This is a genomic window from Phenylobacterium terrae, assembly GCF_042681205.1.
GTDB classification, from domain to species: Bacteria; Pseudomonadota; Alphaproteobacteria; order Caulobacterales; family Caulobacteraceae; genus Phenylobacterium; species Phenylobacterium terrae.
The window spans coordinates 217,804-274,488 of the sequence record NZ_JBHUEY010000012.1; the positions used below are offsets into that span (position 1 = coordinate 217,804).

The following is a 56,685-nucleotide window of genomic DNA, read 5'->3' on the forward strand; positions in this document are numbered from 1 at the left end:
TCCTACAATTACGCTTGGTATCGCTACAATTCGGACTTCACCGGCGAGGCTAATTTCTCGAACGGGTCAAGTTCGTCCACAACCGACACCTACGTAGTCAGTGCCGCCGACACCGGCAAACGCCTCCGTGTCTCTGTTACGGCGACCAACTCAGGTGGAGCATCCGCGGCGGCTTGGACCGATTACACAGATGTCGTCACCAACTTCCTGCCGGAAAACACATCACTCCCGACGATCAGCGGCACGCCCAACATCGGCGAGACCCTGACGGCGAGCACAGGTTCGTGGACGAACTCGCCGACCTCTTACGCCTATCAGTGGCGTCGTGGCGCCTCGAACATCAGCGGTGCGACGTCCTCCACCTACACGCTCCAAGCTGCCGATGATGGTCAATCGATCACTGTCCGCGTCACGGCGACGAACTCCTACGGGAGCACGAACGCCACGTCCTCTTCGGTCACCGCGAGCTACCCGGCGCCATCCAACACCGTCGCGCCTGTCATCAGCGGCACGGCGGCGCTCGGACAGACGCTCACCGTCTCGACCGGCACGTGGAGCACCGGAGGCGCGACCCCGACCTACACTTACAAGTGGTTCTTGGACGGAGTTGAGGTCACCGGTCGCACGACTTCGAGTTTCTACATCAGCAACCCTGCCATGGGCGGGCAGACGATCACCGCTGAGGTCACCGCCACGACGAGCGGCGGCGCCGTTGCGGCGAGCGCGGCTGGCGTTCTGATCGCGGAACCCGATCCCGGCACGTTCAACGGCACGCTCGTGGTCTATCCCTCCACGGCGAGCACGTCGGGCAGCGGCACGAACTGGAGCAACCCGACCAACGTCACGGCGACCGACGGCGCGACGGCGACGTTCCAGAACACGAGCACGAAGAACTCAGCGACCTCGCGGTTCCTGAACGCCCCGCTTCCGGTGGGCACAGTCGATCTCCCCGAAGAGGCCACGATCACCGGTCTGGCGCTGACGATCCGGCGCCGGTCTACAGCCACGAACAAGTCGAACGACGCGAACCTCACCCTGACCTTCAATGGCGCGACGACCGCCTCATTGGCGTCGGGGTCGTTCTGGCCAACGACCCTCACGGATGCGACCTACGGCGGCTCGGGTAATCTCCTCGGCTTGACCCCCGCCCCATCATCGGGCGGCGGAGCGACCGCGAGCGTCGCCATGACCGTGACGAACGGCACGAGCAGCACGGCTCACGTCGATAGCTTCGCCCTGACGATCTACTACAGCATGGTGGTCGAAGCCGGGTCGGGCGGTGACGCGACCGCAGAGCCGGGAACCGGCAGCCTTACGATCACCGGCTATGCGCCGACTACGAGCGCGACCCGCAGCTTCACCGCCGAACCGGCCACCGGCGCTCTGACGCTGACCGGGTATGCGCCTACAGCGACCGCCTCCGTCGTCATCAACGCCACTGCGGAACCGGGAACCGGATCACTGACGATCACCGGGTATGCGCCTACGACGTCGGCGACGCAGAGCTACGATGCCACCCCTGCGACCGGCTCTCTGACGCTGACCGGTTATGCACCGACGATCTCCGCGACGGCGAATTTCACGGCTGCACCGGCCGCGGGCGCGCTGTCGATCACCGGTCAGGTCCCGACCGTCTCGGCGAGCGCCAACGCCCTGCCCTCTACCGGCAGCCTCACGATCACCGGATACGCACCGACTGCGGATGCGAACGGCAACATGACCGCGCTGCCCGGCACGGGCAGTCTGACGATCACCGGCTATGCGCCCACGGCGACCGCCACGAAGAGCTACGAAGCCACTCCTGCGACCGGCAGTCTGACGATCACCGGGTATGCGCCGACGACGGCTGCAACCCGCAGCTTCACGGCTGAGCCGGGAACTGGCGCGCTCGTCATCACGGGCTACGCGCCTCTGATCGAAGAGGCTGACAACTTCACCGCGCTGCCCGCCACCGGCGCTCTGACGATCACCGGCTATGCGCCGAGCGTCTCTTCGAGCGTCTCCGCGGCGCCGGGTGCTGGCTCCCTGACCATCGCGGGTCAGACGCCTGTGGTGAGCGCTTCGGTCAATGCCGAACCGGCCGCGGGGTCGATGGTCATCACCGGCTATGCGCCGACGACGTCCACCTCCGTTGCGGCCGAACCGGCGACCGGCGCTCTGACGCTCACCGGCTATGCGCCTACGGCGGCGGCGAACGGCAACTTCGAAGCCACTCCTGCGACCGGCAGCCTCACGATCACCGGCTATGCGCCGTCGCCAAGCGTGGACGCCACCGCCCTGCCCGGCACGGGTAGCCTGACACTGACCGGTTATGCGCCAACGATCTCGGCTGAGATCGTGGCGGCTCCGGCTGCGGGTTCCATCGTCATTACGGGTTATGCCCCCACGGTGAGCGCCAGCGCTGAGGCCACGCCCGGCACGGGCAGCCTGACCCTGTCCGGCTACATGATCGAGGCTGCGGCTTCGACCGTGGCTTATCCCGGCACAGGCAGCCTGAGCTTCACCGGGTATGCGCCGACCATCGACTACACGGCGTCGCCCACGGCTCTGCCCGGCACTGGCCAACTGGACATCGAGGGGTATGCGCCTGCGGTGTCGGTCTCGGTTGAGGCTCAGCCCGCAACCGGCTCGATGACGATCACGGGCTTCGCGCCCGACGTCTCGGTTAGCTACGAGGCCACGCCCGCAACCGGCCAACTCGTCATCGAGGGATATGCGCCCGACGTCGCCGCGGGTGCGACGGCCGAGCCGGGCACGGGCGAGATCGCCATCACGGGCTTCGCGCCGTCCACGTCCGTGGATGTCAGCGCTGCGCCCGGCACAGGCTCACTGACGATCACGGGCTACGAACCCGAGACGTTCGTGATCAATCCGGGCGTTGACCCCATCCGCGCGTATGAGCACGTCCTGAAACCAGACAAACGCAGCCACGAACTCCGCGCACCGCGACGCGGCCACGTTCTGAAGGCGGACAAGCGCGGCCACGTTCTCTGACCCCTCTGGGTAAATAAAGGATCATCCGGAGACCGCTTTGATCTCGACGACTTTTGACCCGAAACATCCCAATGACGTTGCCGCCGTGTGGTTCGACACGAAGCGGATACTCGCCCAAGCCACCGACACTCTGGCGTCGGCTGAATGGCAAGATTCCGTCTTCGCCGACACAGGACTTCCGGGCGACCTCGTCGTTGGCCCGACAAGCATCAGCGGGACACGATGCACCACGATCCTTTCGAGCGGCACGGCCGGTCGCTCCTACTACGTGACCCTGCGGTTCGAGGGTGCTTCCGGTCAGGTCTGGAACCGAACGTTCGAGATCGCGGTGGAACAGCCCTGATGGACACCGACGTCAAAACCGAACTCGCCGTCCTGGGCGCCAAGCTGGACTCCGTCCATGCGCTGATCTTGGAGAAACTCTCCAACATGGAGAACCGGATCGACCGGGTGGAAGACGACGTCTACGCGCGCCTCCGGCATGAGCGCGGCAATCAGGACATGCGCTTCGACCTCGTGCAGAAGGAACTCGAAGATCGCGTGACGAAAGATCAGTTCACGCCGATCCGCTTGGTCGTTTACGGGCTCTGCGGGCTCTGCCTCACGGGTGTCGGCGCCGCCATCCTGCAACTCATCAAACTGCCCATCCCGTAAATACCGGGCCATGGCCCGCAAATCCGCGATCCTCGAACGTTGGCGGCACATTGCGGCCTACACCTACCTCTTCATCTGCGTGTTCGACTTCGTCGGGATGCCGGTCTTCTACGAGGTCGTCCACGAGCGCCCGACCAACGCTGCCCTGGTCGATCTCGTCAGCCGGATGCCGCCTGACGCTCAGGTCCCGGTTCTCCAACTCCTGCGTGACGAGCGCCGATGGGAGCCCCTGACGCTCGGCGAGAACGGTCTGTTCCACGTCGCGTTCGGCACAATTTTGGGCGCGGCGGCTTTCACCCGCGGCCGAGAACGTATCGCGCGCCTCCGCAGGCGCGATCCCGACGAATTCGAGTCTTTTGAATCGTTTGAGCCCGACTCCTATAGTCGAAATCGCGATCTCTATTAGTAACCCTTACCTATAGAGAAGTTCATCGCTCAGTTGAATCTTTACGAAGCTGCGTCGAACCTGTTGACGTAGCTGCGAGATGTGGTCAGCTTTGTGGCGTTGGGGTAGCTCTACCAGCCTTACTGCCCTGACAAAGGGGCGGCGTCTTGCCTCGTGGCGCCGCCCCACCTTCAGGGGAGCGAAATGAACCAAGTAAAACGTATCAATCCGACTGAGAGTTATTGCGTGCCGATACCCGCCGACGTCCTCAGCGACTTCGCCTTCAAGCGCGGCGTCGATTGGGTCCTCGCCTATGCCCCCGCCGTCTGGTGTCGGTGCAACGACGTCACGCCACCCGTCGTCATCGAGACCGGGCTGTTCCCCGGCGCGCCCGTGATCCTGTGGTTTCGCAATGCCGACGAGGTGGAGCGCTTCGAACGCGCCCACTGGCTGCTACTCGACTGAGGAACATCATGAAGAGACTAATCGCTGCTACCGCCCTCGCCCTGGTCGCGTCATCCGCTCACGCGGCCGATTGGTCCTACCATGAGGAGCGCGACCCCATTGACGACACGCTCACCTCGGGAGCGATCCTGAAAACGGAAGACGCGGACCTGACAGTGATGTGCTCGGAAGGTCGGACGCTCGGCGTCCTTTTCACCGCGCCCAAATACCTGTCGTCACGAGACTACGGCCCGCTCGTTTATCGCTTCGATGACGGGGTCATTCACGAGCGTCGGTGGTTTCGAACGAAGAGAACTGCGTTGGCCTCAGGAGAAGAAGCGTTGCGTTTCGTCACTGGCCTGAACGGCGGGCGCAAGGTCGCAATCCGAGCCAAATCTTACGACGGGACAACGGTCACTCGCGAGTTCGATCTGACCGGCGACAATTCACCGGTAAGTCGGGTTTTGGCCGCGTGTGGGCGGGCGCCACTTGAACCAAGAGCGGCTTCCACCGAACCGAAAGAGCGCATCTGAGATGCCGCTCACGAAGCCCGAGAAGGTCGCAGAAGCGGTTCGCGACTCCGTCAGCTATGCGGGGGTTCTGCGCCGTCTCGGGCTGCCCGCCACCGGCTACTACTACGCCGTGCTCAAGACCTACATCGCCCGCCACCGGCTCGATACGAGCCACTTCCGTGGCAAGGGCTGGCGCAAGGGGACGGGCGCGTTGGGCGACCGCACTCCCTGACGCTTTTTGCTGACAATCCTCAATCCTGAGTCATCCTAGACCTGCGAGACGGGTGATCGGCATCACGGCGCAGGAGAGCGCCCTGATGTCCAAATCCCGATCTCTCGAAGAATGGATCGCCCTACACGTCCGCAGCGCCACCGACCCCGCGATGAGTGACAGCGAGGTTCGGAGCCACCTGCGGCTTCTGAGGAAGAGACTCGAAGACGAGAACCTGTCGTTCGAGAACTTGCGGGTGAGCCGGGTCGCGAACCCCTTCGACACTCCGATCCCGCCCCCGCCGGTCTATAACTCCTACGAGGGCATGAAGGCGTCGCTCGAAGAAATGCGGCGGGAACTCGCCGCGAGGGACGTCGAAGTCATCCGGCTGAAGAGCAAGATCGCCCGCTTGGAGAAACGGCTCAAGCCCGGTCCCGTGAGCGGCCTCAACACGGCCAACGCCCTCGTCTACCGGCATCTCCAGCAACATGGCGCCGCCGGAGCCGAAGACATCGGCAGGGCGCTCGGAGGGCGCAGGGAAGGCCAGAACTTCATCAGCGGCGAGATCAGTTTGAGCAGCGTGAAGAACGCCCTGCGGCGTCTGCGGGCGCTCGGGCTCATCAGGCTCACGGGCGCGGGCAAGCACGGAGACCCCCACATTGCCCATCCCGTCGATCTCGCGAAGCTCAAGCCGGATCAGCGCAAGCTCGCCGATGCCCTGTTGGCCAGTTGAGAGTCGCTGCCCGGTTGCCCGGTTGGCCATCGCCTAGGGCTTCCGTCTGATGTTCCACACGAGCCCCGAGATCGCGACGATCACGGCAGCGATACCCATGAGAATGGAGTGAAGGTGTTCCAACGAGGCAGACTCCCACTTTCAAATCCGTGTGGGTGTCTGTTGCTGGTTTCGTTTACCCAAAAGAATCAGACCCGCTCGCGCGATTCGGGTCAAGAGGCTCCCAACCGCACAGCCACAGGTTCCTTAGCCACCTGTTAACCGGGCGCGGCGCGACGGCCCCGATGACGAGGCCGAGGGGCGATGAGGATTTCGGGGGTGATTGCGGGCATGCGCGTCCGGACCTTGAACGCCGCCCCCAGCACCCGCCCTTATTCCGCGATCCCCTACGCGACCACCTCTTCGATGGCGAAGTAGTCCCTTCCGCCGCGGTTGCGCATTTCGGTCCGGTCCATACCGCCGTCGGTCACGCAATACCAAGTTCGGCCGCTCACGAGGTGAAGGATGACATCGCCATCCTCGTCGAACGAAACGGCGTCCACGATGGCCCGCAGAGCCACGCAGAGCCGGGAGCGCAGCGCGTAGAGGTCAGGACCGGTCATCGCCGCCATCTGCGCCCAAAGGGCTTCCACGCGCTCCCTGTGGCCCTCCAGCGGCGTTCTCACCGCCACCCGGTCCAACTCCCTGATCCGGGTGTCCAACTCGTCGAGTTGCGCTTCCAAGGCGCTGAGGCGCTTCTGAGCCGAACGCCCGGCCGTCGCCCTCTCCATCTGATCGAGTAGGTTCTCGATCCGGCGCTCGATGTCGTCGCGGCGACCCCGCATGAGGCTGAGTTCGACATCGGCCGGTTCAGGCTCACGGCTCAAGTCGATCTCGATGACGTGGCGCAGGACCGTCTTTTCGAGGTCGGGGTAGAGGAACCGCCGGGCGTTGTCGCAGCGATGACCCCGATGCGCGTTGGCGCACTTGAGGAAGGGGATATTGCGGCCCCGCTTGTCCACGTAGGACATCTTCCCGCCGCAGGACCCGCAACGAGCGATCCCGGTGAAGAGGTTGGAGAAATGGACCCCGTGGTTTCCCCCACCCTTCTGACCGCCCTTCGAGCGTAGGGCGATGCGCTCCTGCACACGGTAGAAGAGGGCGGGATCGACCACGCACGGGTAGCGGTCAGGGATCGGATCGCCGTCGAGTTCGCGCTTGCCGTTCTCGTCCACCTTCACGGGCTGATACTCGCCGATCAGCGCCCGGTTCTGCGCCAGCCGGACTACGAGCGCGTGATGCCATCCGTCACCGTTCTGGAAAGCCTCAACGCCATCATCGTTGAGCCGCCGGGCGATCTGAAGTCCGCCGAATCCGGCGTCGAATTCCCTCAGGATGCGGTTCGCGACGTCGATCCGGTCTTGCCGACGCTCCCAATCACCCTTCTCTTTGTTCCACGTCAGCCAGCGAGGCGCCCGCCCGCCGAGTTTCTCACCGGCGCGAATGCGTTCCTTCCGGCTCGCCCACGACTTCGAAACCATCTCTCCTTTGCGGCTGGATTCGGCGTTCCCGCGAATGACCTCCATGACGTAGTGGAAGAGCTTCGTGGGTTCCTTCCGCAACGTCTCCAGACTGTAGACGTCGCCCCGGTCCGTGATGACGAGGATGATCCCGGCGTTGATGATCGTGGTGAAAACGTGAAGGGCGAACGTCGGCTGTTCGCGGCTCAGGCGGTCGGTGTTTTCGACGAGGAAGTGGTCTCCCGCCGTGACGACGCCGCTCTCGACCATGGCGAGGAATTTGGCGAGATCGCCTTTCTTCCGGTGCTTGCCTCGGAACGCCGATAGACCGATATCTCGAAACGGCGGTTGGAGAACCAATCCGTTTTCGGCCGCATACCGTTCCGCCGCTTCGATCTGCCGCTCTTCGCCATGGCCATCGCCTTGACCTGCGGTGGAGAGTCTCCGGTAACTCCAAGCTCGCGCCATTCCCAACCCTCTCATGGATCGCCGAACCGTCAACAATTGCGGTTTTGGTGTTTTGGTAGTTTCAACTGTTCTGATGCCTCCGTCCGACTCGTACCCCGTCCCCGCTTCCGGCGGCCCGCGCGTGAGCGATCTGGCGCGCGTGCGCGGCGCCGAACCCGACTACCTGGACGGCCTCAACCCGGAGCAGCGGGCGGCCGTGGAGGCGACGGAAGGCCCGGTGCTGGTGCTGGCGGGCGCGGGCACCGGCAAGACGCGGGTGCTGACCACGCGGCTGGCGCACATCCTGGCGACCGGCAAGGCGCGGCCGTGGGAGCTCTTGGTCGTCACCTTCACCAACAAGGCCGCGCGCGAAATGCGCGAGCGGATCACGGCGATCATCGGGCCGCAGGCCGAGGGGCTGCGCTGGCTGGGCACCTTCCACTCGATCGCCGCGCAGATCCTGCGCCGGCACGCCGAACTGGTGGGGCTGAAGTCCAACTACACCATCCTCGACACCGACGATCAGGAGCGGCTGCTCAAGCAGGTGCTCGAGGCCGAGAACGTCGACGCCAAGCGCTGGCCGCCCAAGGCGCTGGCCGGCCTGATCGACCACTGGAAGAACCGCGGCTGGACGCCCGACCGCCTGCCCGCCTCCGAGAACGCCCAGTTCGCGAACGGCCGCGGCCAGGCCCTCTACCGCCTCTACCAGGAGCGGCTGCGGATCCTGAACGCCTGCGACTTCGGCGACCTGCTGCTGCACAACCTGACCATCTTCACGAGCTCGCCGGACGTGCTGGCCGAGTACCACGACCGGTTCCGCTACCTGCTGGTGGACGAGTACCAGGACACCAACGTCGCCCAGTACCTGTGGCTGCGGCTGCTGGCCCAGAAGCGCCAGAACGTCTGCTGCGTCGGCGACGACGACCAGTCGATCTACGGCTGGCGGGGCGCCGAAGTGGACAACATCCTGCGCTTCGAGCGCGACTTCCCGGGCGCCAAGGTCATCCGGCTGGAACGCAACTACCGCTCCACCAGCCACATCCTGGCCGCCGCCTCGGGCCTGATCGCCTCCAACAAGTCCCGCCTGGGAAAGACCCTGTGGACCGAGGCCGAGGGCGGCGAGAAGGTCATCGTCCGCGGCGTCTGGGACGGCGAGGCCGAGAGCCGGCTGATCGCCGACGAGATCGAGCGGGCCAAGAAGGCCGGCCGCCGCTACCGCGACATGGCCATCCTGGTGCGCGCCTCGTTCCAGATGCGGGCGTTCGAAGACCGCTTCATCCTGTTGCAGATCCCTTACGTGGTGATCGGCGGCCCCCGCTTCTTCGAGCGGGCCGAGATCCGCGACGCGGTGGCCTACCTGCGGCTGATCTACTCGCCGGACGACGACTTGGCCTTCGAGCGGATCGTCAACACGCCCAAGCGCGGGATCGGCGAGACCACCGTCCAGAAGCTGCTGCAGGTCGCGCGGGTGAACGGCGTCTCCGGCAGCACCGCGGCCCGCGAGATCGTGCGCACCGACGAGCTGGCCGCCCGCACCCGCACCTCGCTCTCCAACTTCCTGCGCGACCTCGACCGCTGGCGGGCGGAAGCCGGCCGGCTGCACCACGCCCGGCTGATGGAGACGGTGCTGGAGGAGAGCGGCTACACCGACGCCCTGCGCCTCGACCGCAGTCCGCAGGCCCAGACGCGGCTGGAGAACCTGAAGGAGCTCGTGGGTGCGATGAGCCAATACGAGACCCTGGAGGCCTTCCTCGAGCACGTGGCCCTGGTCCTCGACCTCGACCGCGAGAGCGGCGACGACCGGGTGCAGATCATGACCCTGCACCAGGCCAAGGGGTTGGAGTTTCCGCTGGTCTTCCTGCCCGGCTGGGAGGAAGGCGTCTTCCCGTCCCAGCGCAGCATCGACGAGACCGGCGAAAAGGGCCTCGAAGAGGAGCGGCGCCTGGCCTACGTGGGCCTCACCCGGGCGCGCGAGGAGGCCCGCGTCTCCTTCGCCGCCAACCGCCAGGTCTACGGCCGCTGGACCAGCCAGATGCCCTCCCGCTTCGTCGACGAGCTGCCGCTGGCCAACGTCGAGGCCTCGTCCGAGACCGGCTACTACGGCGGCGGCCCGGGCATGCAGCAGCACGGCAGCCGCTGGGACGAAAGCCCCTCCTTCGGCGCCGGCTACTCCTCGCCGGGCTGGCGGCGCGCTCAGGCCAGCAACTACAAGGGCAGCCATCCGGGCCGCCAGCAGGTCATCGAAGGCGAAGGCCGCCTGGTCGCCGTCTCAGAGCCCGCCGCCAGCGCCTATTCGCGCGGCGACCGCGTCTTCCACGTCAAGTTCGGCTACGGCCAGGTCACCGCCATCGAAGGCAACAAGCTGACCGTGAACTTCGAGAAGGCCGGCGAGAAGAAGGTCATCGACAGCTTCGTGGAGAAGGCGTGAGGGGCGCAAGCTAGACAGCAGCGCCCCGATGTTCCATGATTGTTCCCGATCAACGGGGGGCGTTCATGATCCGACGCTTGGCGCTGTGGGCCGCATTGGCCGTAACGTCTCTCCCTGCCCCAGCGATGGCGGGCAGCGCGACGTGCATTTGGGACAACCTGTCTCAGTCTAGCCGCGATTGGGCGTTCAGCATCTACAAGCCCGACGGATCGTTGCGTGACGAGGATGCTCCTCCTCCCGACGAAGAGTTCGAGCGCGCCGCCACCGCTTGCGGTCATGAGATCACTGACGAGACGTTCACCTACCTTACCGCCGCCGCTGGCGGGATAGCGTTGAAGAAAGCTGCGGCGGCCCGCCTGAAGACGCTCGCTGGCCTCGATGAGACCACGCTCGACAGCCACTGGCTTGCTCTGAGCGCAAAGCAGCGACAGGCGGCCGAGGCGTACGTGCTCGCGGGCGACTCGGAATCGCCCCCAAAGGAAGATGATCTCCGCCCGATGCTCTTTATGGGGCTTTATGTCCTGGCGGGTTGGACACCTGTCGCGGAGGATCCGCTCCTGCCTCACTTCGTCAACTATTACGCAGGACTGGTGTCGGCGTCCGCGTACGAGAAGCTGTTCTAGGCCCGCGTCAGCCTGTCCTCTGGAGGGCGCAACCGGCCTCATGGGCGAAGTGACCGGTGGGCCGAAGGCCTACCTGTCACCCAGCCCCAGGATCACTTCTTCCTAAGGAACGCCCGGGCGATCAGCGCGCCGACGCCGAGAACGGCGGCGGCGATGCCGCCCGCGACGGCGGTCTTGTTGCCGCCGGGCAGGCGCTGGAGGAAGTCGGGTTCGTCCGAGGCCGGCTTGGCGGCGAAGGGCTGGGCCTGCGGCGCAGCTTCGGCGGCCGGTGCGGGTTCAGGCGCGGGCGCGGCCTTCGGCTTGGGAGCGGCCTTGGGCTTGGCGGGCGCCTTGGCGGCGGCCGTCGGAGCCGCCTTGGCTTTGGGAGCCGGCTTCGCCTCGGCCTTGGGCGCGGCGGCCTTCGCGGCCGCAGCCTTGGCCGGCGCCTTCTTCCGCGCGGGCTTGGCCGCGTCGGCCTTCAGGAAGGTGACCGTCCCGGCCTTCGTGTCGACGTCCATCACCTGCCAGCCGGCGCCGAGCCAGGCCTTGGACTGGGCCTTGGCCGGGTCGTTCGCCCACCAGGCGACGCCGCTGCGGGCGGTCTTGGGCAGCGGCGCCCCGAGCAGCTTTTCGACCTCGTCGAAGCCGCCGCGCCACTCATTGCCCTTCTGACCGGCCAGGTGGTCGGACAGGCCCTGGTATTTGCTCATGATTGTTCCCTCTCCCGCTCCGCGCCGAAAGCTTCAACCCGGCCGGACGCTCCGGCAAGCCTGAACCAAACCGCCGCTGCGGCGCTTAGCGGCCATGACCGCCGAAGATGCTGCGTCGCCGTTAAGGATGCTCTACCAGGGGATCGCCGCCGCCAGCGCCGCGGGCCTGCTGCTCGGCGGGGCGATGAAACCGACGCTTCGCGAGATCGCCGGCCCCGACGGGCCGCAGATGCTGGCCGGGGTCTCGGGCGCGCGCGTCTACCGCGATGGCTACAGCGAGGCCGATTTCGCGTCCTGGAGCGGGCCGACCCCGGACTACGTCATCGGCACCGACTGGCTGCGCCCGCCGGCCTACCCCGACGTGGTCGCCTACGAGCCGCCGACCTACGACTACGACCACTACGCCTACGAAGAGGACCTGCCGCCGGCCGACTACGCCGCCCCACCGCCCTACGAGCTCGCCGACCTGGAGGACAGGCCGGCGCCGCGCATGCCCTCGCTCGAAGGGGACGTGCTGGCCGGCGTGGGAGTCCCCCCGCCGCCGGAGCCGCCGGTCGAGGACGCCTACCCGCCGGGGGCCTGACCCTCTCGCCTTTCGCGCCGGACGCCTCTAGACGGGCGCCATGGACCAGGCCCTGCAGATCATCGCCCGTGGACCTCGCGACCAGGCCGAGGCGGCCGCCGTGGCCATCGATTCCGACCCGGCCCTGGAAGGCGCCACCTACTCCATCCTGGAGGAGGACGAGGATCGCGGCGTCTGGCGCATCGACGCCTATCCGACGTCGGACGAGGAAGCCGAGGCCCTGCAGGCCGCCCTCGCCCCCTTCGGCCTGAAGGTCTCGACCGAGGCGCTGGCCGACGCCGACTGGCTGGCGATGGCGCTGTCGGGCCTGCCGCCGGTGCGGGCCGGCCGCTTCTTCGTCTACGGCGCCCACGACCGCGGCCGCGCGCCGCCCAGCACCGTCAATCTGCGAATCGAGGCCGGCGCCGCCTTCGGCACCGGCCACCACGGCACCACCGTCGGCTGCCTGCTGGCTTACGACGCCCTCCTGAAGGCGCGCCGGTTCGAGCGGGTGCTGGACGTGGGATGCGGCACCGGCGTTCTCGGCATTGCGGCCGCGCGCACCGGCTCCAAGGCGGTGGTCGGCACCGACATCGACCGCGTCTCGGTGCGGATCGCCCGCGAGAACGCCGCCCTCAACCGGGCCGATGCGAGGTTCGTTCACGCCTCCGGCCTTGGCCACCCGCAGGTGCGGGCCCAGGCCCCCTACGACCTCGTCTTCGCCAACATCCTGGCCGGACCGCTGATCATGCTGGCCCGCGACATCCACGGGGCGCTGAAGCCCGGAGGCCTGGCCATCCTCTCTGGCCTGCTCCGCTCGCAGGAGCGGCGGGTGCTGGCGGCCTACCTCTCGAAGGGGTACCGGCTGCGCTCGCGCCTGCACCGCGACGCCTGGGCGACCCTGGTCGTGCAGCGCCTCTAGGGCTTGCGTCCGGCGCGCGCCGGAACCTCAAATGAAAGACTCGCGTTCGGTGCGGTGCAACGGGCGGCCTTCGGCGCCGCCGCAACCGAAGGACGTCGACATGCCCAACAATGAGCGCACCGTGGAGCGCGAGGTCCGCGGGGACCCGGCCTATGTGCAGCGCGAAGAGGTGCGCGAAGCGGGCCCGGTCCATGTCATCCGCGAGAACAACACCGCCGCCTGGTGGCTGGCCGCCCTGGTGGCCATCGTCGCCGTGGTCGGCCTGATCTGGTTGTTCAACACCAACCAGCAGCAGGTCGCCGACATCGAAGCCGCCCGCGAGGCCGGCCGCGCAGAGGCGATGACCGACCTTGCCGCGGCCCAGGCCCAGTCGGCCGCGATCGCCGCCCAGGACGCCTCGCGCAACGCGACCGACAGCATGGCCCGCGCCACCGAACAGGCCGCCGCCAACGCCGCCGCCGCGAGCCGCCAGGCGGCCGAGGAAGCCCAGGCCGCCGCCGCCAACGTCTCCGACGCCGCCCGCGACGCCGCCGCCGAAGTCAGCGTCACCGTCCCCGACGAGCCGGTGGAGTAGGCAAAAGAGGCTTCCCCGCTGGGGGAGCAAGAAAGGTTGGGTCGACCACCAAGACCGCCAAGGGGCCTGTGCTGTCCCGCCACGGCGCGATGAGAAGTCGCGGCGGCGACTGAGCCCCTTCATCCGCTTGGTGGTCTTGGCGGTTCAACCATTGGGCAACCCCGCCCACTCCTCCGCCAGCACGGCGTACAGCAGCGTGTCCTGCCAGCCGTCGCGGCGCAGGTTCGCCTTCTTCAGCACCCCCTCGCGGCGCATGCCGAGCTTCTCCATCACCCGCCAGGAGCCGCGGTTGCGCGCATCGCAGGTGGCCCAGACCCGGTGCAGCTTCATGTCCTCGAAGGCGATCGCCAGCAGCCGGCGGGCGCCCTCGGCGACCAGCCCCTGGCCCCAGTAGGGCCGGTGGATGGAGTAGCCGATGTCCGCCGTTCGGTTGGCCGCATCCTTCACCTCCAGCCGCATGGAGCCGATCACCCGGCCCTCGGCCGCCAACTCGACGGCGACGTTGACCGCGTGCGGCGGCCGCTCGGCCTGCCCCGCCAGGGCGCGCCCCAGATACTCCCGGGTCACCTCGGGGGTGTTCGGGCCCCAGTCCATATAGCGGACCACGTCCGGGTCGACGGCGTAGGCGTGGATGTCGTCGAAGTCGTCCTCGCGGAAATCGCGCAGGATCAGCCGCTCCGTGCGGAACGGCGGGACGGGCGCGGGCGGAATGTCGGTGGTCATGGGAGCCTCTCCGGGGTTTGAAGCCTTCGGAGGGGCGCGTCGTTCGCTTCAGACCCCGTCCGGAAGGCGGGGCCTGTTCGTCGCGAGCCTTAACGCACGCGCACGCAACAGCCCCGGCCGGGACCGTTGGAATTGCACGAAGCTTGCGCAGCGCGGGCGAACATGGGGCCGCTCATACCACGGTTATCGCCAAAGCCAAGCTGATCGGCCCTTTGCCGCCCGCCGTGGAAGGGCTTACATCCCCCACATGCGCCAGACGTTCGACGAAAGCACCGACCCCTCCTTCGGGCCCAAACACGTCCCCCTGATCCGCGAGGCCATGGCCCGCCAGGGCCTCGACGCCTTCGTGGTGCCGCACGAGGACGAGCACCAGAACGAATACCTGCCCGAGGCCAACGACCGGCTGGCCTGGGCGACCGGCTTCACCGGCTCGGCCGGGGCGGCGGTGATCTTCAAGGACAAGGCGGCGATCTTCGTCGACGGCCGCTATAGCCTGCAGGTCCGCGACCAGGTGGACCCGGGCCTGTTCGAGGTCCGCGACCTGGTGGACGGCGGCGTGCCCGCCTACCTCGAGGCCGCCGCGGCCCGGGGCCAGGCCATCGGCTATGACCCCCGCCTGCACAGCCCGGACGCCCTGGAGCGGCTGAAGCGCGCCGCCGAGAAGGCCGGCGCCCAGCTCAGGCCCGTCACCCCCAACCCCCTCGACGCCGCCTGGGGCGAGAAGCGCCCGCCGCAGCCCAAGGCGCCGGTCGTGCCCCATCCGCTGGAGTACGCCGGCGAGGACTCCGCCGCCAAGCGCGCCCGGGTGGGGGCGAGCCTGGCCGAGAAGAGCGCCGACGCGGCGGTGCTGACCGCGCCGGCCTCCATCGCCTGGCTGTTCAACATCCGCGGCGGCGACGTCATCCGCTCGCCCCTGCCGATCGGCCAGGCGATCCTGGAGAAGGACGGCTCGGCCCAGCTGTTCCTCGATCCCGCCAAGGTGACGCCCGAACTGCCGGCCTGGCTCGGCAACCAGGTGGCCCTGCAACCGCCGGAGGCCCTGCCCGCCGCCCTGAAGGCCCTCGGCGGCCGGCGCGTGCTCGTCGACCCGGCCCAGTCGGCGGCCTGGTACCTGGAGCAGCTCGGCGAGGCCGGCGCCCAGGTGATCCGCGCCGAGGATCCCTGCGCCCTGCCCCGGGCCTGCAAGAACCCGGTGGAGATCGAAGGCGCCCGCCGGGCCCACGCCCGCGACGGCGCGGCCCTCTCCCGCTTCCTGCACTGGCTGGCCACCGAGGCCCAGACCAGCCTGCCGGACGAGGTGGAGGTGGTCACCCGGCTGGAAGGCTTCCGCGAGCAGACCGGGGCGCTGAAGGACCTTTCCTTCGACACCATCGCCGGCGCCGGTCCGAACGGCGCCATCGTTCACTACCGCCCGACCACGCGACTGAACCGGCGCACCGAGCCCGGGTCCCTGCTGCTGGTCGATTCCGGCGCCCAGTACCTGGACGGCACCACGGACGTGACCCGCACGGTTGCGATCGGCGAACCCAGCCGCGAGATGGCCGAGCGCTTCACCCTGGTGCTGAAGGGCCACCTGGCGCTGGCCCGCGTCCGCTTCCCGCAGGGCACCACCGGCTCGGCGCTGGACGCCCTGGCCCGCGCGCCCCTGTGGTCGGCCGGCCTGGACTACGACCACGGCACCGGCCACGGCGTCGGCTCCTACCTCGGCGTGCACGAGGGCCCGCAGCGCATCTCCAAGGCCCCCAGCCCCGTCGCCCTGCGTCCCGGGATGATCGTCTCCAACGAGCCCGGCTACTACAAGGAAGGCGCCTACGGCATCCGCATCGAGAACCTGCAGTTCGTCACCGAGCCGGCCCCCGTGCCCGGCGGCGAGCGCCCGATGCTGGGCTTCGAGACCCTGACGCTCGCCCCCATCGACCGCCGCCTCATCGTCCGCGAGATGCTGACCGAGGAGGAGCGGACCCAGATGGACGCCTACCACGCCCGCGTCCTGGCCGTGGTCGGCCCGCAGGTCGAGCCCGACGTCCGCGCCTGGCTGGAAGAGGCCTGCGCGCCGCTCTAGGCGGGCTCCAGCGTCGCCGGCCGCCGCTCGGCCCGGGCCTGGTCGGTGAGCTCGGCGATGCGCTGCAGGGCTGGGCCGGCGGCCTCGCGGTAGCGCTGCAGGATGGCCAGCCGCTCAGGCGTCGGCTCGCGGCCCGCGCGGGCGATCATCCCGGTGAACCTGTCGAGCCGGGACGCGGCGAGCCAGGCCTGAACCTGCGCCGACTGCGACCAGGCGCGGCGGTTGGCGGCGTCCGCCAGGTGCATGCGCAGCCAGTCGAGCGGCTCGTCCGGGGCGGGCACGGGCCCGCACAGGGCGTTCTTCTCCGCCTCGCCCGCAAACGTCGCCTCCACGTGGGCTATGAAGGCCGCACTGAAACAGGGCGAGCAGCGGCGCACGTACTGCAGCACGATCCGCTCGCCCTGGAAAACCGGCGTCGCCGGGCGCCTCGGTATGCCGTCCGCCGTGCAGTTCACATGGATCCGCCCCGGGGACGTCGGGATGGTCCCGCGGTCCAGGACGATGCGGCCGGACTCGATCGCCCGCACATGCCCGAGCCGCACGACATCCTCGACGCGGCGCAGCAGCTCCAGCTCCGGCGCGCTGACGATCGCGCAACGGAACATGGTCGGGGCGACGGTGCGGTCGATCCGGGTCATCAGCCCCGCGGCCTCGAGCCGGTCGAAGAGGTCGGCCATCGAGACGGCGTCCCGGGCCGCCTCGAGTTCGCCGGCCAGCGCCCCTATGGTCGGCTCGAAGAAGTCGAAGCTCGGCTGCACCTTCTCGCGAGGCATGAGCCAGGGATCGCGCGGCCGGATCCAGGTGATATTGTCGGCGGCGACGCCCTGCTCAAGCAGCCAGACCACGGTGTCCATGGCGGTCTTGCCGGCCCCCAGCACCACGAACCCCTCGCCGCCTTCCGCGCCCGGCAGCGCATGCGGCGGGATGCAGCGCGCCTCCGGCGAGACGGCGAAGCTCGGCGGCTCCGTCACCGGTAGGCGGGTGTCGGCGTAGGTCGCATCCACCAGCTTCCTTGTCGCGCGCAACCGGGTGCGGGCCCCGGTGATCCGTGAGGTGGCGATCCCGTCCCGATAGTCGGTCAGAGGCAGCCAGGTGACGCGCCCGCTGGGCAGGAATCGCTGCCGCATCAGCTGGTCAAAATAGGCCAGGACTTCCGTCCCGCTCGCCTGCTCCAGCAGGCCGCGGTTGATCCCGACCGCCTCGATGGCTTCCGAACCCAGCGGCCGCGACTCGGCTCCGTAGACCAGCGACGGCCCGTGCAGCCGAACGAACGGATAGGCGTCGTTCCAGTGGCCGCCGGGCCTCGCCCGCCGGTCGACCAGCGCCAGACTGGCGTCGGTTTCGGACAGCAGGGTGTCGGCGAAGGCCATCCCTGCGGCCCCCGCGCCGATGATCACATAGTCGGCTTCAATCTCGTCCATCGCGGCCTCCGTCGCCTTCTGGCGAGCCAATTGCCACTCTTGCCGGCGCTCCGCTTGCAGGAGCCCTGGAGATTCCCTGGAGACTTACGCCGCCGCCCGGCTCGCCACCTGGGCGGGCGGGGTCCCGCGGCGGCGGGCGAGCAGGGCCTCGCGCTTCTTCGCCACGTCCGCCTCGATCTCGCGGATCATCGCCTGGAACCTGGGATCGCTGCGCAGCGGGGCCAGCATCGGGTAGGCGTCGAGCCGCAGGAAGATGTCCATGTCGTAGAGGGTGCGGTAGCCCGCATCGATCGCCGCCCGCAGCTCGGCCAGCGCCCGTTCGTTGTCGCCGAGCATGGCGAAGGCCTTCATCCGGGCGATGCGCCTGGCGTGCGCCTGCCATCTGCCGGGGCTCGGCTCGGTCACACGCAACACCTCCTCCAGGATCCGGCGCGACTGCCCCTTGTCGCCCAGCTGGGCGATGACGAAGGCTGCGGCGACCACCTCGTTGGCGGCGCTGGGCGACACCTGCGGCTCCGGCTCGAACAGTTCGGGGTGGATGATCAGCAGCTGCTCGCGGGCGAACTCCCAGTCTTCCGCAAGGGCCGCCGCCGAGAAGCCGATGGCGTGCCAGATGGGATCGGGCTCCGGCTCGGCCAGCAGCTTGTGGCTGCGCGCGAGCAGCTCCTGGTAGCGCGCCTCGGTGATCAGAATCACCGCGTTGGCCACTTCGGCGGCCACGGGCGAGGACTTCAGCCGGCCCACGGTCGTGGCCATGTCCTGCCTCAGGCCCAGGTTCAGGTAGAGGTGGGCCAGCTGCAGGTCGGCGGACGGATCGGTGCCCGGCTGGGCGGCGGCCCGAAGCCAGGGCTCGGCCTCGTCGAGCTTGCCCTGCACGATCAGGAACCCGGCCAGGTTCTGCTTGGTGTCGATGAAGTCGGGGAACAGCTCGGCGGCCGTCCGGAACTGCCGCTCGGCGGCCGCGAAATCGCCCGTCGCCGCCAACGCTTCCGCCAGATAGGTCTGGGCGATCTTGTCCAGCGGATCGATGGCCAGGGCGCGGCGCAGGTAGGTGATCGCCTCGGCCGGCCGGGCGACCGAGATGTCCGCGCCGTAGAGGCTGAGCGCTTCCGGATTGCGCGGCTCCAGGTCGGCCGCCCGCTTGAACGCGGCCGTCGCGACGCCCTCGCAGCTCTGGCAGGACGCCCGGATGAACTTCATCCGGTTCACCCACCCGCGGGCGATGTAGGCCGAGGCCGACTTGGGATCGAGCTCCAGGGCCTTGGCGATGGCGGCCTCGGCCTCGCGGATCGTCGGGGTGAAGTCGCCCTGGAGGTGGTGCTGGACCAGCAGGGCCGAGGCCTGGGCGAGGCCCGCGTACCCCTCGGGATTGTTCGGCTCTAGTTCGATCAGCCGCTTGAATCCCTCGTGCGCCGCCGTCAGCTGCGCCAGGCCCAGGTGGCGCAGCTGGGCGCGCGACGTCAGCTCCAGCTCGTAGGCCTCCGGGTTCCGACGGCTCGCCCGCGTCGGCCTATCCCCCGCCTTCAGCTCGGCCTTCAGCGCCTCGGCGACGGCCTCGGCGATCTCGGTCTGGATCACGAAGGCGTCGCTCATGTCGCGATCGAACGTCTCGCTCCACAGGTGGAAGCCGTCCGAGACCTTGATCAGCTGGGCGGTGACCCGCAGCCGGTCGCCGTCGTGCCGCACGCTGCCCTCGACCACGTGGGCGACGCCCAGCTTCTTGCCGATCTCGCGCAGGTCCTCGTTCTTGCCCTTGAAATAGAAGGCCGAGGTGCGGCCGGCGACCTTCAGGTCCTCGACCTTGGCCAGGGAATTGATCACCTCCTCGGTCAGGCCGTCGGCGAAGAACTCCATCTCCGGCCGCGTGGAGAAGCTGGCGAAGGGCAGCACGGCGACCGACTTCTCCTCCGACGGCAGGAGCGGCACGCGGGCGCCGCCGGCGAACACGCCGGTCGCCTGCAGGACGGTGATCACCAGCACGCCGCCGATCGCCGCCAGCAGGGCGCCGTCGAACCAGCGGAAGGTCAGCGGCGGCGCATCTTCGGGCGGGGCCTCGGTCCGGCGGACGCCGCCCTCGGGCGCCCGCTCGAAGGCCCAGGCGATGATGACGGCGATGGGCAGGCCGAGCGCCAGCAGGACCAGCAGCAGCTGCGAGGACCACTTGGGGAAGCTCAGGACCTCGAAGATGGTCCTGGCGATGCCGAACAGCGCCCAGGCCGTGACGAGGTAGACGCCGCCCACACGGATGACGTTGCGCCGCTTCAGCTCGCTGAGGAACCGTCCCGCCAAGCCCCGTCCCCCTTCGGACTAAGGACTATGCCGCAACTTCGTCCGGCGCCAAGGTTTTCGGCGAACACCGGATTCTGCTCGTCACCAAAGATCGTCGGTCACGGGTTGCGGCTCAAGCGCTACCTGTCGCCCGCCACCAGCGCCAGCCACTCGTCCTCGGTCAGCACCTGGATGCCGAGCTCGGTCGCCGTCTTCAGCTTCGAGCCGGCGCCAGGGCCGGCCACCACCAGATCGGTCTTCTTGGACACCGAGGACGCCACCTTGGCGCCGAGGCTCTCGGCCTGGGCCTTGGCCTCCTCGCGGGTCATCTTCTCCAGCGAGCCGGTGAAGACGACGGTCTTGCCGGCCACCGCGGTGTCGTTCTTGGGCTTTTCGGCGTCGAGCACGGTGAGCTCGGCGAACAGGTTCTGGACCGCGCGCCGGTTGTGGTCCTCGGCGAAGTAGCTGGCCGCCGCCTCGATCACCGCCGAGCCGATCTGGTCCATGGCGTCGAGCTCCTCCATGGCCGCCGGATCGCGCTCGGCGACCTTGTCCATCGCCTCCAGGAAGTGCTGCGCCGACCCGTAGCCGCGGGCCATCACCACCGCCGTGGTCTCGCCGATGTGGCGGATGCCGAGGCCGTAGATGAACCGGTCCAGCGAGATCGTCCGCCGCGCCTCGATGCCGGCGACCAGGTTGCGCACGCTGGTCTCGCCGTAGCCGTCGGCGGCCCGCAGCTCGGCGAGCTTCTCCTCGTCCTTGGCCAGCCTGAAGATATCCGCGGGCTCGCTGATCCAACCGCGCTCTGAGAAGGCGATCAGCTGCTTCTCGCCCAGGCCCTCCACGTCGAAGGCGCGGCGGGAGACGAAGTGGCGGAGGTGGGCGAGCTTCTGGAACGGACAGGCGAACTCGCCGGTGCAGCGGCGCACCACCGTCTCCGCCCCCGAGGCCGTCGTCTCCCGCGCCACCGGCGTGTGCAGTGGACACGGGCAATGGCTGGGGAACTCGTAGGGCTCGGCGCCCGCCGGCCGCTCCTCGGGCACGGCGCCGAGGATCTGCGGGATCACGTCGCCGGCCCGCTGCAGGATCACCGTGTCGCCGATCCGCACGTCCTTACGGGCGATCTCGTCGGCGTTGTGCAAGGTCGCGTTGACCACCACCACGCCGCCCACCGTCACCGGCTTCAGGCGCGCCACGGGGGTCAGGGCGCCGGTGCGGCCCACCTGGATGTCGATGGCCTCCAGCACCGTTCGGGCCTGCTCGGCCGGGAACTTGCGGGCGATCGCCCAGCGCGGCGAGCGCGAGACGAAGCCCAGCCGCTGCTGCCAGTCCAACCGGTCGACCTTGTAGACCACGCCGTCGATGTCGTAGCCGAGCTTCGGCCGCACCGCCTCCATCTCGCGGTAGGCGGCCAGCAGGCCCTCGGCGCCCTCCACGCAGCGCGTCTCTGGCGTCACGCAGAAGCCCCAGGCCTTCAGCAGCTGCAGCGCCTCCCACTGGGTCTGGGCGAACGGCGCGCTCACGTAGCCCCAGGCGTAGGCGAAGAACCGCAGCGGCCGGGCGGCGGTGATCTTCGGGTCGATCTGGCGCAGCGAGCCGGCGGCGGCGTTGCGTGGGTTGGCGTAGGTGCGCTGGCCGGCCGCCTCGGCCGCGGAGTTCAGCGCGGCGAACTCCTCGTGGCCCAGATAGACCTCGCCGCGGATCTCGATCACGTCCGGCCAGCCGGAGCCGGAGAGCCGCTTGGGGATCTCCTTCAGCGTCGAGAGGTTGGCGGTGACGTCCTCGCCGACCCGCCCGTCGCCGCGTGTGGCCCCCTGCACGAAGACGCCCCGCTCGTAGCGCAGCGAAGCCGACAGGCCGTCGATCTTCGGCTCGGCGGTGAAGAACACCTTCTCCTCGCCCAGCCGCAGAAAGCGGCGCACCCGCGCCTCGAACTCCAGCGCCTCCTCGTCCGAGAAGGCGTTGTCGAGGGAGAGCATCGGCACGCCGTGCTCCACCGGCGAGAACTGCTCCGCCCGCGCCGCGCCGACCCGCAGGCTCGGCGAATTCTCCCGCACCAGGTGCGGGAAGGCCGCCTCGATCTCGGCGTTCCGGCGCTTCAGCGCATCGTACTCGGCGTCCGAGATGGTCGGCGCATCGTCCTGGAAGTAGCGGATGTCGTGCGCGGCGATCTCGTCGGCGAGGCGGGTGAGCTCGAGGGCGGCTTCGGCTTCGGTGAGGTCGGAGACGGGCTTCATCCTTCCCTCCCCTTCATGGGGAGGGTGGCCCGGAGCGCAGCGACGGGTCGGGTGGGGAAGTCAGCCAATTCGATCACCTTGGTGATTGTCCCCTCACCGCCCCACCCGTCCGCCGGCTCGCGCCGGCGTCCACCCTCCCCATAAAGGGGAGGGAAGGCTTGGCTCAAGCCGTCATCAGCGCCCTCGCCGCCGCGCGGGCCGCGTCGGTGACCTGGGCGCCGGCGAGCATGCGGGCGATCTCTTCCTCGCGCTCGGCGGCGGAGAGCGGCTCGACAGTAGTGCGCAGGCGGTCCCCTTCCCCGGCCTTGGAGATCCGCCAGTGCGCCTCGGCCCGGGCCGCGACCTGCGGGCTGTGGGTGACGACGAGCACCTGGGCGCAGGCGGCCAGGCGCTTGAGCCTGAGGCCCACGGCGTCGGCGACCGCGCCGCCCACCCCCTGGTCCACCTCGTCGAAGATCATCAGCGGCTGCACGCCGCCGCCGCGGGCCGCCAGCGCCGCCTTCAGCGCCAGGGCGAAGCGGGCCAGCTCGCCGCCGGAGGCGATGGCGCCCAGCGGTCCGAAGGGCGCGCCGGGGATGGTGGCGATCTCGAAGGCGACCTGGTCGACGCCGCTCGGCCCTTCCCGGCCGGACGGCTCCACGCGGACGCGGAAGCGGGCCTTCTCGAGCTTCAGCGGCGCGAGCTCGCCCATCACCGCCTGGGCCAGCCGCTCGCCCGCCTCGCGGCGCAGCTGCGACAGCTTCTCGGCCTCGGCGCGGTAGGCGGCCTCGATGGCGGCCAGGTCGGCCTGCGCGCCCTTCAGCGCGTCTTCGGAGGATTCGATGGCCCGCAGTTGGTCGGCGAAGCGGGCGCGCAGGCCCGGCAGTTCCTCCACCGAGACGTTCAGCTTGCGGGCCATGGCGCGCAGGGCGAACAGCCGTTCCTCGGCCTTCTCCAGCTGGTCGGGGCGGAAGTCGAAGGCGTCGGCGGCCGAGTCGATGGCGGCCTCGGCTTCCTGGGCCTCGACCAGGGCTCGGTCGACGGCGTCGGCGGCCGAGGCGAGGCGGCGCACGGCCGCGCCGTCCTCGGCGGCGCCGGCGGCCAGGGCCCGCTCGATCGCCCGGGTCAGGGCCCGGTGGGCGGTGGCCAGCCGGCCGGAGAGGCCGTCGAAGCCCTGGCGGGCGGAGCCGATGTCGGCCAGCGCCTTCTCCGAGGCGCCGAGCACCGCCCGCTCCTCGGCCAGCGCCGCCTCCTCGCCCTCCTGCGGCTCGAGCCGGTCGAGCTCGGAGAGGCGCAGAGTCAGCTCCTCGGCCTCGGCGGCGGCGCGGCCGACGGCGGCCTTCAGATCCTCCACCCGCTCGCGCGACTGGGCGAGCGCGCTCCACAGGGCGTCCACCTCGGACAGCAGCTCGCCGGCGCCGGCGAAGGCGTCGAGCATCCGGCGGTGGGTCTTGGCGTCCAGCAGGCCGACGGTCTCGTGCTGGCCGTGCACCTCGACCAGAAGGTCGCCGATCTCACGCAGCACCCCGACGCTGGTCGCCTGGTCGTTCACGAACGCCCGGCTGCGGCCGTCGGCGGCCAGCGTGCGGCGCAGGACCAGGTCCTCGTCGCGGGCGTAGCTGAGGCCCTTCTCTTCCAGCAGGTCCCAGACCGGGTGGTCGGGCGCGGGCGCGAACACCGCCGAGGCCACCGCCTGGGTGGCGCCACGGCGCACCAGGCCGGCGTCGGCGCGCGCGCCGGTCGCCAGGCCCAGGCTGTCGAGGATGATCGACTTGCCGGCGCCGGTCTCGCCGGTCAGCGCCGTGAGGCCCGGGCCGATGGACAGGTCCAGGGCCTCGATCAGCACCACGTCGCGGATCCACAGCCCGATCAGCATGTCGGACAGGATCGCCTCGAATCAGCGAAGCCGGAAGCGCTGGCTACTGGGCGGAGCCTTCCGCCGCAGGCTCGGCCGGCGCGGCGGGCGCTTCGGCGGCCGGCGTGGCCTGCGCGGGCGCGGCCGGAGCCGCCTCGACAGGCGCGGCCGGGGCGGCCTCGGCGGCCTGCACCGGGGCGGCGGCGGGCGGCGGGGCGGCCTCGGTCACCGCCGGCGGGCGCACCGTGGTCTCCTTGCGCTTGCCCCAGGGCAGCGGGATCCGCGGCATGAACCCGCCCGAGGGTTTGGCCGTGGCCGGCTGCAGGCCCTTGTCGGTGAGCAGGTTGTAGGCGTCCCGGTACCAGATGTCCCCCGGGTAGTTGTGGCCGAGCACGGCGCCGTTGCGGCGCGCCTCCTCGCCCAGGCCGAGGGTCAGGTAGGCCTCCACCAGGCGGTAAAGCGCCTCCGGCGTGTGGCTGGTGGTCTGGTAGCGGTCGACGACGGTCTTGAAGCGGCCCACGGCGGCCAGCGTGTCGCCGTTGCGCAGGTACCAGCGGCCGACGGTCATCTCCTTGCCCGCCAGTTGGTCGTTGACCATGTCGATCTTCAGTCGGGCGTCGGCGGCGTATTCGGTGTTGGGGTAGCGCTGGGCCACTTCCTGCAGGGCGTTCAGCGCCTGGCCGGTGGCGCCCTGGTCACGGCCCACGTCGACGATCTGCTCGAAGTAGCAGATGGCCTTCAGGTAGTGGGCGTAGGCCGCCGCCGGGTTGCCGGGATAGAGCGAGATGAACCGCTCGGCGTCGGCGATGGCCTCGGGATAGTCGTTGCCCATGTAATGGGCGTAGGCGGTCATCAGGATCGCCCGGCGGGCCCATTCCGAATAGGGGTGCTGGCGCTCCACCTCTTCGAAGTACTGCACCGCCTGGCCCCACAGGCCGCGGTCCAGCCGGTCGGCGCCGGTGGCGTAGAGCAGCTCCACCGGCCGCTCCTCGTACGCCAGCCGGGGCTTCTTGTCTTTTCCGGCGCATCCGGCGAGCGCGACGGCGGCGATCACGGCCGCCATCGTCGGACGAGCCCAGGAATTGTGAAGCAAGGACACCTTCACCTCAAAAAGAGAACCATCGCGCGCCCCCGCGCCGCGTTAACCCCCTCTCTACACCACCCCGTTGGGCGAGCAAACGGATGCGAGGTCGCGGGGTTGTAGAACCTCGCGCCCCTCGCCTCCGCAGATTACTTCCGATCGCCCCGGCGTTCGACGCGATGACCGGGGCGGTTTGGCTAAACCGGCGCGAACTGGGCGGCGTAGCGCTCGATGGCGGGCGTGGCGATGACGCCGCCCATCTCGTAGACCTCGGGCTCGGCCCACGGGACATTCAGGTCCGCGAGGGCTTGCCGCAGCGTGGGCAGGAAGACCTCGAACTGGTCGCGCCGCTCCCACACGTCGACGACGCAGAAGCCGCCGTCGTCCGAGAAGCCTGCGAGGTGGGACACCGCGCCCTCGGGCAGCTGGCCCGCCGTACGCGCCATGATCTTGGGATAGGTGGTGCGGTCCACGTCCCGGGACCGGTAGACGACCATGAGCGGCATTCTGCGCCTCCCCGTTGCGAGCGGCCTTCGCCGCAAGGGAAGCGTGCGCCCACGCACGGGCGCGCGAAATTCACATATCGGTGTTACCGCCCGGAGCGGGCTTAGACCGCCGCCTTCAGGGGGTCGGCGAAGGTGCGCCAGCGCCAGGCGGAGGGCTGGGCGAGCAGCGCGCGGACCAGGGCGTTGTTGAGCGCGTGGCCGGCGAGGATGCCCTCGAAGCGGCCGAGCACCGGGCCGCCGAGCACATAGAGATCGCCGATGGCGTCGAGCGCCTTGTGGCGGACGAACTCGTCCGGGCGGCGCAGGCCCTCGGGATTGAGGATCCGGTCGCCCTCGATGACGATGACGTTCTCCATCGAGCCGCCGCGGGCCAGGCCCATGGCGCGCAGGGCCTCGACCTCGTGCAGGAAGCCGAAGGTGCGGCAGTTGGCCAGTTCGCTGCGGAACGCGGCCTCGTCCATCGCCATGTCAATGCGCTGGCGACCGATGGCCTTGGACGGGAAGGCGATCTCGAAGGCGACCTCGAAGCCCTCGGCGGGCGACAGGGTGGCGCGCTTGTCGCCGTCGACCACTTCGACGGTGTCGAGGATCTCGATGAACCGGCGCGGCGCCTCCTGGCGGCGCAGGCCGACGCGGTCCAGCACCTCGACGAAGGCTTCGGCCGAGCCGTCCATGATCGGCATCTCCGGCCCGTCCAGCTCGACCATGGCGTTGTCGACGCCGAGCATGGCGAGCGCCGCCATCAGGTGCTCGATGGTGGACACGGTCACGCCGGCGGCGTTGCCGATGACGGTGCCGAGCTGGGTCTTGACCACCGACTCGCCGGTCGCCGGCACGCGGTTGTCGCGGTCGGTCACGTCGGTGCGGACGAACACAATGCCGGTGTCGGGACCGGCCGGGCGCACGGCCATGCGCGCATGCGCGCCGGTGTGCACGCCGATCCCCGCCAGGACCGCGGGCCCCTTGAGGGTGTGCTGATACGCGGATGCGTCCAAAGCTCGCGACCTTCTACTCGAGGCGGCTTGCCGGCCGCGGTGTCCCAGCGGCTGGGATAAGGTGAATGCTGCGGCGCCGCAAAGCACATCCTGTTTCCGAATGTTTCGCCTGCGCCGTGGCGGAATTTTGGCAGAAATCCCTTGCGTTTCAGCCGCTTAGATTAACGAGAACGGGCCCCGGCGGAGCGCCGGGACCCGTTTAGAACGCCTAACCTTAAGGGCTCGTTTACCCAATTCGTACGCGAGCCGATCCCGCGCTAGTTGGCGAGACGACGCAGGAAGGAGGGGATCTCCAGATCCTCGCCGGTGTCGGCCTGCTCGATCTCCTGAGGCGCCTCGACCGGCTGGGCGCCGCCGCGGGTGGCCGCGGGGCGCGGGGCCGGCGGCGGGGCGTCGTAGCGGGGACGGCCGCCGAACAGGCTCATGAAGCCGCCGCGCTGCGGGCGCCGCTCGGTGACGACGGGCTGCGGGAACAGCGGGGCGGCGTCCTCGAACTCGGCGACGGATTCGTCGACGATCTTGGTGACGGGCGCGGGCTGCGGCGCGGGCGCCGGCTCCGCCGCGGCGGTGAGAAGGTCGCCCTGCAGTTCCTCGATGGCCTCGGCCGCCAGGGGCTCCGGCTCGAGCTCGACCGGCTCGGGCTCCATGTCGGCCAGGACCGGCTCGGGCGCGGCGGCCACGGGCGGTTCGTAGGCCGGGACCAGCGGGCGCACCGGTTCGGACTGGCCCAGCGCCGGACCGCGGGACATCGTCCGCCGTTGGACCTGCGGCTCGATCATGGTGATGGAGCCGGAGTCCATGCCGGTGGCGACCACCGACACGCGGATCACGCCGTCGAGGGCCGGGTCGAAGGCCGCGCCGAAGATGATGTTGGCTTCCGGGTCGACCTGTTCGGAGATGGCGTTGGCCGCCTCGTCGACCTCCAGCAGGGTCATGTCCAGGCCGCCGGTCACGTTGACCAGCACCGCCTTGGCGCCCTTCAGCGAGACTTCGTCCAGCAGCGGGTTCTGGATGGCGTTCTGGGCGGCCATCAGGGCGCGGTCTTCGCCGGTGCCCTCGCCGGTGCCCATCATCGCCTTGCCCATCTCGGTCATCACCGTGCGGACGTCGGCGAAGTCGAGGTTGATGAGGCCCGGCAGCACCATCAGGTCGGTGATCGAGCGCACGCCCGAGTGCAGGACCTGGTCGGCCATGCCGAAGGCTTCGGCGAAGGTGGTCCGCTCGTTGGCGATCCGGAACAGGTTCTGGTTGGGGATGACGATCAGGGTGTCGACGTAGCGCTGCAGCTCGGCGATGCCGGCGTCGGCCAGGCGCATCCGGTGGCGGCCCTCGAAGTGGAAGGGCTTGGTCACCACGCCCACCGTCAGGATGCCGCGCTCGCGGGCGCACTTGGCGATGATCGGGGCCGCCCCGGTGCCGGTGCCGCCGCCCATGCCGGCGGTGATGAACACCATGTGGGCGCCGTCGAGGTGCTCGCCGATCTCCGGCACGCTCTCCTCGGCCGCGCTCATGCCGACCTCCGGGTGGGCGCCGGCGCCGAGGCCCTGCGTCACCTGCACCCCGAGCTGGATGCGGCGCTCGGTCTTCGAGAACGCCAGTTGCTGGGCGTCGGTGTTGGCGACGACGAACTCGACGCCTTCGAGGCCCGCCTCGATCATGTTGTTGACCGCGTTACCGCCAGCCCCGCCGACACCGAAAACAACGATGCGCGGCTTGAGCTCGGTCTCTTGCGGCGCCGAGAATGCGATTGCCATGGACCCCACGTCCTTCCGCCAAAATCAGGTCAAACGCCGCGCGACCCGCCCGCGAAGCGCCCTTGGTTAGGATGCGGTTAACTAGGCGCCCGACACCCCTAACGAGTGGTTAATCGGATAGCCTGAGTCGGCTTTTCGTCGACGCGGCCGAGGCCCTTTTTTCCACAATGGATGGCGGGGCTTAGCTTGACCATTGGAGCCCGGATTCGCGGTCGGGCGCGAGCCCGTGCGCGGCGCTCGCCCGAGGCTCGCGCGATGCGGCATTCACCCGGTTTTCAGCCACTTAGGACAGCGACTTCGCAGGCGCCCCTGCCTGCGATCTGCGGGCGTTCCGCAGCGTCAACCCGCGCCCTGGCCACGCCTTCGGCCGCAGGGCCCAACCCAGGAAGGCGCCCGGACCGGGCGCTTCGCGACGAAGTTTCGCAGCGCCGCGCCGCCGCCTACTCGCCGTCCGGCGGCGCGATGATGGTCACCGTCCGGCCGTCGTCGCTGAAGGCCCCGAGCGGCCGGGCCTTGCCGTCCAGGATATCCAGCAGCAGCGGCGCGAGGGTCGCCGCCGAAGGGCGACCGTCGTAGTGGCCGAAGATCGCGGTCCGGCCGTCCTGCTGAAGCCTCGCCACCCACCTCGGGTCGGACCGCCGGCTCTGCTCGTCGAAGATCAGGGTGAGCTCCGCGTCCTCCGCCGTCTCCAGCACCGGCGGCGACTCCAGGGTCATGGCGCTCAGCCGGTCGACCTTGGCGTCTTCGCCGTCGGGCGTGACGCCCCGCCAGGCGAGCATCGGCCACGCCCGATCCTCGATGGGCGCCTCGGCGCAGAAGAGGATCGGCGTCCGGGGCTCCGCCCTTCCCTCCTGGGCCGCGGCCTGCGCCACGGCGCCGAGCAGCGCGCCGACCAGCGCGTCCGCCGCGGCTTCGTCGCCGGCGTGCTTCACCGGCCGACCCGTGCGTTCGGGCGGCGGGGCCTTGGCGCAGGCCTTGAGCTGAGCGCCGGCCGAGGCGAGCGCGCCCTGCGTCAGCGCCGCGATCTGCGCCTCGACCGCCTCCGCTGCGGCGTCGTCGTAGGTGGCCCGGACCTTCATCGTCCACCCTTCGAGCGGCGCCATCCACAGGTCCGCCCGCCGCCCGCCGGCCTCGGCGTACCGGGCCCTGCGCCAGCGGAGCCCGCCGAGATCCACCGGCTCGTCGGCCACCTCCTTCGGGTTGTTCAGCAACGGACTGCCCGCGAGCTGCTCTTCGGCCTCGGCGAAGCTCGCGTCGAGGTCGCCGCGCCGGTAGAGGAAGAAGGTCACGATCGCGCCCGGGGCATTGTAGCCGCAGCTCACGTCCAGCCCGAAGGCGTCGTAGGTGATCAGGTTGCTGCGGGCGAACATGCCCATCGACGCCGGGCAGCGAAGGCCGCTCTGCAGATGCCTGGCGTCTCCCGCAGGGTTCTCCCAGACGCTCTTGGGGACCGGCGGCGCAGCCGCGGCCTGCGCCGGCGCGGCGGCCGGGGTCGGCGCGGCGAGCGCTGGCCCGGCCAGCAGAACGAGGACGGCGGAAAGGACTCGCATGGCTTCACCCCCAACGGGCGGAGCCTAAGCGCAGCGTGTGGGGCGGCCTAGAGGTTCTCGCGCAGCCAGGCCGCCGCGCGGGCCACCGGATTGGCGCCCGGGTCGAGCGGCTCGCGCCGGATCTTCGAGCTGGCCAGGGCCTTGGCGGAGACCGCCTCGCGCGGGCCGAAGGCGGCCCGGTGGAGGATGCCGGCGGCGGCGCAGAAGGCCGGGCCCGAGGCGGCGTCGGCCAGGTGCGGCACCCGGCGCGGGCGGCCCAGGCGCACGGGCCGGTCGAACACCCGCACGGCGACTTCGCGCACGCCGGCCAGTTGGCTCGCGCCGCCGGTCAGCACCAGGCCCGCACCCGGCTCCACCGGCGCGCCGGAGGCCTTCAGCCGGTCGCGCAGCAGCTCCAGCGTCTCCTCGACGCGCGGCGCGATGATCCCCTTGAGCAGGCTCCTGGGGGCGATCACCGGGCCCGCGCCGGGATCGTCGCCCCGCGGCGGGGCTTCGATCATCTCGCGGTCCTCGTTGGCCGAGGCGATGGCCGAGCCGTGCAGGGTCTTGATCCGCTCGGCGCCGGCGATGGAGGTCGAAAGGCCGCGGGCGATGTCGGCGGTGACGTGCTGGCCGCCCACCGGGATGCTTTCCACGTGCACCAGGCTGCCGTGGTTGAACACCGCAGCGCTCGTCGAGCCGCCGCCCATGTCGATGCAGACCGAGCCCAGGTCCATCTCGTCCTCCTCCAGCGCGGCCAGGGCCGAGACGAAGGGGGCGGCGACGACGCCCTCGAACTGCAGGTGGGCCCGCTCGACGCAGGCGCCGAGGGTCTGGAAGACGGCCTCGTTGATCGAGACGACCAGAAGCTCGACGCCGAGGCTGCGGCCGAACATGGCCCGCGGGTCGCGCACGCCACCTTGCCCGTCCACCTGCCAGGCGATCGGCAGGATGTGGGCGGCCCGGCGGCCGGGCAGCTTCACCTGGGCCAGCGCGGCCTGGATGGCGCGGATGAGGTCCTGGTCGCCGATCGGCCGGCCGCTGAGCGAGACGCGGCTGGAGACCCGGTGGCTGGCCAGCTGGCCGCCGGCCGTCGAGACGGTGACGCCCTGCACGGACACGCCGGCCACGTTCTCGGCCCGCTCCACCGCCTGGGCGATGGCCTCGCTGGCCTCGTCGAGGTTGACGATGGTCCCGCCGCGCACGCCGCGCGACTGGACATAGCCGACGCCGGTGGTCGTCAGCGTCCGGTCCACCCGGCGCACCCCGTCGGCCTTCATGATGAAGCACGCCACCTTGGATGCGCCCAGGTCGACGGCGGCGACCACAGGCACGCGCCCCAGCGCCGCCTTCAGGCTCTCCCGGCCGCTCGCCTCCTTGCGCTCCTCGCCTCTTGCAGGTCCCGACTTGCCCACCTTGCCCATTCCCTTCAGGCGCCGCTCGCCACCAGCTGGCCCGGCAGCACGCCGTCGCGTGGCCGGACCGCAACCACGTTCGGATCGCGCATGTCGATCCGCTCAAAACCCAGCTCGAGGATGCGGGTCCGCTGGTCCAGCTGGTCCAGCTGGAGCAGCGCCGCTTCCTCGTCCACCGCCGGCAGCTGCACCAGGCTGCCGTCCTTCAGCCGCAGGTCCCAGCGCCGGTCGTCGACCCGGATCAGCGCCACCAGCCGGCTGGACAGCCGCGGCCGCGCCGCGACCGCCGGCAGGATCTGCGCGGCGTGCTCGTTGGCGCCCACGCCCACCACCAGCGGCAGGTTCGGGAACCGGGCCGGGTCGGCCTTCGGAATGATCCGGCCATGCTGGTCCACCACGTGGATCCGGCCGCCGTGCTGCCAGACGGCGAGCGTCTTGCGCTCCTTCACCGCGATCACCAGCGTGTCGGGCATCAGCCGGACGATGCGCGCCTCCTCGACCCAGGAGACCTCCATCACCTTCTGGCGCATGGCTTCCAGGTCCAGGCCCAGGATCGGCTGGTCCTTGTAGAGGCCGGTGGCGGCCAGGATGTCGCGGGTCGCCATCTCGGAGGCGCCCTGGATGTGCACGGCGTTCAGGCGGAAGCCGGCCGCGCCGAACGCCTTGTCGATGCCGCCGGTGATCGCCTGGCCGACCATTTCGGCCCGCCCGCCGGTGCCGAGCACCGCCGAGACGGCGATGGTCAGCACGGCGCCGGCGGCGATGAGCGCCTGTTTGGGAGTAAGGCCCGCCCCTTTGGCGGCCTGCAGCTTGCCCGCAGCCTGCGGCCCGCGCGCAGGCGCGGCCGGCCGGCTGCGGCCCGGCTTAGCGGACGCTTTCGCTCGAGGTCTCGCCGATACGCGCGATTCCCCCCGCACCGCCGCGGGCATAAGCGTCCTCCGTGATCCACAGCACCAAACGGTCGAAGTCCACGCCCTTGTGAGCCGCCTGCTCTGGCGCGAGCGAGGTGGGCGTCATCCCAGGCTGTGTATTCACCTCTAGAAGGACCAAAATGTCGTTAACGTCGTCATAACGCAGGTCCGACCGCGTAACCCCCCGGCAACCCAGGGCCGCGTGCGCGCGCTCGGCATAATCCAGGCATCTTTCAATAACTTGTCGCGGCAAGTTCGCAGGAACGACGTGCTCGGAACCGTCTTCGCCGTACTTGGCCTCGTAGTCGTAGAAGCCGGTCCTGGGGATGATTTCGGTAACCGTCTGGGCCTTGCCGTCCATCACCGCGACGGCCAGCTCCTTGCCCTGCACGAACGGCTCGACCATGACCTCCTCGCCGAACGTCCAGGCCGGCTCGACGATCTCCTGCGGCGGCCGATTCGCCCGCTCGCGGACGATGAACACGCCCACCGAGGAGCCCTCGGCGTTCGGCTTGACCACGTAAGGCGGCGGCAGCACGTGGTCGCGGGCGACCTCGAAGCGGTTGTAGAGGCCCCCGCCCGGCACCGGCACGCCGGCCGCGGCGATCACCGCCTTGGACTTGGCCTTGTCCATGGCCAGCGCCGAGGCGAGCACGCCGGAGTGGGTGTAGGGGATCTGCAGCGTCTCCAGCACGCCCTGGACGCAGCCGTCCTCGCCCCAGGCCCCGTGCAGGGCGTTGAAGCAGACGTCGGGCTTCAGCTTCGTCAGCACGTCGGCGAGGTTCCGGCCCGCGTCGATGCGAGAGACCTTGGCCCCCAGCCGCTCGAGGGCGTCGGCGCAGGCCCGGCCCGAGACGAGGCTCACCTCCCGCTCGGAGGAGAGGCCGCCCATCAGGACGGCGACGTGATGTCCGGAGAGAGGAAGGGTCACGGGGCCTCCGCGGCTAGCTGTCGAAAGTCGATGTCGCTGGCGGCGACGGTGTAGAGAAACGATGTCCAAACCGCGACGCTCTGGGCGAGCTTCTCCGGGTCCACCTTGTCGAAGGTGTCGTCCGCGGAGTGGTGCAGGTCGAAGTAGCGGGTGACGTCGGGCGACAGGCTGGCGACCGGCGCGCCCAGGCGCACCAGGTCGGCCACGTCCGCCCCGCCGCTGGTCGCCGGCTCCGGAGCGAGCACGACCTCCAGGGGCGCGATCGCCGCGGCGAAAGCCTGCATCGCCGGATGCTTCGACGACCCCTTGGGCAGCCGCACGCGCCAGATCGGTCCGTCGCCGGAGTCGCTCTCCGAGACCACCACCATCTTGCCGACCTCGTCCTTGTGGGCCGCGGCGTAGGCCTCGCCGCTGTCGGCCAGCTCCTCGGCGCCCCACATCACGAGCCGGATGGTCCGCCGCGGCCGCTCCGCGGCGACCAGCCTGGCGGCGGCGGTGGTGATGGCGATGCCGGCCGCGTCGTCGATGGCGCCCGTGCCGGGGTCCCAGGCGTCCAGGTGGCCGCCGACAACAATCACCTCGTCCGGCGCCTCGGTCCCGGGGATCTCCCCGACCACGTTCCAGGCCGGCACGCTCTCCCGGTAGGTGTTCTCCATCTTCAGCTTCAGGCGCACCGGCTGGCCGCGTGCGACCAGGCGCTCCAGCAGCTGGGCGTCCGGCGGCGACAGGGCCGCGGCCGGGATCACCGGCGCGTCCTTCGGCCGGCTCATGGCCCCGGTGTGCGGCAGGCGCGTATCGTCCGTGGAGCTGGAGCGGGTCAGGTAGGCGACCGCCCCCCGCCTCGCCGCCTCGGCCGCGCCTTGCGTGCGGTTGCGGTTGATGAAGCCGTAGCCGGAGCCGTCCTGGGTCTTGGGCATCGGCTGGCTGACCACGGCGATCTTGCCCTTCAACGCGCCGGGCGGCTGGGCCATGAGCTCGTCCAGCGAGCCGAACAGGGCGATCTCCGCCTCGATCCCGCCCTTTGGCGTCGGCCCCGAGCGGGCGAGGCCCAGGATGTGCAGCTTGTGAGGATAGGGCGCGACCACCTCGGCGCTCTCCTCGCCCCGCAGCCAGGACTCGGCCCGGAACTCCTCGACGCGCACGTTCGAGAAGCCCAGCGCCTTCAGCTTGGCGACGCCCCAGTCCCTGGCCCGCTCCATGGCGGGCGAGCCCACCGGGCGCGCGCCCACCTCGGTGGTCAGCGACTCCGTCAGCTCGTAGGCCGTCCGGTCGGCCAGCGCCCGGTCCCGCAGCGCCTTGGCCTTGGCGGTCAGGTCCTGCGCCTGGGCGCTGAACGGCAGGGCGAGGGCGACGGCGAGCGAAGCGATGACGAGAGGGCGCATGCATCGCGGGTGCGCCCGATGGAGATTCCCGTCAAGGCGGCGCTGCGTCCCGGCCCTGGCGAGGGCTACCAGAGGCTCGCCTTGGCCCGCTCCGGCCACTCGCGGTCGTAGGCCTCGCCGCCGACGCGGTTCTGCGACATGCACGCCAGGATCTGGCCGGCGGTCGGCAGGCTCCTGGGATCGATCTGGACGTCCGGGTCCCAGAGGCGCGAGCGGACGATCGCCCGGGCGCACTGGAAGTAGACCGCCTCGGTGGTCAGCACGATGGCGCTGCGCGGCGGCTTGCCCTCCTCGGCCAGGCTCGCCAGCAATTCCGGATCGATCGACAGCCGCGCCCGCCCGTTCACCCGCAGGCAGTTGCCCGAGCCCGGGATCAGGAACAGGAAGGCCGCGCGCGGGTCGCGGACGATGTTCCGCAGGCTGTCGCAACGGTTGTTGCCCTTGCGGTCGGGCATCACCAGGGTCTGCGCATCCAGCATCCGCACGAACCCGGGCCTGTCCCCCCGCGGCGAGCAATCCAGCCCCTCCGGCCCGCTGGTCGCCAAAGCCACGAACGGCGAGGCCTCGACGAAGGCCCGGTACTGCTCGGTGACATGGTCGGCGACCTTCACCAACGAGGCCTCGTTGGTCGGCCCATAGATGGCTTCCAGCTGCTCGATGGTGTCGATGGTGGTCATCGGCCGCTCCCCTGTCGCTTCGGGCCGACCTTAGCCGCAATCACACGAGTCTCGAACGCGCCGCTTTCCTTTCCCATTCATGGGAAAGGGGGACCACGGGCCGAAGCCGGCCAAAGGCCAGCTGAAGAGCGCGTGGTGGAAAGGGCAAGCCCCAGGCGCGGCGCAGTGGACCGCTCCAAACCTGCACCCTTCCAAGCACTGCGCAGGCGGCTCGCCCCCTCCCCCACCCGCTCTTCAGCCGGCCTTCGCCGGCTTCGGCGGGCGGTCCCCCTCCCCCGCTTCGCAGGGGAGGAAGGAGCTTAGCCCCGCCCGATCCGCTTGATCTCCCACTCGAGCTCGACGCCGAGCTTTTCCTTCACGTCGGCGCGGACGGCTTCGCCCAGGCCTTCAAGGTCGGCGGCGGTGGCCTCGCCGGTGTTGATCAGGAAGTTGGCGTGGAGGGGCGAGAACATGGCCCCGCCGAACGGCTTGCCGCGCCAGCCGGCGGCGTCGACCAGCTTCCAGGAGGAGTGGCCGGGCGGGTTCTTGAAGGTGGAGCCGCCGGTCTTCTCGCGGATCGGCTGGGTCTGCTCGCGGCGGGCGGTGATCTCGTCCATGCGGGCGGTGATGGCGGCGGGCTCGTCCGGACGCCCCTTGAACAGGGCGCCGGTGAAGATCAGGTCGCCCTTCGCCGCGCGGGCGGACTTGCGGTAGCTGAAGTCCATATCGGCGTTGGAGAGCGTGATCCGTTCGCCGGACCGGGTGACCGCATAGGCCTCGACCAGGACGTCCTTAGTCTCCGAGCCGTAGCAGCCGGCGTTCATGATGCAGGCGCCGCCCACCGACCCGGGCACGCCGCGGTAGAACTCCAGCCCCGCGATGCCGGCCTTGGCCGCCTCGCGCGCCAGGATGGCGTCGGGCACCGCCGCGCCGGCGAAGATGGTGGACTCGCCCCGCGCCTCGACCTTGGCAAAGGCGCGCCCGCCGAGACGGACCACCACGCCCTCCACGCCGCCGTCGCGGACCAGGGTGTTGGAGCCGACGCCCAGCGGCGTCACCGGCACGGCCGGATCGAGGCCCTTGAGGAAGCCTGAGAGGTCGTCCTCGTCCTCCGGCAGGAAGATGACGTCGGCCGGGCCGCCCACCCGGAACCAGGTGAAGGGCGCCAGCGGCTCGTCGAACAGCAGCTTGCCGCGGACGGCGGGCAGATCGTCCTTCCAGCTCATTCGGCGGCCGCGCCCAGCTGCTCGAGCTGGCCGGGCAACGCATAGGCCCAGCTGGTGATGTCCCCGGCCCCCAGGCAGACCACCAGGTCGCCGCTGCGGGCCTCCTCGCGAACCACGCGGGCCAGGTCGGCCGGGCCCTCCAGCGGCAGCACCCGGCGGTGGCCGTGGCGGCGCAGGCCCTCGACCAGGGCCTCGCGGCTGGCGCCTTCGATGGGCGCCTCGCCGGCCGCATAGACGTCGGCGACGATCACCACGTCGGCGTCGTTGAAGCAGTTGCAGAAGTCGCCGAACAGCTCCTTCAGGCGCGAGTAGCGGTGCGGCTGGACGACCGCCACCACCCGGCCGTTGGTGACCGCCCGGGCCGCCTTCAGCACGGCGGCGATCTCCACCGGATGGTGGCCGTAGTCGTCGATCACCCGCACCCCGTCGACGACGCCGACGCTGGTGAACCGGCGCTTGACGCCCTCGAAGCCCAGCAGGCCCCGGCGGATCGCCTCTTCCCGCACGCCCAGCTCCCGGGCCACGGCGATGGCGCCCAGGGCGTTCAGGACGTTGTGGTGCCCGGCCATCGGCAGGTGGAGGTCGGCCATTCGCGCGGCCTCCTCGTCGCCATGGGGGGCGATCACCGCGTCGAAGTGGGCCCCGTCGGCGCCCATGGAGATCTTCTCGGCCCGCACCTCGGCTTGCGGGTTGGTCCCGTAGGTAACGAGCCGCCGGTTCTCGACCCGCGCGGCCATGGCCCGCACCTCCGGGTGATCGGTGCAGACCGCCGCGAAGCCGTAGAAGGGGATGTTCTCGACGAAGTCCTGGAAGGCCTTCTTCACGGCTTCGAAGTCGCCGTAGTGGTCCAGGTGCTCGGGGTCGATGTTGGTGACCACCGCGACGGTGGACTTCAGCCGCAGGAAGGTGCCGTCGCTCTCGTCGGCCTCGACGACGATCCAGTCCCCCTGCCCGACCTTGGCGTTGGTCCCGTAGGCGTTGATGATCCCGCCGTTGACCACGGTCGGGTCGAGGCCCGCAGCGTCCAGCAGGGCCGCGACCATCGAGGTGGTCGTCGTCTTGCCGTGCGTGCCGCCCACCGCGATCGAGAACTGCAGCCGCATCAGCTCGGCCAGCATCTCGGCCCGGCGCACCAAGGGCACGCGCCGCTCGCGGGCGGCGAGGATCTCCGGATTGTCCGGCTTGACCGCGGTGGAATAGACGACCGCGTAGGCCCCCTCCACGTTGGCGCGGTCCTGGCCGATGAAGATCCTGGCGCCCAGGCCCGCCAGCCGCTCGGTGTTGGCGCTGGCCTTCAGGTCAGAGCCCTGCACCTGATAGCCGATGCGCAGCATGATCTCGGCGATGCCGCTCATGCCGATGCCCCCGATGCCCACGAAGTGGACGGGGCCGATCTCGAAGGGGACGGGGCGGCGGGTCATGGGGCCTTCCTAGCTCGCGTCAGTCCGGACGACTAGGTCCGCAGCGGGCGGGGTGACAGGTAGCGCCGTCCCGGCGCAACCAGTCACTGGAGAGCGTCGGTGACTGGTTGGGCGCAAGCCCTACCTGTCACCCATCCCTCGGCGGGGATGAGCGGCATTGAATTCAGCGCAGCCTCGCCGTCTCTTCCACCAGGTCCGCGAGCTTCTCGGCCGCGTCCGGCTGGGCCACAGACTTGGCCGAGGCGGCCATGCGGGCAAGGCGTTCGGGATCCTTCAGCAGGGCGTTCAGCGCGCCGGCCATGGAGTCCACGGTCACCTCGTCCTCCAGCGCGACGGCGGCGCCGCCGGCCTCCTCGAGCAGGCGGGCGTTGTAGCGCTGGTGGTCGTCGGTGGCGATCTTCAGCGGCACCAGGATGGCCGGCCGCCCCGCCACGGCCAGCTCGCAGCAGGTGGAGGCGCCGGCCCGGCCGATGACCAGATGCGCCTGGCCGAGTCGGCCGGCCATGTCCCGGAAGAAGGGGGCGATCTCGGCCTCGATGAGGGCGTCGCGGTAGGTGCGGCGGGCGACGTCCATCGACTCCGGCCGGCTCTGCTGCTGGACGATCAGCGCCATGCGCAGCGGCTCGGGCAGCTTGGCGATCGCCTGGGGCACGAGCTCTGAGAGCAGGCGCGCGCCCTGGCTGCCGCCAGTGATCAGCACCCGGATCCGGCCGCCGGGCTCGGGCGCCTGGTAGAGCGTGTTGAAGAGGGCGCGGATCTCGGGGCGGACCGGATTGCCCACCACGGTCGCGCGCGCCTTGGCCTTCGGATCGGCCTTCATCAGCGTCGGGAAGGCGCAGGCGATGCGGTCCACCTTCGGCGCGAGGTAGCGGTTTACGCGGCCCAGCACCGAGTTCTGTTCGTGGATCAGGGTCGGCCGCTTCTGCGCGATCGCCGCCAGCAGGGCCGGCAGGCTGGGATAGCCGCCGAAACCGACCACCACGGCCGGATCCAGCGTGCGGAACGCCTTGCGCGCCTGCAGCACGCCCTGCGCCACCGCCAGGCCCGCGCGGGCCATGCCGATGGGATCGCCGGCCTTGGCCGTGCGGGCGGACAGCGCGATGCGGTCATCGGCCGGGAACTTGTCGGCGTAGGCGGCCCCCCGCTCGTCGGTGGCCAGCACGATGCGCCAGCCGCGGGCGGCCAGCGCTTCGGCCAGCGCCTGTGCGGGGAAGAGATGGCCGCCGGTGCCCCCGGCGGCGACAACGGCCGTCTTGCCCATCGGACCTTTCGAACTCAAGCGAAGGCGTTCTGGCCGAGGCCGTCATGCACGTAGGCGCCCGGCCGGCGGCGCGTAAGCGCCAGCGCCATCCCCATGGTGAGGGCGATCGCCAGCATGGACGAGCCCCCGTAGGAGATGAACGGCAAGGTCATGCCCTTGGTCGGGATCATGTGCAGGTTCACGGCCACGTTGATGAAGGTCTGCTGGCCGATGAGCACGAACAGCCCCGCGGCCGCCACCTGCTCGAAAGGATCGGTCAGCTTCATGGCGCGGTAGAGGCCGCGGATCACGATGAAGGCGAACAGGCAGATCAGCAGCAGCGAGAAGATCAGGCCGTACTCCTCGGCGGCCACCGAGTAGATGAAGTCGGTGTGCAGGTCGGGCACGTGGCGCTTCATCACTCCTTCGCCCGGTCCACGACCGAACAGGCCGCCGGCGGCGATGGCCTCGGCCGCCCGGTCCACCTGGTGGGTGTCGGCCTGCTCCGGCTTCAGAAACCGGTCCACGCGGGACGCCACGTGGGGGAACAGGAAATAGGTGCTGGAGAGGCCCGCGATGGCCGCCCCGCCCATCAGCATCACCCAGGAGAGCGGCACGCCGGCCATCCAGAACGCCGCGCCGAAGGCGACGGTGATCAGCACCGTCTGGCCGACGTCCGGCTGGATCAGCAGCAGCCCGACGGAAAGGCCGTAGAGGGCGAAGGCGATCGAGACGCCCGGCACGCCCTGCCCCTTCTGACCCTCGGCGAACATCCAGGCGACCAGCACGATCAGCGCCGGCTTCATGAATTCCGACGGCTGGAAGGTGAAGCCGGCGATGTGGATCCACCGGGTGGCGCCCTTGGCCTCGTGGCCGATGAACGGCAGCGCCATCATCACCGCGATGGAGATCAGGTAGACGAAGAAGGCCGTTCGTCGGATCCCCCGCACGTCCATCATCGAGACGGACAGCAGCACGAAGGCCGCCGCCGCCGCGAACACGCTCTGGCGGACCGCAAAGTGGAAGGGGTCGCCGACGTTCATCCGGGCCGCCGCCGCCGGGCTGGCCGCGAACGACAGGAGGACGCCGAGGGCCAGGAGGATCGCCACCGCGCCCAGCAGCCACCGGTCCGTGGTCCACCACCACATCCCGACCTTGGACCGATCGGACCGGGCGAAGGCGTGCGCCTGATTGGCTTTCATCGAGCGACGGCTCCCGCAGGGGCGTGCATCAGCGCCTGGACGGCGGCCCGGAAGGCTTCGCCGCGCTCCTCGAAATCGGCGAACTGGTCGAAGGAGGCGCAGGCCGGCGAGAGCAGCACGATGGCGTCCTCGCCGCTGGCCGCCGCGTCGGCGTAGGCCTGGGCGACGGCCGCGGGGATGGTTCCGCTCTGCACGACGGACGCCTTGCCCTTCAGCGTCTGGGCGAAGGCGGGAGCGGCCTCGCCGACCAGGTAGGCCTTGGCGATGCGCGGAAAGAGATCCTGCAGAGCGTCGATGCCGCCGGTCTTCGGCTGGCCGCCGGCGATCCAGTAGAACTTGGGATAGCTCGACATCGCCTGGCGGGCGGCGTCGGCGTTGGTGGCCTTGGAGTCGTTGACGAAGCGGACGGCGCCGATCGTCCCGACGGTCTCCATCCGGTGCGCCAGGCCCGGGAAGCTCATCAGCCCCTCGGCGGCTTCCTCCGGCGAGATGCCGAGGCCGCGCGCGGCGGCGTAGGCGGCGGCGGCGTTCTGCCAGTTGTGGCGGCCGGGCAGGGAGCGGGCCCGCAGCAGGTCGGCCACCTCGACCGCCCGCTCGCCGGTGGCGTCGTAAAGCAGGCCCTGCAGGACGTAGGCGCCCCGGCCCATGGCCTTCGACGCGCTGATCGGCACGATGGTGCGGCGGTTGGCGGCGGTGATCTCGGTGCAGATCCGCTGGCCCCAGGGATCGTCCACGCCGATCACCGCGGTGTCGCCCTTGCCCTGGTTCAGCAAGACCCGGCGCTTGGCGGCCACATAGCCCTCCATGCCGCCGTGCCGCTCCAGGTGGTCGGGCGAGATGTTCAGCAGCACCGAGACGTCGGGCTTGAGGCTGGAGGTCAGGTCGAGCTGGTAGGAGCTCATCTCCAGCACGTAGACGGCGCCGCCGTGCATGTCCTCCAGGCCCAGGACGCCGACGCCGATGTTGCCGCCCATCCGCGTGTCGCGGCCTGCGCTGGCGCAGATGTGGGCGATCAGGGCGGTGGTGGTGGACTTGCCGTTGGTGCCGGTGATCGCCACGACCTTCGGCCGCTTGTGGTCGGGCGCGGCGTTCACGGTGCGGGCGAACAGCTCGATGTCACCGAGGATCTCGACCCCGTGGGCGCGGGCCCGCTCGACGGTCCAGTGCGGGGCCGGATGGGTCAGCGGCACGCCGGGCGAGAGCATCAGGGCGGCGAAGCGGCTCCAGTCGGCGGTCGTCAGGTCGACGACCGGCAGGCCCTCGGCTGCGGCCGCCTCGCGGGCGGCGGGTTTCTCGTCCCACAGCGCCACCTCGGCGCCGCCGGCCTGCAGCGCGCGCGCGGCCGCCAGGCCCGTGCGGGCCAGGCCGAACACGGCGACCGTTTTGCCTTCGAAGCCGCGGACCGGGATCATGACGCTACGACGCCCTCCCCTACCGCAACTTCAGGGTGGCGAGGCCGAGCATGGCCAGGATGAAGGCGATGATCCAGAAGCGGATCACCACCGTGCTCTCCGACCAGCCGAGCTTCTCGAAATGGTGGTGGATCGGGGCCATCAGGAAGACCCGCTTGCCCGTCAGCTTGAACGAGGCGACCTGGATCATCACCGACAGCGTCTCGAGGACGAACAGGCCCCCGATGATGCCCATGACGATCTCGTGCTTGGTCGAGACCGCCACCACGCCGATGCCGCCGCCCAGGGCGAGCGAACCGGTGTCGCCCATGAAGATCTTGGCCGGCGGGGCGTTGTACCAGAGGAAGCCCAGGCCGGCGCCGATCATCGCCCCGCAGAACACCGCCACCTCGCCGACCCCCGGCACGAAGTGGACCTGCAGGTACTCGGCGAAGACGAAGTTGCCGACCAGGTAGGCGATGACCCCGAAGGCGGCCGCGGCGATCATCACCGGCACGATGGCCAGGCCGTCCAGGCCGTCGGTGAAGTTCACCGCATTGGCCGCGCCGACGATGATGAAGCCGCCGAACAGCGCATAGAGCCAGCCGACGTCGAACAGCGCCTCCTTGAAGAACGGGAAGGCGATGGAGGTGGGCAGGTCGGGGCTCTCGGGCGGGCGGCCGCCGAACTGGACGATCAGCAGCACGGCGACGATGGCGATCAGCCATTCCATGCCGAACCGCAGCTTGCCGGAGACGCCCTCGGTGCTCTGCTTGGTGACCTTGGCGTAGTCGTCCAGGAAGCCGAGGATGCCGAAGCTGCCGGTGACCATCACCGCGGCCCAGACATAGACGTTGGACAGGTCCGACCACAAAAGGGTGCCGATCAGCAGGCCGGCCAGGATCATCACCCCGCCCATGGTCGGCGTGCCGGCCTTCTCGATGACGTGGCGCTCGATGCCGTCCTTGCGGATCGGCTGGCCCTTGCCCTGCTTGGCCTGCATCCAGCGGATGAAGCGGCTGCCCATGGCCACGACGACGAACAGGGCCGTGAAGATGGCCATGCCGGTCCGGAAGGTCAGGTACTTGAAAAGGTTGAGCAGCGGAAAGGCGTCGGCGTACTGCTGCCCGAAGCGCTCGTAGAGCAGATAGAGCATCAGCCGCCCTCCCCAGGTCCGCGGCCGAGCGCCTTCAGGGCGGCGGCGACCACCCCGGCTTTCGACCCGTTCGAACCCTTGACCATCACCAGATCGCCGGGCTCTGCGGCCCGTGCGACCAGCGGCGCCAGCGTCGCCGCGTCTTCGGCGTACGCGCCTCGCCGAGTCGGTGGAAGTGCGTCGAAAAGGGATTTCATCTGCGGCCCGGCGCAGAACACGAGGTCGATCCCGGCCTGCTCCAGAGGGGCCGCAAGTCCGGCGTGGAAGGCGGGGCCCTCGGCCCCCAGCTCCAGCATGTCGGTCAGCGCGACGATCCGCCGCCCCGAGGTCTTGCGCGCGCCCAGCGTCTTGAACGCGGCGGCCATCGAGATCGGGTTGGCGTTGTAGCTCTCGTCGATCAGCGTGAAGGCCCCTCCGGCGATCTTCACCTCGGTCTCGGCGCCGCGGCCCTCCAGCGGCTCGAAGCTGCCGAGCGCGGCCAGGCTGTCGGAGAGGTCGACGCCGAGCGCCTCCAGCATCAGCAGCACGGCCATGCTGTTGAGGCCCCAGTGGAAGCCGGTCTGCAGGATCGGGAAGTCGAGCCCTTTGCCGTGCAGGCGCGCCTGGACGAGGGCGTGGCCGGCCGCGGGCTGGAAGTCGATCAGCCGGGCGTCGCAGCCCTCGGTCGTGCCGAAGGTGACCACGCGGGCGCCGATCTTCTCGGCTTCCGCCTTCAGGAGGTCGAACCACCGGTTGTCCGCGTTCAGCACCGCCAGGCCGCCAGGCTCCAGGCCGGCGAAGATCTCCGCCTTGGCGCGGGCGACGCCCGTCTCGCCGTCGGGGAAGTTCTCCACGTGCACCGGCCCGACGGTGGTGATCACCGCCGCGTGCGGGCGGACCATCTGCGACAGCGGGACGATCTCGCCGGCGTGGTTCATGCCGATCTCGAACACCGCCCGCTGCGTCGCGCGCGGCATCCGGGCCAGCGTCAGCGGCACGCCGATGTGGTTGTTGTAGCTCTTCACCGAGCTGTGGGCGGGACCGGCCAGCGTCAGGCCGGCGCGTATCGCCTGGGTGACGCTGGTCTTGCCGACCGAGCCGGTGACCGCGCCGCGGCGCGCCTTCGGCGCACGAACGCGGGCTGCTTCCCCGAGCTTTTCCAGCGCCTTGAGCGTGTCTTCGACGACGACGCCCGCGCCGTTGGTGGCCTGGGAGACCAGCACGCCCGCGGCGCCCTTGGCCAGCGCCTGGTCGACGAACTCATGTCCGTCGCGCACGCCGGCCAGGGCCACGAACAGGTCGCCCGGCTCGATGGTGCGGGTGTCGATGGAGACGCCGGTCGCGGAAAAGCCCGCGCCCTGCGGCGTCCCGCCCGTGGCGGCGAGGATCTCGTCGGCGGTCCAGAGGGGCTCAGCCACGGGCCGCCTCCAGCGCTTCGCGGACCTCGGCGACGTCGTTGAAGGGGTGAACCACGGCGCCGATGGTCTGGCCCTCTTCGTGTCCCTTGCCGGCGACGATGAGGACGTCGCCGTCGGAGAGCTCGGCCACGGCGGCCCGGATCGCCGCGCGCCGGTCGCCGATCTCGCGCGCCCCCTTTGCGCCGGCCAGGATCTCGGCGCGGATGGCGGCGGGGTCCTCGGTGCGGGGATTGTCGTCGGTGACGATGGCCAGGTCGGCCAGCCGCACGGCGATCTCGCCCATGATCGGCCGCTTGCCGCGGTCGCGGTCGCCGCCGGCCCCGAACACCACCATCAGCCGGCCGCGCACGTGGGGCCGGAGCGCCTTCAGCACCGTCTCCAGGCCGTCGGGGGTGTGGGCGTAGTCGACGTAGGCCTCGCCGCCCTTCGGCCCGCGCCCCACCCGCTGCAGCCGGCCCGGCGCGCCTTCCAGATGGGCCAGAGCTTCCAGCACGGCGGCGACGTCCTCGCCGGTGGCGATGCACAGCCCCGCCGCCACCAGGGCATTGGAGGCCTGGTAGCCGCCCACCAGCGGCAGGGCGACCTGGTAGGTCTTCCCTTCCGCCTCGATCGTCAGGCGCTGGCCCTCCGGCGTCGGCTCCCGGGCGACGAGCTTCAGCCCCTGGCCGTTTTCGCCGACCGAGAAGACCGTATGCCCCGCCTGCACCGCCGCCGCGGCGAAGGCCGGGTAGGCGTCGGAGTCGGCGTTCAGAACTGCCGTCCCGCCACGGGTCAGCAAGGTCTCGAACAGGCGCAGCTTGGCGGCCAGGTAGGCCTCCATGGTGCCGTGGTAGTCGAGATGGTCCTGGGTGAGGTTCAGGAACCCGGCGGCGGTCAGCTTCACTCCGTCCAGCCGGCGCTGGTCGATGCCGTGCGACGAGGCCTCCAGGGCCAGGTGGGTGACGCCCTTGCCGACCAGCTCGGAGAGCAGCTCGGCGACGTCGGCGGCGTCCGGCGTGGTCAGGCCGGGCGGCGTCAGCTGCTCGTCGGCCGTGCGCACGCCCAGGGTGCCCATGCTCGCGCCCTTCCGGCCGAGGCGGGTGTAGATCTGCCGGCAGAAGGTCGCGACCGAGGTCTTGCCGTTGGTGCCGGTCACCGCCACGCAGACGTCCGGCTGGGCGCCGAAGTAGGCCGCCGCCGCCAGGGCGTAGGCCCGGCGCGGGTCGGGGGTGACGATGGTCGGCGCGCTCGCGCCCTCGATCTCGGCCTCGGCGATCACCGCCGCGGCGCCCTGGGCCAGCGCCTGCTGGGCGAAGGCGCGGCCGTCCACCTTGGTCCCCGGCAGGGCGGCGAACAGCGACCCCGGCTTCACCTTGCGGCTGTCGGCCGTGACGCCGGTGATCTCCGGGTCCTGCGCCAGGTCGCGGCGCACCAGTTCGGAAAGCCTGCGCGCCATCAGCGTTCGGCTCCGGCCAGCTTGCCCGCGGCGACGAGGTCCGGCTCGGCGAGATCGGACACGCGCTGGACGCCCAGCACCGGGCCGATGCGGTCGATCACGCGGCCCGCGGTCGGGGCCGCGGTCCAGCCGCCGGTGGCGAAGCCGAAGGTCTCCTTGGTGCCCTTCGGCTCGTCCATCATGATCAGGACGAAGTAGCGGTCGGCCTCCAGGGGCCCGTCCGCCGGGAACACGGCGGCGAACGAGGCGACCAGCTTGTCGCGCTGGTAGCCGCCGCGGCCGGGCTTCTCGGCCGAGCCCGTCTTGCCGCCGACCCGCAGGCCCTCGGCGTTGGCCTTGCCGCCGGTCCCGTGCACGACGTTGGCGCGCATCAGGTCGAGCATGGCCTTGGAGGTCTCCTCGCTGATCACCCGCCGGCCCCGCGGCCGCTCGCCGTCGGCGACGGGCTTGATGGTCAGCGGCACGTAGGTGCCGCCGTTCAGCACCGCGCCCATGCCCGCGGCCACCGCCAGCGGCGTCACCGAGATCGCGTGGCCGAACGAGGCCGAGGCCAGGGTGTTGGGGTCCCACTTGCTGGGCGTGATCGGCCGGGCGGACTCCCGCAGCTCGATGGGAGCGGCCTCCAGCAGGCCGAAGTCCTTGTAGTACTTCAGCATGGTGTTCGCCCCGGCCATCAGGGCGATGCGGCTGGTGCCGATGTTGGACGAGTGCATGAAGACGTCCGCCACCGTCATGGCGCGGTTCTCGGCGTGGTAGTCGCGCACCGACCGGCCGGCCATCTTCAGCGGCGAGGAGGCGTCGATCACCGAGCCGATGTTGACGGTCCCGGAATCCAGCCCCATGGCCACCGAGAAGACCTTCATGATCGAGCCCATCTCGTAGACCGAGGCGCCGGCCCGGTTCGTCAGGGCGTCGGCGCTGGCGCGCCCCGGCTCGTTGGGGTCGTAGGTCGGCCAGCTGGCCAGGCCGAGGACCTCGCCCGTATGGACGTTGGTCACGATGCCGACGGCGCCCTTCACCGAGTGGATCTGGGCCGTCTTGAACAGCTCCTCCTCGAGGGCGGCCTGGACCCGAAGATCGATCGAGAGCGGCACGGTCGAACCGGGCTTGGCGCCGCGCACCGCCTGGTTCAGCGCGAACTCGGCGCCCGAGAGACCCTCGCCCCCGGTGTCCGAGAAGCCGATCAGGTGGGCGGCGGTCTGGCCCAACGGATAGATCCTGCGCTGCTCCGGCTCGAAACTCACGCCGGGCAGGCCCAGTTCGTAAATCTTCGCCTTCTCCGTCGGATTGAGGCCGCCGAACACGAACCCGCGGCGCCCCGAGCGCAGCACCTTGTCCAGCCTGGCGGGCGACATCTCCGGCACGCGGGTCAGCAGCAGCCGGCGCGTCTGTTCCACTTCCCAGACCTCGGTCGGGTCGACGTAGAGCCCGTAGTGCAGCAGGTCCGCGGCCAGCATCCGGCCGTTGCGGTCGACGAGGTCGGCGCGGGCGGCGGTCGCCCAGCGGTAGCCGCCCCCCTGGTCCAGCCCGGAGAACACCGCCGCCCGGGTCGCGCCGATCGCCAGCGAAGCGAAGGCGAAGGCGAACAGGGCGAGCAGGAAGAAGATCCGGATGCGGGTGTCGTCCTCGGCCTTGTCCGAGGCGCGCGCGCGCTCGAAGGCGCGCTCCAGGCTCCAGAAGCCGCCGGTCAGCCAGCGCCGGCGCGGGGGCCCCTCGTATCCGGGATGGGCGACGGTCATTGGCCGGCCTCCAGGACAGGCGCGGCCGGAACGGCGGCGGGCGGCGGCGGGGCTGCGATCGCAGGCTTGGCGGGCGCGGCGGCCTTCGGCTTGGCCTTGGCGGCCTTCTCGGCGATCTCGTCGAGCTGTTCGGTCGTCGCCTCGTTCTTGGCGGTCGCCGGGACCATGCCGAGATAGGCCTGGCTGAGCTGGCCAATCCGGGCCGGCTGCTCCAGGTGGCTGACCTCGGCCTCCAGCAGGCGGATGCGGCCGCGCTCGGCGGCGATCTGGCGCTCAATGCGGGCGATCTCGGCCCGCTCGCGGCCGGCGATGGTCTTGGCCAGGTAGACGCCCAGGACCAGCGCGGCCAGCAGCCCCAGGGCCACCACGTCCACCAGCTTGAAGCCGCGGACCTTGCGATCGAGCAGGCTCATGCCGCCCTCCTCCAGACGGGGGCTTCGGTGCGGACGGCGGCGCGCAGCTTGGCCGAGCGGGCCCGGGGGTTGGCCGCGACCTCGGCCTCCGAGGGGGCGCGGGCGCCGTTGAACAGCAGGCGGAAGCTCGGCTCCGCCCCACGCGCGGCGGGCGGGGCGTGGCGGGAGCCGGCGGGGGTCTTTCCGGCGCGTTCGGCCAGGAAGCTCTTCACGATGCGGTCTTCCAGCGAGTGGAAAGTGACGACGGCGAGCCGGCCCTCGGGCTTCAGCGCGCGTTCGGCCGCCGCAAGTCCCGCCTCCAGCTCGGAAAGCTCCTCGTTGACCGCGATTCTGAGCGCCTGGAACGCACGCGTCGCAGGATGCGTCTTCGCGCCGCGACGCCCGCCCAGGGCCTGCTCGATGAACTCCGCCAGCTCGACGGTGCGGGTGAAGGGCTGGCTCGCGCGCCGGCGGGCGATGGCGGCGGCGATGCGGCGCGACTGCCGCTCCTCGCCGTAGACGAAGATGATGCGCGCAAGCTCGGCCGGATCGGCCTCGTTGACTAGGTCGGCGGCGGTCGGCCCCTCCCCGCCCATGCGCATGTCCAGCGGCCCGTCGCGCATGAACGAGAAGCCGCGCTCGGCTTCGTCGAGCTGCATGGACGAGACGCCGAGGTCCAGGGCGACGCCCTCGACCGCCCCCTCCCCCACCTCGTCGGCCATGCGCGAGAACGTCGCCTCGACCAGCCGGAAGGCCTCGGGATCCAGGCCCTCGGCGAACCGCGCCGCGGTGGGGTCGCGGTCGAAGGCGACGACGCGGGCGCCGCGAGCGAGGAAGGCGCGGGTGTAGCCGCCGGCCCCGAAGGTGCCGTCGACGATGGTCTTGCCGGCGGCCGGCTCGAGGGCCTCGACCACTTCGTCGATCAGGACGGGCGCGTGGGGGCTGGTCACTGGGCCCCTCCGGCGCGGGCGGCGCGTTGCTGCGCGCGCAGCTGGGCCAGGCCCTCGCGGGCCAGCTCGCGCTGGGCGGCGCGGTGGGCCTGGAAGGCCTCGCGCTGCCAGATCTGGAAACGGTCGCCGAGCCCGACGATCACCACCCAGTCGGTGAGGCCGAACATGTCGCACAGGCTTTCCGGCAGGGTGATCCGGCCGGCGGTGTCGAAGGACAGCTTGGCCATGCCGCCGAGCACCGAGGTCTCAAGCGCGCTGCGCAGGGAATCGCCGAAATCCAGCTCCTCGATCACGCCCATGTAGCGGTCGAACAGCGCCTTGCCGCCGCCTTCGATGCAGTCGGCCTCGATGGAGGGGAAGCAGAACACGCCCTCGAAGGGCCCCGCGGCCAGGGCGCGGAAATCCTGCGGCACCACCAGGCGCCGCTTGGCGTCCAATTGTTTCTCGAAGGTCGAGAGAAACATCCCGCCTGCCGCCCCATCACCCGGCCGTTGCACCCGCACAGCCCCCCGGCGCGGCGCAAATCGCTAAAGCTCAGCCAACGGTGATTGGGTTAACACGGGATTGAATGGGACACAATGACTCCAAACCGCGATTCTGCGGCGAAACAAAGATGTCGCGACCCATTTTAGTTAACGGCTATAAAGCATTCACAGAACATACATGGAACTTGTTAAGCATACCCGCTCTGGGCGCGGCGAAGCTTAACGGCTGGGGCCGGCGTGTGGCGGGCCGCCGGTGTCAGTACGTCCCAACGGCTGGCTGTGACGGGTTGGGCATAAGCCCTACCTGGCGCCTCTCACGGCGCGGCGTGACAGGTCGCGCCCTGCGGGGCCGCAACCAGTCACCGGCTGGTGTCAGCGCGTCCCATTCGATCGAGGAAAAACGGACCAGACGGCCTGTAAGCCGGGTTCTGTGCCGCCCGCCGGAGCGGGCGCGGCGATCATTCCTCTGGACCGCTCCTCGCGGAGCGGTTCTCGCGACCTACCCGGGCGTCTCGGGCCGGCGACAGCCCTGCCGGAGGGGTCTCCGGCGCAACGCCCCTATTCGGTCTTGCTCCTGGCGGGGCTTGCCGTGCCGCCTCTGTTGCCAGAGACGCGGTGCGCTCTTACCGCACCCTTTCACCCTTACCCGCGCTCGAAGGCGAAGGCGGTTTGCTTTCTGTGGCGCTATCCCTGGGGTCGCCCCCGGCGGGCGTTACCCGCCGCCATGTCGTCGTGGAGCCCGGACTTTCCTCGAGCTTGCGCCCGCGATCGCCCGGCCGTCTGGTCCGAGGCGGAAGGTGGGGAGATGCGGTCTCTGGGTCAACCCAGACGTCAGGCGGCCAGCCTGAGCAGCGCGATCAGCCGCGCCCGGGTCTCGCCGTCGGCGATCCCGTCCACCCGCTCCGGCCGCCAGTGGCGCTGGAAGGCCTTGACGATGGTGGTGGTGTCGGCGTCGAACCGGCCCGAGGGCGGGCAGTCATAGCCGAGGCGGGTGAGACCGGCCTGGAAGGCGAAGACCCCGGCCCCCTCCTCCCCTTCGGCCAGCGCCGCGCCGGGCGCGGGCGCCGGCTCGACCCACAGGCCGTGGCCTTCCTCGGCCAGCCGCTTCCAGGGGAACAGCTCGCCGGGGTCGATCTTGCGGTTCGGGGCCACGTCGGAGTGGCCGACGATGTTGCGGTCTTCGATGGTCCAGCGGCTGCGGATGTCCGCCACCAGCTCCAGAACCGCGGCGACCTGCGCTTCGGGGAACGGCCGGTAGCCGAACTCGTGGCCCGGGTTGACGATCTCGATGCCGATCGAGGCGTGGTTCACGTTGCGCTCGCCGCGCCAGAAGGAGACGCCCGCATGCCAGGCCCGCCGCTCCTCGGGCACCAGTCGGAAGATCCGGCCGTCCTCCTCCACCAGATAGTGTGACGAGACGCCGGCCTCTTCGGAGCGCAGGCGCTCCAGCGCCGCCTCGCCGGTCTGCATGCCGGTGTAGTGCAGCACCAGCATCCATGGCGGGGCGGTGCGCTCGTCGAAGTTGGGCGAAGGCGCCTCGATGAAGGTCACTGGTCTCGGTTCCTGACAGCCAAGAGAAGCGGCATGACCCGGTTGGGCCGAAGCGCGATGATCAGCACCCCGGCGAGCGCCAGGGCCGTCCCCGCCGCCATCCGCCACCCGAAGGGATCGTTCGTCACCAGCACGCCGAGCAGGATGGTGGCGAGCGGCGTCATCAGGGTCAACGGGCTGATCAGGTTGGCGTCGTGGCGCTGGATCAGGCCGTAGTAGGCGGTGTGGGCGATCACCGAGACGACCACCGCCGAGAACACCACCGCCGCGGCGAACGGCCAGCCGGCCGCGATGGCGGCGTGATGGGCCCCGGGCTCGAACCAGAGCGTCAGCGCGGTCAGGGGGAAGATGGAGGAAAAGCCCACCCACGCCTGGAACTGCAGGGGCTTTACGCCCTCCACCTGCTTCATCATCACCGCCCCGAGCGAGCCCAGGAAGGCGGCGAGCGCGATGTAGATCAGGCCGACGGAGATGGCGAAGCCGTCCGGGTTCCACATCACCAGCATGGCCCCGGCGAAGGTCAGGGCGATGCCGATCCCCCGCCGCCAGCGCAGCTTCTCGCCAAGGATCAGCCACGACAGCAGCGTGGTCATCGGCACGCCCAGCTGCAGCACCACCGCCGCGGCCGAGGGCGTGGAGGTCTTCAGGCCGACGAAGAACACCGCGAAATTTCCTCCGCCCATCAGCAGCGCCACCACCACCACCCGCCAGAGCGGCCGCGGCGCCGGGAACAGCCAGGGCAGCGTGATCGCCGCCACCAGCGCAAAGCGCACCGCCGCATAGAACAGCGGCGGCGTGGCCAGGTCGCTGACCACCAGCTTGGAGATGATGTTGTTGAGCGCCCACAGCAGGCACACGCCTACCAGCAGGGCGAAGTCGCGCAGGGGCATCGGCGCCCGTTAGGCCGCTTTCACGGCGGCTGGCAACTCACGCTGTGCAACTCTTTCCGTCATCCCGGACGCGCCGCAGGCGCGATCCGTGACCCAGGGGTCCGGGAACTGGGCGCCGGCCCGCCGCGGCCGGGACGACGGCGAGAGATCAGCTCCCGTAGAAGAACCGCTCCTCGACGATCTTGCCGTTCTTGACGGTGTAGACGCCGATTTCGTCCATCTGCATCCGCTGGCCGCTGGCCTTCTGGGTGATGTCCATGGTGAAGCGGACGGCGAACTGGTCGCTGTGGACGTAGGGCCCGCCGACCTCGACGCTGTTGATCTCGTGCGCGTGGGCCCACTGCTCGCCCTTGGAGCGCACGGCCGCGATGCCGCGCGTCACGGCGCCCTCGCCCATCGGCTCGAGGCTGACGACGGTGTCGGCCCAGTAGGTCTCGCCGGCCTCGTCGAACTGGCCCGCCTTCAGAAGGGCGGTGAAGTCGTTGGCGATGTCCTGGGTGGTTTGGGCGATGGCTTCGATGGTCATGTCCGTCCTCCTCAATACGAGAAGGCGACCCTAGCCAGCCCCTGCCGCCAGCATGCTGTCAGCATGGAGACCTCTCCCCCCGCTCGGCGGGGGGAGAGGGTTGGGTGAGGGGGGACTCTGCACCTCCCCGGCGCCGCCGCGCTCGCGACCAGCGCCGGGCCTCCCTCACCCTACCCTCTCCCTCCGCGAGCGGAGGGAGAGGTCTGGAGTTACGCCGCTCGCGACAGCGACAGGCCCTCGTACCGCGCCAGGTGGTGATCGGTGTTGCCGAAGGCGGCTTCGATCATCGTGGCGCGCTTGAAGTAGTGGCCAATGGCCATCTCGTCGGTCATGCCCATGCCGCCGTGCAGCTGGATGGCGTTCTGGCCGACGAACTTGCAGGCCTTGCCGATCTGCACCTTGGCCGCCGAGGCCGCCTTGGCCCGCTCGGCGGCGTCCTCGGAGCCGACCTTGATGGTGGCCATGTAGGTCATCGAGATCGACTGCTCGACGTTGATGAACATGTCGACCATCCGGTGCTGCAGCACCTGGAAGGTGCTGATCGGGGCGCCGAACTGCTTGCGCTGCTTGGTGTACTCCAGGGTGCCCTGGTGAAGCTGGGCGAGCACGCCGCAGGCCTCGCCGCAGAGCGCCGTCACCGCCTCGTCCACCACCCGCTCGACGAGCGGCAGCGCCTGGCCTTCCGGCCCGATCAGCGCCTCGGCCGGCAGGGCCACGTTCTCGAAGTAGACCTCCGAGGCGCGCTGGCCGTCCACGGTGGGATAGTCGCGCGTCGTGACGCCCGGCGCGTTCTTCTCGACCACGAACACCGACACGCCCTGCGCCTCGCGCTGGGACCCGCCGGTGCGGGCGGTGACGATCAAATGGGTGGCCCAGGGCGCGCCCACGACCACCGCCTTGTGACCGTTGAGCTTCCAGCCCGCGCCGTCCCTGCTGGCCGAGGTCTTCAGGTCGGCCAGGGCGTAGCGGCCCTGCGGCTCGGCGTAGGCGAAGGCGAACACCGCCTCGCCGGCGATGATCTTGCCGATCAGGTCGGCCGCAGCGGCCGGCTTGCCGTGCTTCAGGAAACCGCCGCCGATCACCACCGTGCCCAGGTAAGGCTCGACCACCAGCTTCTTCCCGAACTCCTCCATGACGATCATGTTCTCGACGTAGCCGCCGCCGAGGCCGCCGAGCTCTTCGGAGAAGGCCGCGCCCAGGATGCCGAGCTCGTTGGCGAACGCGCTCCAGACCTCCGGCCGCCAGCCCGGCTCGGCCTTGATCACCGCCCGGCGCTTCTCGAAATCGTAGTTGTCGGCCAGATAGCTCGCGACCGTGTCGCGCAGCATCGTCTGTTCGTCGGTGAAGTTGAAATCCATGACCTAAGCGGCTCCGGTTGGGACTTTGACTGACGCGGGCGGGATCAGAGCCCCAGCACCATCTTGGCGATGATGTTGCGCTGGATCTCGTTGGAGCCGCCGTAGATCGAGGTCTTGCGGCCGTTGAAGTACTCGCCGGCCACCCCGCGGGCGTAGTCGGGGCCGACGCCCATGTTGGCGCCGTCCTCGCGCAGGTAGGGCGCGCCGTAGTGGCCGGCGGCCTCGAGGGCCAGCTCATTGAGCCGCTGCTGGATCTCGGTGCCCTTGATCTTGAGGATGGAGCTCTCCGGCCCCGGGCCCTTGCCGCTGGATTCGCCGGCCAGCGTGCGCAGCTCGGTGAACTCCAGCGCCGTGAGGTCGATCTCCAGCTCGGCGAGCTTGCGGCGGAAGAAGGCGTCCTCGATCAGCGCCCCGCCATGGTCGCCCCGCTCGGTGGCGGCCACCGTGCGCAGCTTTTCCAGGCCGCGCTTGGAGCGGGCGACGCCGGCGATGCCGCTGCGCTCGTGCGCCAGCAGCGCCTTGGCGCAGGTCCAGCCCTGGTTCTCGTGGAAGATCCGCTGGTCGACCGGCACCTTCACGTTGTCGAGGAAGACGTCGTTGACCTCGTGGCCGCCCTCCAGGGTGATGATCGGGCGCACCGTGACGCCCGGGCTCTTCATGTCGATCAACAGGAAGCTGATGCCCGACTGCGGCTTGGCGTTGGGGTCGGTGCGGACCAGGAAGAAGCCCCAGTCGGCGTACTGGCCGAGCGTGGTCCAGGTCTTCTGGCCGTTGACGATGTAGTACTCCTTGCCGTCGTCGCCGGTGACGCGCTCGGCGCGGGTCTTCAGCGAGGCCAGGTCCGAGCCGGCGCCCGGTTCGGAGTAGCCCTGGCACCACCAGACGTCGCCGTTGTAGATGCCCGGCAGGAAGCGCTTCTTCTGCTCGTCGGTGCCGAAGGTGTAGATCACCGGCGCCAGCATGGAGAGGCCGAACGGCAGGGTCGGCAGGCAGTCGGCGCGGGCCAGCTCCTCGTTCCAGATGTACTTCTGGGTCGGCGTCCAGCCGGTGCCGCCCAGTTCCTTCGGCCAGCCCGGCGCCACCCAGCCCTTCTTGGCCAGCACCTTGTGCCAGGAGAGCTGGTCTTCCTTGGTCAGCGGCTCGCGGGCGTCCTGCTTGCGGCGCAGGTCGGCGGGGTAGTTCTCGGCGATGAAGGCCCGAACTTCGTCCCGAAAGGCCAGGTCTTCGGCGGAATAATCGAGGTTCATCGCGCTGCTCCCGTGCGCCCGGGCGACCGGTGCCCGCGGCGAAGTGGCACGTTTAGCTCCGCGCCCCGGCGTTGGGAAGCTTGACGTTAACGTAAAGGTCAGCATTCGTGGGCCGGGACGTGAGGCCCCGGGGAACCCCCGACAGCCAAGCCGCCTTGTCATCGCCGCAGGACCCGCGCAGAACACCCCGCCCATGCCTCGGATCGTGACCTACAACGTGCACCGCTGCGTCGGCGCCGACCGGCGGCTCGACGTGGAGCGGATCGGGGCCGTGCTGGCCAAGCTGGAGCCCGACATCGTCGCCCTGCAGGAGCTGGACGTCGGCCGGGCCCGCACCGGCGGCGTCGACCAGGCCCACGAGATCGGCCGGCAGCTGGAGATGCAGTGCCACTTCCACCCGGCCATGAAGGTCGAGGAGGAGCTCTACGGCGACGCCATCCTGACCCACCTGCCCGAGCGGCTGGTCAAGGTCGGCCCCCTGCCCGGCTACCACCGCATGCCGCAGCTGGAGCCGCGCGGGGCGCTCTGGGTGCAGGTGGAGGTGCAGGGCAAGCCGGTCCAGATCATCAACACCCACCTGGGGCTGGTGCCGCGCGAGCAGCAGCACCAGGCCTCCTGGCTCGCCGGTCCCGAATGGCTCGACCATCCGGACCGCAAAGGGCCGACCATCCTGCTGGGCGACTTCAACGCGACCGCGACCTCGGTGGTCTACCGCACGCTGACCGCCCGGCTGGAGCCGGCCCGGCGCCTGGCGCCGCGCAAGACGCCGACCTCCACCTTCCCCTCGCCGCTGCCGGTGCTGCGCATCGACCACATCTTCGTCTCGCCGGAGATCAAGGTGCTGGACGTGTTCGCCCCGTTCGAGCCGCTGCACCGGCTCGCGTCCGACCACCTGCCGCTGGTCATGGACTTCGAGGTGGCGTGATCGTCGGGCCTTCCCGGCTCTTGTCCGAGATCAGGCGGGCCTCGGCGTAGACCTTCTCCCGCCGCCGCCCCAGCCGCCAGCTGTCGCCGGCGTTGGCCGGGTCGCCGATGTGGTAGGCGGCGATGAACTCGCCCAGCGCCGACATCTTCCGCGGCACCAGCGGCGCCAGCCGCCCCTCCCGGTTCAGCACGTCGATGGCGGCGCACAGGCCGCCGTGGTCGGCGCGGGCCTTGGCCACGGCGTCGCCGGTCACGGCCATGAAGTGGCCCACCAGCCGGTCGCGGAAGGCGGTGACGTTGATCCGGTCCTCGGGCCGTTCGGCCAGCACGGTCAGCTCGCACTCGGTGTCGAAGCCGCCCGAGCGGTTGTTGAGGTTGGCCGAGCCGACCCGGGCGAAGGCGTCGTCGATCACCGTCACCTTCGAATGGACGATGATGGTCGAGCCGCCGCTGGTGATCGGGTAATAGGCCCTGAAGCGGCCGAACACGTCCGCCGCCTTCAGCCGCCAGATCATCGTCGTGCGGGCCCGGTCCATGGTCAGCCGGTCGAACCAGCTGGGACTCTTGCCGGTGGAGATCAGCACCACCTCCGGCCCGTTCGGCTCGGCCAGACGCTCGGCCAGCGCCTCGGCCACCGCCGGGGCGGTGAAATACTGGTTCTCCAGGTAGATGACGTCCTTCGCCGACCGGATGGAGGCCAGCGTCAGCCGGCGGATCTCCTCGACCGCCTCCTGCCCGCGCCAGGCCGGCACGGTGCGCGAGACGCCGACCTC

Annotated in this window: 50 protein-coding genes and 1 other RNA gene (2 of these 51 cut by a window edge); 15 read left to right on the top strand and 36 right to left on the bottom strand. The window is 70.1% G+C overall.

The genetic code is table 11. The features are described from left to right. The 8 genes from ACFSC0_RS20615 to ACFSC0_RS20650 all read left to right on the top strand — a co-directional run. Nucleotides 1-2,994, top strand: the 3' portion of a protein-coding gene (locus ACFSC0_RS20615; protein ID WP_377283386.1) for a beta strand repeat-containing protein. Its footprint begins 1,152 nt before the window's first position; only the last 2,994 of its 4,146 coding nucleotides appear in the window; the start codon falls outside the window, past its left edge; its stop codon occupies nucleotides 2,992-2,994. A gap of 37 nt (nucleotides 2,995-3,031) precedes the next feature. Then, nucleotides 3,032-3,337 (top strand): phage fiber-tail adaptor protein, encoded by a 306-nt coding sequence (locus ACFSC0_RS20620; protein ID WP_377283387.1) that lies wholly within the window; start codon nucleotides 3,032-3,034, stop codon nucleotides 3,335-3,337. Continuing rightward, nucleotides 3,337-3,648, top strand: coding sequence for a hypothetical protein (locus ACFSC0_RS20625; protein WP_377283388.1), 312 nt, complete (start codon nucleotides 3,337-3,339; stop codon nucleotides 3,646-3,648). Before ACFSC0_RS20620 ends, ACFSC0_RS20625 begins: the two co-directional genes overlap by 1 nt. Nucleotides 3,649-3,658: 10 nt before the next feature. After that, a complete protein-coding gene (locus tag ACFSC0_RS20630) occupies nucleotides 3,659-4,054 on the top strand; it encodes a hypothetical protein (protein ID WP_377283389.1) in 396 nt (131 codons plus the stop codon). Between the two features lie 183 nt (nucleotides 4,055-4,237). Next, nucleotides 4,238-4,498 (top strand): hypothetical protein, encoded by a 261-nt coding sequence (locus ACFSC0_RS20635; protein WP_377283390.1) that lies wholly within the window; start codon nucleotides 4,238-4,240, stop codon nucleotides 4,496-4,498. An 8-nt stretch (nucleotides 4,499-4,506) separates the two neighbouring features. Further along, the gene (locus tag ACFSC0_RS20640) at nucleotides 4,507-5,010 is read left to right on the top strand and encodes a hypothetical protein (RefSeq protein ID WP_377283391.1); all 504 of its coding nucleotides are present in this window, start codon (nucleotides 4,507-4,509) and stop codon (nucleotides 5,008-5,010) included. Between the two features lies 1 nt (nucleotide 5,011). Next, complete coding sequence (locus tag ACFSC0_RS20645; RefSeq protein WP_377283392.1) at nucleotides 5,012-5,221, top strand: hypothetical protein; 210 nt, start codon at nucleotides 5,012-5,014, stop codon at nucleotides 5,219-5,221. A gap of 52 nt (nucleotides 5,222-5,273) precedes the next feature. Next, nucleotides 5,274-5,933, top strand: coding sequence for a hypothetical protein (locus ACFSC0_RS20650; RefSeq protein ID WP_377283393.1), 660 nt, complete (start codon nucleotides 5,274-5,276; stop codon nucleotides 5,931-5,933). A 386-nt stretch (nucleotides 5,934-6,319) separates the two neighbouring features. Here the strand turns inward: ACFSC0_RS20650 and ACFSC0_RS20655 are convergent, their stop codons facing one another. Continuing rightward, nucleotides 6,320-7,900, bottom strand: coding sequence for a recombinase family protein (locus ACFSC0_RS20655; protein WP_377283394.1), 1,581 nt, complete (start codon nucleotides 7,898-7,900; stop codon nucleotides 6,320-6,322). Nucleotides 7,901-7,973: 73 nt separating this feature from the next. On the opposite strand from ACFSC0_RS20655, the gene ACFSC0_RS20660 reads away from it, so the two are divergent. Next, nucleotides 7,974-10,307 carry a DUF3553 domain-containing protein gene (locus tag ACFSC0_RS20660; protein ID WP_377283395.1) on the top strand — a complete coding sequence of 778 codons (2,334 nt, stop codon included), beginning with the start codon at nucleotides 7,974-7,976 and terminating at the stop codon, nucleotides 10,305-10,307. Between the two features lie 125 nt (nucleotides 10,308-10,432). Then, nucleotides 10,433-10,930 carry a hypothetical protein gene (locus ACFSC0_RS20665; RefSeq protein ID WP_377355259.1) on the top strand — a complete coding sequence of 166 codons (498 nt, stop codon included), beginning with the start codon at nucleotides 10,433-10,435 and terminating at the stop codon, nucleotides 10,928-10,930. 92 nt (nucleotides 10,931-11,022) lie between these two features. Here ACFSC0_RS20665 and ACFSC0_RS20670 read toward each other — a convergent pair whose 3' ends face one another. Beyond that, a complete protein-coding gene (locus ACFSC0_RS20670; RefSeq protein WP_377283397.1) occupies nucleotides 11,023-11,619 on the bottom strand; it encodes a DUF7662 domain-containing protein in 597 nt (198 codons plus the stop codon). 94 nt (nucleotides 11,620-11,713) lie between these two features. Between ACFSC0_RS20670 and ACFSC0_RS20675 the strand changes: the two genes are divergently transcribed. From ACFSC0_RS20675 to ACFSC0_RS20685, 3 genes are all read left to right on the top strand, one after another. Continuing rightward, the gene (locus ACFSC0_RS20675; protein ID WP_377283398.1) at nucleotides 11,714-12,202 is read left to right on the top strand and encodes a hypothetical protein; all 489 of its coding nucleotides are present in this window, start codon (nucleotides 11,714-11,716) and stop codon (nucleotides 12,200-12,202) included. 40 nt (nucleotides 12,203-12,242) lie between these two features. Continuing rightward, a complete protein-coding gene (locus ACFSC0_RS20680) occupies nucleotides 12,243-13,103 on the top strand; it encodes a 50S ribosomal protein L11 methyltransferase (RefSeq protein ID WP_377283399.1) in 861 nt (286 codons plus the stop codon). A gap of 100 nt (nucleotides 13,104-13,203) precedes the next feature. Continuing rightward, complete coding sequence (locus tag ACFSC0_RS20685) at nucleotides 13,204-13,677, top strand: hypothetical protein (protein ID WP_377283400.1); 474 nt, start codon at nucleotides 13,204-13,206, stop codon at nucleotides 13,675-13,677. A 144-nt stretch (nucleotides 13,678-13,821) separates the two neighbouring features. Here ACFSC0_RS20685 and ACFSC0_RS20690 read toward each other — a convergent pair whose 3' ends face one another. Then, a complete protein-coding gene (locus tag ACFSC0_RS20690) occupies nucleotides 13,822-14,400 on the bottom strand; it encodes a GNAT family N-acetyltransferase (protein WP_377283401.1) in 579 nt (192 codons plus the stop codon). Nucleotides 14,401-14,647: 247 nt separating this feature from the next. Between ACFSC0_RS20690 and ACFSC0_RS20695 the strand changes: the two genes are divergently transcribed. Then, nucleotides 14,648-16,462, top strand: a complete 1,815-nt coding sequence (locus ACFSC0_RS20695; protein ID WP_377283402.1) for an aminopeptidase P family protein — start codon at nucleotides 14,648-14,650, stop codon at nucleotides 16,460-16,462. Here the strand turns inward: ACFSC0_RS20695 and ACFSC0_RS20700 are convergent. From ACFSC0_RS20700 to ACFSC0_RS20855, 32 genes are all read right to left on the bottom strand, one after another. Next, nucleotides 16,459-17,883, bottom strand: a complete 1,425-nt coding sequence (locus ACFSC0_RS20700) for an NAD(P)-binding protein (RefSeq protein WP_377283403.1) — start codon at nucleotides 17,881-17,883, stop codon at nucleotides 16,459-16,461. The genes ACFSC0_RS20695 and ACFSC0_RS20700 overlap by 4 nt on opposite strands. An 84-nt stretch (nucleotides 17,884-17,967) precedes the next feature. Continuing rightward, on the bottom strand, nucleotides 17,968-20,172 hold the full coding sequence (locus ACFSC0_RS20705) for a tetratricopeptide repeat protein (protein WP_377283404.1): 2,205 nt from the start codon (nucleotides 20,170-20,172) through the stop codon (nucleotides 17,968-17,970). A 119-nt stretch (nucleotides 20,173-20,291) separates the two neighbouring features. After that, entirely contained in the window at nucleotides 20,292-22,388 is a 2,097-nt protein-coding gene (gene ligA / locus ACFSC0_RS20710; RefSeq protein WP_377283405.1) for an NAD-dependent DNA ligase LigA, read from the bottom strand. Between the two features lie 163 nt (nucleotides 22,389-22,551). Beyond that, a complete protein-coding gene (gene recN / locus ACFSC0_RS20715; protein WP_377283406.1) occupies nucleotides 22,552-24,243 on the bottom strand; it encodes a DNA repair protein RecN in 1,692 nt (563 codons plus the stop codon). Nucleotides 24,244-24,286: 43 nt separating this feature from the next. After that, on the bottom strand, nucleotides 24,287-25,285 hold the full coding sequence (locus tag ACFSC0_RS20720; protein WP_377283407.1) for an outer membrane protein assembly factor BamD: 999 nt from the start codon (nucleotides 25,283-25,285) through the stop codon (nucleotides 24,287-24,289). Between the two features lie 215 nt (nucleotides 25,286-25,500). Further along, the gene (locus ACFSC0_RS20725; RefSeq protein WP_377283408.1) at nucleotides 25,501-25,809 is read right to left on the bottom strand and encodes a hypothetical protein; all 309 of its coding nucleotides are present in this window, start codon (nucleotides 25,807-25,809) and stop codon (nucleotides 25,501-25,503) included. A gap of 101 nt (nucleotides 25,810-25,910) precedes the next feature. Beyond that, nucleotides 25,911-26,804, bottom strand: a complete 894-nt coding sequence (lpxC, locus tag ACFSC0_RS20730) for a UDP-3-O-acyl-N-acetylglucosamine deacetylase (RefSeq protein WP_377283409.1) — start codon at nucleotides 26,802-26,804, stop codon at nucleotides 25,911-25,913. A 257-nt stretch (nucleotides 26,805-27,061) separates the two neighbouring features. Beyond that, entirely contained in the window at nucleotides 27,062-28,558 is a 1,497-nt protein-coding gene (gene ftsZ / locus ACFSC0_RS20735; RefSeq protein ID WP_377283410.1) for a cell division protein FtsZ, read from the bottom strand. 440 nt (nucleotides 28,559-28,998) lie between these two features. Further along, nucleotides 28,999-30,108: a hypothetical protein gene (locus ACFSC0_RS20740; protein WP_377283411.1), complete on the bottom strand. Its 1,110-nt coding sequence runs from the start codon at nucleotides 30,106-30,108 to the stop codon at nucleotides 28,999-29,001. Between the two features lie 47 nt (nucleotides 30,109-30,155). Further along, entirely contained in the window at nucleotides 30,156-31,511 is a 1,356-nt protein-coding gene (gene ftsA, locus ACFSC0_RS20745) for a cell division protein FtsA (RefSeq protein WP_377283412.1), read from the bottom strand. 5 nt (nucleotides 31,512-31,516) lie between these two features. Further along, on the bottom strand, nucleotides 31,517-32,251 hold the full coding sequence (locus ACFSC0_RS20750) for a cell division protein FtsQ/DivIB (RefSeq protein WP_377283413.1): 735 nt from the start codon (nucleotides 32,249-32,251) through the stop codon (nucleotides 31,517-31,519). Nucleotides 32,252-32,366: 115 nt separating this feature from the next. Continuing rightward, nucleotides 32,367-33,305, bottom strand: a complete 939-nt coding sequence (locus tag ACFSC0_RS20755; protein ID WP_377283955.1) for a D-alanine--D-alanine ligase — start codon at nucleotides 33,303-33,305, stop codon at nucleotides 32,367-32,369. Between the two features lie 35 nt (nucleotides 33,306-33,340). Next, a complete protein-coding gene (locus tag ACFSC0_RS20760) occupies nucleotides 33,341-34,726 on the bottom strand; it encodes a M20/M25/M40 family metallo-hydrolase (protein ID WP_377283414.1) in 1,386 nt (461 codons plus the stop codon). A gap of 65 nt (nucleotides 34,727-34,791) precedes the next feature. Beyond that, a complete protein-coding gene (locus tag ACFSC0_RS20765) occupies nucleotides 34,792-35,403 on the bottom strand; it encodes a pyridoxamine 5'-phosphate oxidase family protein (RefSeq protein ID WP_377283415.1) in 612 nt (203 codons plus the stop codon). 299 nt (nucleotides 35,404-35,702) lie between these two features. Then, a complete protein-coding gene (murB, locus tag ACFSC0_RS20770) occupies nucleotides 35,703-36,608 on the bottom strand; it encodes a UDP-N-acetylmuramate dehydrogenase (protein ID WP_377283416.1) in 906 nt (301 codons plus the stop codon). Next, entirely contained in the window at nucleotides 36,605-38,029 is a 1,425-nt protein-coding gene (gene murC / locus ACFSC0_RS20775; RefSeq protein WP_377283417.1) for a UDP-N-acetylmuramate--L-alanine ligase, read from the bottom strand. The genes murB and murC overlap by 4 nt, the downstream gene beginning before the upstream one ends. 163 nt (nucleotides 38,030-38,192) lie before the next feature. After that, entirely contained in the window at nucleotides 38,193-39,290 is a 1,098-nt protein-coding gene (gene murG / locus ACFSC0_RS20780) for an undecaprenyldiphospho-muramoylpentapeptide beta-N-acetylglucosaminyltransferase (protein WP_377283418.1), read from the bottom strand. Between the two features lie 14 nt (nucleotides 39,291-39,304). Beyond that, complete coding sequence (ftsW, locus tag ACFSC0_RS20785; RefSeq protein ID WP_377283419.1) at nucleotides 39,305-40,471, bottom strand: putative lipid II flippase FtsW; 1,167 nt, start codon at nucleotides 40,469-40,471, stop codon at nucleotides 39,305-39,307. Then, on the bottom strand, nucleotides 40,468-41,883 hold the full coding sequence (gene murD / locus ACFSC0_RS20790; protein ID WP_377283420.1) for a UDP-N-acetylmuramoyl-L-alanine--D-glutamate ligase: 1,416 nt from the start codon (nucleotides 41,881-41,883) through the stop codon (nucleotides 40,468-40,470). The genes ftsW and murD overlap by 4 nt, the downstream gene beginning before the upstream one ends. 19 nt (nucleotides 41,884-41,902) lie before the next feature. Further along, entirely contained in the window at nucleotides 41,903-43,018 is a 1,116-nt protein-coding gene (gene mraY, locus ACFSC0_RS20795) for a phospho-N-acetylmuramoyl-pentapeptide-transferase (RefSeq protein WP_377283421.1), read from the bottom strand. Beyond that, nucleotides 43,018-44,415, bottom strand: a complete 1,398-nt coding sequence (locus ACFSC0_RS20800) for a UDP-N-acetylmuramoyl-tripeptide--D-alanyl-D-alanine ligase (protein ID WP_377283422.1) — start codon at nucleotides 44,413-44,415, stop codon at nucleotides 43,018-43,020. Before ACFSC0_RS20800 ends, mraY begins: the two co-directional genes overlap by 1 nt. Beyond that, entirely contained in the window at nucleotides 44,408-45,850 is a 1,443-nt protein-coding gene (locus ACFSC0_RS20805) for a UDP-N-acetylmuramoyl-L-alanyl-D-glutamate--2,6-diaminopimelate ligase (RefSeq protein ID WP_377283423.1), read from the bottom strand. Before ACFSC0_RS20805 ends, ACFSC0_RS20800 begins: the two co-directional genes overlap by 8 nt. Then, nucleotides 45,850-47,589, bottom strand: coding sequence for a peptidoglycan D,D-transpeptidase FtsI family protein (locus ACFSC0_RS20810; protein WP_377283424.1), 1,740 nt, complete (start codon nucleotides 47,587-47,589; stop codon nucleotides 45,850-45,852). The genes ACFSC0_RS20805 and ACFSC0_RS20810 overlap by 1 nt, the downstream gene beginning before the upstream one ends. After that, complete coding sequence (gene ftsL / locus ACFSC0_RS20815; protein WP_377283425.1) at nucleotides 47,586-48,002, bottom strand: cell division protein FtsL; 417 nt, start codon at nucleotides 48,000-48,002, stop codon at nucleotides 47,586-47,588. Before ftsL ends, ACFSC0_RS20810 begins: the two co-directional genes overlap by 4 nt. Continuing rightward, nucleotides 47,999-48,931: a 16S rRNA (cytosine(1402)-N(4))-methyltransferase RsmH gene (gene rsmH, locus ACFSC0_RS20820; protein ID WP_377283426.1), complete on the bottom strand. Its 933-nt coding sequence runs from the start codon at nucleotides 48,929-48,931 to the stop codon at nucleotides 47,999-48,001. The genes ftsL and rsmH overlap by 4 nt, the downstream gene beginning before the upstream one ends. Beyond that, nucleotides 48,928-49,395 carry a division/cell wall cluster transcriptional repressor MraZ gene (locus ACFSC0_RS20825; RefSeq protein WP_377283427.1) on the bottom strand — a complete coding sequence of 156 codons (468 nt, stop codon included), beginning with the start codon at nucleotides 49,393-49,395 and terminating at the stop codon, nucleotides 48,928-48,930. Before ACFSC0_RS20825 ends, rsmH begins: the two co-directional genes overlap by 4 nt. 422 nt (nucleotides 49,396-49,817) lie before the next feature. Continuing rightward, nucleotides 49,818-50,200: RNase P RNA component class A (gene rnpB, locus ACFSC0_RS20830), an RNA gene on the bottom strand. A 47-nt stretch (nucleotides 50,201-50,247) separates the two neighbouring features. Beyond that, nucleotides 50,248-50,910 (bottom strand): N-acetylmuramoyl-L-alanine amidase, encoded by a 663-nt coding sequence (locus ACFSC0_RS20835; protein WP_377283956.1) that lies wholly within the window; start codon nucleotides 50,908-50,910, stop codon nucleotides 50,248-50,250. Between the two features lie 53 nt (nucleotides 50,911-50,963). Further along, nucleotides 50,964-51,857 (bottom strand): DMT family transporter, encoded by an 894-nt coding sequence (locus tag ACFSC0_RS20840; RefSeq protein WP_377283428.1) that lies wholly within the window; start codon nucleotides 51,855-51,857, stop codon nucleotides 50,964-50,966. A 148-nt stretch (nucleotides 51,858-52,005) separates the two neighbouring features. Continuing rightward, a complete protein-coding gene (locus tag ACFSC0_RS20845; RefSeq protein WP_377283429.1) occupies nucleotides 52,006-52,383 on the bottom strand; it encodes a SnoaL-like domain-containing protein in 378 nt (125 codons plus the stop codon). Nucleotides 52,384-52,592: 209 nt separating this feature from the next. After that, nucleotides 52,593-53,741 (bottom strand): acyl-CoA dehydrogenase family protein, encoded by a 1,149-nt coding sequence (locus ACFSC0_RS20850; RefSeq protein ID WP_377283430.1) that lies wholly within the window; start codon nucleotides 53,739-53,741, stop codon nucleotides 52,593-52,595. Nucleotides 53,742-53,785: 44 nt separating this feature from the next. Then, nucleotides 53,786-54,988, bottom strand: coding sequence for an acyl-CoA dehydrogenase family protein (locus ACFSC0_RS20855; RefSeq protein ID WP_377283431.1), 1,203 nt, complete (start codon nucleotides 54,986-54,988; stop codon nucleotides 53,786-53,788). A gap of 193 nt (nucleotides 54,989-55,181) precedes the next feature. Here ACFSC0_RS20855 and ACFSC0_RS20860 point away from each other — a divergent pair, with 193 nt between their 5' ends. Continuing rightward, entirely contained in the window at nucleotides 55,182-55,913 is a 732-nt protein-coding gene (locus tag ACFSC0_RS20860; RefSeq protein ID WP_377283432.1) for an endonuclease/exonuclease/phosphatase family protein, read from the top strand. On the opposite strand, the gene ACFSC0_RS20865 is transcribed toward ACFSC0_RS20860, so the two are convergent. After that, nucleotides 55,891-56,685, bottom strand: partial view of a phospholipase D-like domain-containing protein gene (locus ACFSC0_RS20865; RefSeq protein ID WP_377283433.1) — the 3' portion only. It continues 693 nt past the right edge of the window; 795 of the gene's 1,488 nt are visible here — the last part of the coding sequence; its start codon lies off the right edge, out of view; it ends in the stop codon at nucleotides 55,891-55,893. The two genes, ACFSC0_RS20860 and ACFSC0_RS20865, sit on opposite strands and share 23 nt — an antisense overlap.

Coding starts and splice junctions, on each gene's coding strand:
- ACFSC0_RS20760 (WP_377283414.1), bottom strand. CDS start 34,726: ATGCGCCCTCTCGTCATCGCTTCGCTCGCCGTCGCCCTCGCCCTGCCG.
- ACFSC0_RS20825 (WP_377283427.1), bottom strand. CDS start 49,395: ATGTTTCTCTCGACCTTCGAGAAACAATTGGACGCCAAGCGGCGCCTG.
- mraY (WP_377283421.1), bottom strand. CDS start 43,018: ATGCTCTATCTGCTCTACGAGCGCTTCGGGCAGCAGTACGCCGACGCC.
- ACFSC0_RS20725 (WP_377283408.1), bottom strand. CDS start 25,809: ATGCCGCTCATGGTCGTCTACCGGTCCCGGGACGTGGACCGCACCACC.
- ACFSC0_RS20685 (WP_377283400.1), top strand. CDS start 13,204: ATGCCCAACAATGAGCGCACCGTGGAGCGCGAGGTCCGCGGGGACCCG.
- ACFSC0_RS20690 (WP_377283401.1), bottom strand. CDS start 14,400: ATGACCACCGACATTCCGCCCGCGCCCGTCCCGCCGTTCCGCACGGAG.
- ACFSC0_RS20660 (WP_377283395.1), top strand. CDS start 7,974: ATGCCTCCGTCCGACTCGTACCCCGTCCCCGCTTCCGGCGGCCCGCGC.
- ACFSC0_RS20755 (WP_377283955.1), bottom strand. CDS start 33,305: ATGGGCGGCCTCTCCTCCGAGCGGGAGGTGAGCCTCGTCTCGGGCCGG.
- ACFSC0_RS20860 (WP_377283432.1), top strand. CDS start 55,182: ATGCCTCGGATCGTGACCTACAACGTGCACCGCTGCGTCGGCGCCGAC.
- ACFSC0_RS20670 (WP_377283397.1), bottom strand. CDS start 11,619: ATGAGCAAATACCAGGGCCTGTCCGACCACCTGGCCGGTCAGAAGGGC.
- ACFSC0_RS20810 (WP_377283424.1), bottom strand. CDS start 47,589: ATGACCGTCGCCCATCCCGGATACGAGGGGCCCCCGCGCCGGCGCTGG.
- ACFSC0_RS20675 (WP_377283398.1), top strand. CDS start 11,714: ATGACCGCCGAAGATGCTGCGTCGCCGTTAAGGATGCTCTACCAGGGG.
- ACFSC0_RS20640 (WP_377283391.1), top strand. CDS start 4,507: ATGAAGAGACTAATCGCTGCTACCGCCCTCGCCCTGGTCGCGTCATCC.
- recN (WP_377283406.1), bottom strand. CDS start 24,243: ATGCTGATCGGGCTGTGGATCCGCGACGTGGTGCTGATCGAGGCCCTG.
- murC (WP_377283417.1), bottom strand. CDS start 38,029: ATGACCCGCCGCCCCGTCCCCTTCGAGATCGGCCCCGTCCACTTCGTG.
- ACFSC0_RS20805 (WP_377283423.1), bottom strand. CDS start 45,850: ATGGCGCGCAGGCTTTCCGAACTGGTGCGCCGCGACCTGGCGCAGGAC.
- ftsZ (WP_377283410.1), bottom strand. CDS start 28,558: ATGGCAATCGCATTCTCGGCGCCGCAAGAGACCGAGCTCAAGCCGCGC.
- ACFSC0_RS20630 (WP_377283389.1), top strand. CDS start 3,659: ATGGCCCGCAAATCCGCGATCCTCGAACGTTGGCGGCACATTGCGGCC.
- ACFSC0_RS20655 (WP_377283394.1), bottom strand. CDS start 7,900: ATGGCGCGAGCTTGGAGTTACCGGAGACTCTCCACCGCAGGTCAAGGC.
- ACFSC0_RS20840 (WP_377283428.1), bottom strand. CDS start 51,857: ATGCCCCTGCGCGACTTCGCCCTGCTGGTAGGCGTGTGCCTGCTGTGG.
- murD (WP_377283420.1), bottom strand. CDS start 41,883: ATGATCCCGGTCCGCGGCTTCGAAGGCAAAACGGTCGCCGTGTTCGGC.
- ACFSC0_RS20845 (WP_377283429.1), bottom strand. CDS start 52,383: ATGACCATCGAAGCCATCGCCCAAACCACCCAGGACATCGCCAACGAC.
- ACFSC0_RS20740 (WP_377283411.1), bottom strand. CDS start 30,108: ATGCGAGTCCTTTCCGCCGTCCTCGTTCTGCTGGCCGGGCCAGCGCTC.
- ftsL (WP_377283425.1), bottom strand. CDS start 48,002: ATGAGCCTGCTCGATCGCAAGGTCCGCGGCTTCAAGCTGGTGGACGTG.
- ACFSC0_RS20680 (WP_377283399.1), top strand. CDS start 12,243: ATGGACCAGGCCCTGCAGATCATCGCCCGTGGACCTCGCGACCAGGCC.
- ACFSC0_RS20635 (WP_377283390.1), top strand. CDS start 4,238: ATGAACCAAGTAAAACGTATCAATCCGACTGAGAGTTATTGCGTGCCG.
- ACFSC0_RS20695 (WP_377283402.1), top strand. CDS start 14,648: ATGCGCCAGACGTTCGACGAAAGCACCGACCCCTCCTTCGGGCCCAAA.
- ACFSC0_RS20850 (WP_377283430.1), bottom strand. CDS start 53,741: ATGGATTTCAACTTCACCGACGAACAGACGATGCTGCGCGACACGGTC.
- ACFSC0_RS20700 (WP_377283403.1), bottom strand. CDS start 17,883: ATGGACGAGATTGAAGCCGACTATGTGATCATCGGCGCGGGGGCCGCA.
- ACFSC0_RS20765 (WP_377283415.1), bottom strand. CDS start 35,403: ATGACCACCATCGACACCATCGAGCAGCTGGAAGCCATCTATGGGCCG.
- ligA (WP_377283405.1), bottom strand. CDS start 22,388: ATGAAGCCCGTCTCCGACCTCACCGAAGCCGAAGCCGCCCTCGAGCTC.
- ftsA (WP_377283412.1), bottom strand. CDS start 31,511: ATGGGCAAGGTGGGCAAGTCGGGACCTGCAAGAGGCGAGGAGCGCAAG.
- ACFSC0_RS20665 (WP_377355259.1), top strand. CDS start 10,433: ATGGCGGGCAGCGCGACGTGCATTTGGGACAACCTGTCTCAGTCTAGC.
- ACFSC0_RS20720 (WP_377283407.1), bottom strand. CDS start 25,285: ATGGCGGCCGTGATCGCCGCCGTCGCGCTCGCCGGATGCGCCGGAAAA.
- ACFSC0_RS20625 (WP_377283388.1), top strand. CDS start 3,337: ATGGACACCGACGTCAAAACCGAACTCGCCGTCCTGGGCGCCAAGCTG.
- ftsW (WP_377283419.1), bottom strand. CDS start 40,471: ATGAAAGCCAATCAGGCGCACGCCTTCGCCCGGTCCGATCGGTCCAAG.
- ACFSC0_RS20835 (WP_377283956.1), bottom strand. CDS start 50,910: ATGCTGGTGCTGCACTACACCGGCATGCAGACCGGCGAGGCGGCGCTG.
- ACFSC0_RS20645 (WP_377283392.1), top strand. CDS start 5,012: ATGCCGCTCACGAAGCCCGAGAAGGTCGCAGAAGCGGTTCGCGACTCC.
- ACFSC0_RS20855 (WP_377283431.1), bottom strand. CDS start 54,988: ATGAACCTCGATTATTCCGCCGAAGACCTGGCCTTTCGGGACGAAGTT.
- murB (WP_377283416.1), bottom strand. CDS start 36,608: ATGAGCTGGAAGGACGATCTGCCCGCCGTCCGCGGCAAGCTGCTGTTC.
- murG (WP_377283418.1), bottom strand. CDS start 39,290: ATGGGCAAGACGGCCGTTGTCGCCGCCGGGGGCACCGGCGGCCATCTC.